Below are 55395 nucleotides of genomic sequence, written 5' to 3'. Positions count from 1 at the left end.
TTGCCGTCGACGAGCAGTGCCGCGGCCGAGTCGTGATACACGGAATTGATTCCAAGAATGTTCACGCGTCCTCCTTTGCTCGCATCATTCCTTCCGCCCTGCGACCATCGTCATGGCTCTCCTTGATCGCCATGTCCGCGCTGCCAGTAACGGACATTTGCACCGCGACGATAACTGCCGCCGGCGCCAGTCCCCAGGGATCATCATGTCGCGGTCTAGTGTCCAAGCTCGACATCCGGAAGACGCCGGGAGCCGCCGTCAGTCCGGGCGAGAGGGCGTGCAATCATGCAGGCGATAAGCCGAACGCCCCGACAGGCACGTAGTCGCCGTCGCTTTCCTTTGCCTGGCTGGAACCTCGCTTTCTGCGACTCTCGCTATTCGCGCGGCGATGACGGAAATCCAAACGCCGCAGGCTGGTCAGAGCGCCGCTGACGCAACTGATTGCCAACTCGACCGTCCTTTTCAAAACGTACAGTACCACTCCCACCCGTCCGATCATGCTGAGCAGGAATACCATCGCAAAAACGTCAATGTAGGCCAGCAAATCGCCCACCAGCATCAGCTCGGGAGGGATAGGTATCCTGTGCAAGTAAGCAAAGACAAGAATCACTACGGGGATGAAGGCGATGACTTCCCTCAGTGTCACTCGGTCCAAAGCCGCCGCAAGCTGCACGACGAAAACATCCCAAAGCCAATCGCCGAAAGCCGCCGGCTTATCGACAGTCCACTTCCTCCACAATCCATGTTTCATAGCTGCTCTCGCCATCGAACCACAGGTAAAGAACATTCTCACGTTTCGAACAGGTTTGAGCAAGGACCAAGATCGCGCTCTTGCACGAACATATGCCCTTTACCGAACCGCTTTCACCTCTGAAGGTACTCACCGGATGGAAGGTCCGTTCCGGGTCAAACGCGGTCCTGACGGCGCGAGCCTTTGCCCTGGGAAGGATCGGGGATCCACGGTTCGGAATGCGATGCTAGTAATTCTGGTAGGAAAAATAGAGCAGCACGATTCCAGCTCCGGTGAAGAACAGGCTGAAAATATTACGTATCGCGAAAATGGCCCGCTCCTGTCCCAAAATACGGACCCACATCTGTCCCCTGCGATCCTTGGTAACCATCCAGACGGCAAATCGGGGACTGGCAATATACGCAACGCCAAGTCCGAGGCAGAAAACCGCAAGCATCAAAAGCAGGAAATAGGTTGGCATTCGAAATCAACCCTGCTCATCGAAGGACGGGCGCTCACCCTGATCTTAAATTACGCCATGTGGAATGTGGGCGCGCCGTTCTTCATGGCGATTTGCCTTTACTGCCAGCCAGGCACGCCATCCACGCGCATCGTCTCGAGTTGAGGCAGATCGAAGCCGAAGTGCTGTGCGACAAGCGAACGCAGGGCTTTGCGATCCTCCAACTGCGTGGCCTCGGCGACACCATTGCGGATCACGTGGACGCCTTGGTTCATGACGTTAACACGGCCCTCCCTGGTTGCGGCGCTGGCGAGGATGTTGTGGGTGAAGAAGGAGGCCGGATGGGTAGCGATGTAGTGGTTCATCATCTCGAAATCGACGGGATGTTCCTCTTCCATGGTCGACACCCAGCCCTGGATCTCTTCGCCGTCACGGGCGACGTAGAGGAACCAATCATTGCCTTCGCGGACGAGGCGGTGCGTGGGGGCGCCGGTCGGGATTGGAGTGCCGTCGATCGGGATAGGTTGGGGGCAGGCGAAGGGGCCGAAGCCAGGATCGACGACGTAGGTAGTGCCGCCGGTTGTGACCGTGAGGAACATGTGCTGGCGCACACTTTCGTGGCGCGGTTCGAAAAGCAGGACGCGGGAAGCGTGTCTCACGGGGTTAAAGCCGATCGCCCCAAGTGCGGCATACATCAGGCTTGCGTGTTCGAAGCAATAGCCGCCACGACGGGCGGTGACGATCTTGGCTTGCAGACTTTCGGGGTCAAGGCGAATTGGGCGACCGAGCAGGACGTCGAAGCTTTCGAAGGGGATGTGGGCGTTATGGTCGCGCAGGATGGCGGCGAGGGTATCGTAGGTCGCGGTGCGGGGGCCGGAGTAATTGATGCGCGCAAGGTAAGCGTCGAGGTCCAGGGGTTGCGCCATCTTGTTCTGGCTCCTAACGCTTGCAGGGTGTTCATCGTGCAAGTGAGGATAGCGCTTTGGCGCGGAGACGACAATCAGGTTGCCTGCCGCCGGCATGTCCCGGTTGGCGCCAACGAGAGACCCAGAGAGCTTCGCTATTCGATCACCCGTCGGCGGAGGCGGACCTCCGGCGCGGGCACGGCCTAATCCTGTGCCACCCTGGGGGAACAACCGGTTGCCACTGACGTTGGTGAGGCCGTACCCACATGCGGTTTTCAGATGCAAAAGTCATTCATGATCGCCTGCAGCCTGGTAGTCGCATTGTCGGTGGCGGGCTGTTCCGGACCGAAGGGCGACAAGGGCGACAAAGGCGATAAAGGCGACCCCGGCCTCGCCGGTCCGAATGGGCCTGCCGGACCGCAAGGCCCGCAAGGTCCTCCCGGAAAAAACGGTGAAAACGGCGTGTCGCCGCCACCCCAATTCCGTGTTGTCAGGTCGTCCTCCGATGGAGGTGTGTCGCGGCCAGCGATGTGCGGGATCGACGAGGTGATGGTGAGCGCGACCTGTCTGTCGAAAACCGGGTCGGCGGATCAGGCGCCCAAAACACTCGGTGACAGCGGTGCTGCCTGCGATCCGCGTTCCGGTCAGTCCGAGATCCCAAGCGTGGTGATCCTGTGCGCCAAGCGCGAACCGTGATCCGAAGCCAGGCTTCGACGCCCGCCGCGTCGCAGGTCTTGCGATCTCTCCGCCCGTCGATGGTCAAGCCGAGCAACCCGTCGCTATTGTCCATCACCTGGATAGCAGCAGCATCCAGCGGGCTGGCTGAAGCGGCCGCGGACGCGGTGTTGGCCCGGATCCTGCTTTGACAGGGTGGTCGTAACCTGATCCATTTCCAGCCACTCCGGGCTTCTGCGATGCAGGGGCATCGAGAGGTGAATCAACCATTGCGCATCAGCGAGGAGCCGAACCGATGAATGAGCGGGACCTTCGAAACCTGATTGCAGATGTCAAGACCGGCCGATTGTCGCGGCGGGCCTTTGTCCAGCGGATGATTGCGCTTGGCCTGACGGCGCCGATGGCCGGCATGATGCTGGGCCATTCCGGGGTGGCGATGGCTGCGACCCCGATCCCGTACAAGCCGACCAAGGCCGGCGGCGGCGGGCCCCTTAAACTTTTGTATTGGCAGGCGGTGACCCTGCTCAATCCGCATTTTGCCGTTGGAACCAAGGATCAGGAGGGCTCCCGGATCTTTTACGAGCCGCTGGCGGGATGGGACAGCGAAGGCAGTCTGGTTCCGGTGCTGGCCGCCGAGATTCCGAGCAAAGACACCGGCAGCCTCCCCGAGGATGGGCTCTCGGTGGTCTGGAAGTTGAAGAAGGGCGTCAAATGGCATGACGGGGCGCCGTTCACGGCGGACGATGTTGTGTTCACGTGGGAGTATGCGCGAACGCCCGAAACTGCAGCCGTCACGGTCGCCAGCTACAAGGATATCAAGGTCGAGAAGATCGACGACTTTACCGTTCGCGTGATCTTCGCAAAGCCGACGCCGTTCTGGGCCGACGCCTTTGTCGGCGCGTCCGGCATGATCATCCCAAAACACCTGTTTGCGGACTATATCGGAGGCAAGTCGCGCGACGCGCCGACCAACCTGAAGCCGGTGGGCACTGGGGCTTACCTGTTCGTCGACTTCAAGCCGGGCGACACCGTCAGCGCCAGGCTCAATCCCGACTATCACGTTCCGAACCGGCCCTATTTCGATACGCTGGAAGTCAAGGGCGGCGGCGACGCGGTGTCGGCGGCGCGCGCGGTGTTGCAGACCGGCGAATATGATTACGCGTGGAACATGCAGGTGGAAGACGAAATCCTGTCCAAGCTCGAGAGCAGCGGCAAGGGCAAGGTCAGCATCGTACCGACCGGCAATGTCGAATTCATCATGCTCAATGTGACCGATCCGGCGGTCGAGGTTGACGGCGAGCGCGCGAGCATCAAAACCAAACATCCGCTGTTCAGCGACCCGGCGGTGCGCCAGGCCGTCAACCTTTTGATCGATCGCGGATCGATCGAAAAATTCATCTACGGCCGCACCGCTGTCGCCACGGCCAACTTCCTGAACAATCCGGAACGCTTCCAGTCGAAGAATACCAAATTCGAGTTCAACATCGAGAAGGCCAATCAGGTTCTCGAGGCCGCCGGCTGGAAAAAAGGCTCCGACGGTATTCGTGCGAAGGACGGCAAAGCGCTGAAATTCGTATTCCAGACCTCCATCAACGCGCCGCGCCAGAAGACCCAGGCCATCATCAAGCAGGCGTGCCAGAAGGCGGGCATCGACATCGAGCTCAAATCGGTCGTCGGATCGGTATTCTTCTCGTCCGACACCGCCAACCCCGATACCTACCCGCATTTCTACTGCGACGCGCAGATGTACACCACCACCATGCTGCAGCCTGATCCGCAGCTCTTCATGAATCAGTGCGTATCATGGGAAGTGGCGACCAAGGACAACAAGTGGCAGGGGCGCAATGTCTCGCGCTGGCAAAACAAGGAGTACGACGATCTCTATCATCAGGCCGAACGCGAGCTCGACCCGGTGAAGCGGGCGGCGATGTATATCAAGCTCAACGACATGGCGGTCGGCGACAACTATATCCAGCCCGTCGTCTACCGGCCAAGGGTCACGGCCCTGAGCGGCAGCCTGACCGCGCATCTCAGCGGCTGGGACAACGACTTGTACCAGCTTGCGAGCTGGTATCGGGAGGCGTGAGGTCAAGCATGAGACTTGCGATGCGCAAAACCTGAACGGGCGAGGGCAGAGCGAGCAATGGGAAAGTACATTCTCAGACGTCTGATCATCGCTCTTCCCAGCCTGTTCGGCATCAGTCTCATTCTTTTTGTGCTGCTGGCGCTGGCGCCGGGCGATCCGTTCGGCGAACTCGCCAGCAACGCCAATATTCCACCCGAGGTCCAGGCGGCGCTGCGGGTGAAATTCGGGATCGACGATCCCATTCTCGTTCGCTACCTGCGCTGGCTCGTCGCGATGCTGCACGGCGACTGGGGCTTTTCGTTCGCAAGCCGCATCGACGTCGACCAGTTGATCCTGCAGCGCGTCCCGACCACGCTGTTTGTGGTCGGCTCGTCGCAAATCCTGGCATTGGCGATCGCACTCCCGGTCGGCGTCTATGCCGGGATGCGGCCCTATTCGATCTTCGACCAGATCGCCAACGCGCTTGCCTTTGTCGGCTTCTCGTTGCCGACCTTCTTCACCGGGCTGCTGCTGATCCTTGTGTTCAGCGTCAATCTCGGCTGGCTGCCGTTCGTCTATCGCGCCGATATCGCCGCCACCGGATGGCACTTGTATTGGGAGACTTTCAAGCAAGCCATCATGCCGGTCGCGGTCCTCGGCCTGTTCCAGACCGCATCCTATACCCGCTACGTGCGCTCCGCGGTGCTTGACGTCATCCGCCTGGACTATGTCACGACCGCGCGCTCGAAGGGGATTGGCGAAGGCAAGGTCGTGATCAAGCACGTGGTCCGCAACGCCTTGATTCCCGTGGTGACGCTGGTCGCGCTGCAAATGCCCGCCGTGTTCGGCGGCGCCATCGTCACCGAGCAGATTTTCCGCATTCCGGGCATCGGCTCGCTGCTGATCACCGCGATACTCGCCAATGATACGCCCGTCATCATGGCGGTGACGTTCGTGTTCGCCTGTCTTGTCGTTATCTTCAACCTCTTGGCCGATATCATCTATGGCTGGCTTGACCCACGCATCTCCTACCGTTGACGCTGCGGTCCCGCTCCCGCTGCAGGGTCGCGCGCGCCGCATCTCGCCCGGCTTCGAGGCGTGGCGAAAGTTTCGCCGCCATCGCATGGCGGTCGTCAGCGTGGTGATTCTGACGGCGCTGACGTCGGCCGTTGTGCTCGGGCCGTTGATCTGGCGCGTGCCGATCAACGAAATCGATTTTACCGCGCGGCTGGCCTCCCCGAGCTGGCAGCACCCGTTCGGCACCGACGATCTCGGCCAGGACCTGTTGGCGCGCATGCTGTACGGCGGGCGCATTTCGCTGGCGGTCGGCTTCGCGGCGATGGCGGTTGCGATGATCGCCGGCACCGTCATCGGCGCGATATCGGGCATTTCCCGCGGCAGCGTCGACGCCGCGCTGATGTGGATCACCGACCTGTTCCTGGCGCTGCCGCAATTGCCGCTGCTGTTGCTGGTGATCTATCTGTTCCGGGATTTCCTCAAGAGCTGGGTCGGCCCGGAGGGCGGCATCTTTATCCTGATCGTGCTGGTGATCGGCGCCTTTCGCTGGATGCCGGTGGCGCGCCTGGTCCGAGCCCAGTTCCTGTCGCTGCGCGAGAAGGAATTCGTCGAGGCGGCCCGCGCGCTCGGCGCCACGACGCCGCGGCTGGTGATCCGGCACATCCTGCCGAATTCGCTCGGACCGGTCATCGTGGCCGGCACCATCGACATCGCGGCGGCGATCATCGCGGAATCGACGCTCTCGTTTCTGGGTCTCGGCTTTCCGCCGGACATTCCGACCTGGGGCCGCCTGCTGTTCGACGCCAAGGATTATCTGGACATTGCGCCGCACTGGGCGCTGTTCGCCGGCGCCGCGATTTTCCTGACCGTGCTCACCATCAATTTCATCGGCGACGGATTGCGTGATGCGCTCGATCCCAGAAGGGTCATGTGATGTTGCATGTGGAGCGTGCGACGGGGCTCGACGAAAAACCGCCCGGCGAAGCCCCGCTGCTGGATATCAGGGGGCTCAAGACGCACTTCACGACCGATGACGGCATCGTGCAGGCGGTGGACGGCGTCGATCTCACCGTCGGGCGAGGCGAAACCGTCTGCGTGGTCGGCGAGTCCGGCTGCGGCAAGACGGTCACCGCCCTGTCCGTCCTCAAGCTGATCTCGACGCCGGCCGGCCGCATCGTCGGCGGACAGATCCTGTGGCAAGGCCGCGACCTGGTTCCGCTGCCGGCGCAGGAGATGAACCGGATTCGGGCCAGGGAAATCGCGATCGTGTTCCAGGAACCGATGACCTCGCTCAATCCCGTCTACACCATCGGAGACCAGATCGGCGAGGTGATCGCCCGGCACGAGGGATTGGGGCGTCGCGCCGTGCTGGAGCGAACCCTCGACATGCTGGCGCTGGTCCAGATCCCGAATCCGAAGCGTCGCGTCAACGATTACCCGCATCAATTTTCCGGAGGCATGCGGCAGCGCGTGATGATCGCGATGGCGCTGTCGTGCAATCCAAAACTCCTGATTGCCGACGAACCGACGACAGCGCTCGACGTCACGATCCAGGCGCAGATCCTCGACCTGCTGCAGGACATGAAATCCCGCTTCGGCATGTCGATCATGCTGATCACCCACGCCATGGGCGTCGTGGCCGAGGTCGCGCAGCGTGTCGTGGTGATGTATGCGGGCAAGGTCGTGGAGCAGGCGTCGGCCGAACGGTTGTTTGCCAATCCCCGTCATCCGTATACCCGGGGTCTGATCCGCTCGATCCCGCGCATCGATCTGGCGGCCCTGCACCACACCCGCCTGCAGACGATCGCCGGCGTCGTGCCCGGACTGGTGAATCCGCCCGCTGGATGCCGCTTCGCGGCACGCTGCAGCCTTGCGACGGACGAATGCAGGCGGGCGCAACCGGCCTTGCGCGAAGTCGAACCCGATCACCAGGTTGCCTGCATCCATGCGGAAGACACGGCCGCATCATGAGCGAACGGTTGCTCAGCATCCGCAATCTGACCAAGGCGTTTCCGGTCAAGGGCGGCTTGTTCTCCGGTCAGGCCGGTAGCGTCCACGCGGTCGATGGCGTCGATTTTAACATCGACCGCGGAGAAACCCTCGGGCTGGTGGGAGAATCCGGCTGCGGCAAATCGACGACCGGACGCTGTGTGCTTCGCCTGATCGAGCCGACCTCCGGCGAGATCGATTTCGAAGGCAGGAACGTCCGATCGTTGGGGGCCAAAGACCTTCGCGCCCTGCGCCGCGACATCCAGATCATCTTCCAGGATCCTTATGCGTCGCTCAATCCGCGGATGAGTGTCGGCGCGATCGTCGGCGAGGCCCTGATCATCCACAAACTGACCAAAACCAGACGGCAGTTCGAAGACCGTGTGGTGAACCTGCTCGAAATCGTCGGCCTGCGGGCGGATGATATGGGACGCTATCCGAACCAGTTCTCCGGTGGTCAGCGCCAGCGCGTCGGTATTGCGCGCGCGCTCGCCGTCGAACCCAAACTGATCATATGCGATGAACCGGTGTCGGCGCTGGATGTGTCGATTCAGGCCCAGATTATCAATCTGCTGGAAGACCTGCAGCAGAAGTTCGGGCTGGCTTATCTGTTCATTGCCCACGATCTGTCGGTCGTCGAGCATATCAGCAGGCGCGTTGCGGTGATGTATCTCGGCCGCATCGTCGAGACCGCGCCCGCGCGCGCGCTCTATGTCTCGCCGCTGCACCCCTATACCGAAGCGCTGTTGTCGGCGGTCCCGATTCCGGATCCCAAGGTGAAACGCCGGCGCATCGCGTTGCAGGGCGAGATGCCAAGTCCCATTCATCCGCCGACCGGTTGTCACTTTCACACCAGGTGCCCGATCGCGCAGTTTCCGTTATGCAGCAGCCGGACGCCGGCGCTCAAGCAAAGCTCCGATGGGCATTGGGTCGCCTGCCATTTTCGCTGAGGGCGCTGCGAGAGGCGGAGCGACTATCCGGACGCTTTACCGGAGATAACCGAGAAGTCCTTGGACTTCTGGCCATCGGCTACTTCCGAAAATCCCTCGGCAGCCATGCCGCGTTTAAGCAGCTCCCGTATGGCCGCTGCGCGGCTCGGCATTCGCTTTGAAAAACGCCAGGTATCCACGATCCGCAGCTCGTCATGCGTGAGCATGATCTGGAGCCGCTCGCCTCGGCTGAGTTCACCCATCGAACCTCCCCTTGAAAATTCGCCCCTTCAACGACAGAACCCTAAAATTAGTTCCTTACTATTTATACTCATTAGTTTCCTTTTTTGGATTTGGCAACTTGAGTCACAAAGGCGCTTAGTACGTAGCTAACATATTGAACTTACTATTATTTTATTTATTTGCGACTTCCGGAAGGACAGCCTTAACCTTCGAAGGGACTCTAGAAATGTCAATTCCGATCGAACAGGGGATTCTCGGCCCAGCCGAGGCCGATCATCGGATAGCGAACAACCTGGCCAGCCTGAGCAGTGTTCTTCGCCTTCAGCGCAACGCTATTTCCAGGAACGGCAAAAACCTTACGACCGAACAGGTTTGCATGCTGCTCGACGATGTCAGCGTGCGTATCGAGGTCATGGCGAAGCTCCACAAGTCCCTGGCGCTGAGCGGCAACGGCAATGGCGTAAACCTTGGCGATTTCCTGCAGGAGATTTCCGAACTGATCGGCACGCTCGGCCCGGAAGGAAGGATGGACCTGACAGTCGAAAATTCTTGCGACGGCTATATCGACCCGCGTCACGCCCTTCACGCCGGGCTCATTGCCGCCGAGCTACTTACGAACGCCGGCAAGTATGCGCATCCGACCGGCCTGCCGGCGAAGGTCCATATCCGCTGCGAGACCAGCGACGACGGTTCGTTGCTGGTGGAAGTGACGGACGACGGCATCGGTTTCCCGGAGAATTTCGATCCGTCCATGGATGGCGGGCTGGGCTTTCAGCTTATGCGGGCGCTGGCGAACGGGCTCAGCGCCGAACTTGAATTTGAACACAGCAGTCTCGGCGTTTGTGGCCGCCTCGTCAGACGAAAACGCCTGGTGTCCTGAAAGTCCAGAAAGTCAGTGGAGCAGCAGCGTGCCCTCATCCCGACAATTCATTACCGTCCTTGAGCACCCACGATGCCCGCGCTGTCAGCGGCGAATGAAACTGGAAGACGTCTCGCCGGGGCCGAAAGGTTTCGAAAGCCGGTTGTTTGAGTGCTCTAAATGCGATCATGCCGAGACCCGTGCCGTGCCGTCGGACCCGATCAAATCCAATGCCGTCCGGTGGCTGGCGGGCGAACTCAAGGCGCCGGAGTAGTTCAGCCGCGTCATCCGCCTTGTCGAATTATTTCGCGCCAACGCCCGTCCCCTGCGGCGTATTGTGTTGCCCGCCCGTCTTGCCAACGTTCCGCCATTCACCCACAATTCGCCGCGGGCGGAGGGGTTTGTCGCGTTTGCTCGGGTATTTCAGTTCAACGCGTTCGCGGGGAAAAATATGTTTTTGGTCCGGTCGAGGAATTTTCAGCTCGGTCTGATGCTCGCAACGACGCTTTCGGCGTCGTTGCTGCCGACGGCGGGCCGCGCCTACACCGCCGAGCAGCAGCAGGCGTGCAGCGGCGATGCGTTCAGGCTGTGCAGTTCCGAGATTCCGGACGTGGATCGCGTCACGGTCTGCATGATTGCCAAAAAGTCCCAGCTCTCGCCGGGCTGCAGGGTGTTCTTCAGGCCGTCGGAGCCGGAAGCCGTACCGGTCGCCGCGGGAAGGCCAATGAACATCAGGCCGCTCACGGTGCGAAAGCCCGTCCAAGCCAAGCCGCACACGTCCAGGAAACCGGTAAAGCCGGTAAAGCCGGCAAAGCCGGCCACGACCTGACCGCATCGCAACACGCTGAGGTAACTGCCGGTGAACGCCGCGCATCGGCTTGCCAACCCGCGGCCGTTCACTCAGACTTCCTCCACAACGAAAAAATCGTGGAGGAAGCCAATGTTGGTCAGGAGTTGGGGGCTGTTCGGCGCTGTCATCGCGGTCCTGCTGGCGCAGCCTGCATTCGCGCAGAAGCAATACGGGCCCGGCGTCAGCGATACCGAGATCAAGATCGGCCAGAGCATTGCCTATAGCGGCCCGGCCTCGGCCTACGGCACGCTCGGCAAGGTCGAAGCCGCCTATTTCAAGTGGCTCAACGACACCAAGGGCGGCATCAACGGCCGCAAGATCACCTTCATCAGCCGCGACGACGGCTACTCGCCGGCCAAGGCGGTCGAGAACGTGCGCAGCCTAGTGGAAGGCGACGAGGTCGCACTGATCTTCGGCGTGCTCGGAACGCCGTTGAACATGGCGATCCGGCCTTACCTGAACAAACAGGGCGTGCCGCAATTGTTCGTCGCCGCAGGCTCCTCGGCCCTGAACGACCCGGAGCATTTTCCCTGGAGCATGGGCTGGCAGCCCAACCTGCGCGATGAGGCGAAGTTCTACGCCAAAAACCTGCTCGCCCATAACCCGAAGCCCAAAATCGGCGTGCTCTACCAGAACGACGATTTCGGCAAGGATCTGCTGGCCGGCCTGAAGGAAGGCCTCGGCGAAGGCGCCGACAAGTTGATCGTCAGCGCGCAGAATTTTCAGTCGACCGACCCGACCATCGACAGCCAGATGGTGATCCTGCAGAGCGCCGGCGCCGACTCGCTGTTCCTGTTCACCTATGCCAAGCAGGCGGCGCAAGCGATTTCGAAAATGTCCGACCTGAAATGGAAACCGGAGACCTACCTGCATCTCGGCGCCGCCTCCGTCGGCGCCACCTTCAAGCCGGCAGGCCTCGACAAGTCCGTGGGCATCATGAGCGCCGGCTTCATGAAGGACGTCACCGATCCCAAGTGGGCCAACGACCCCGACGTCAAGACCTGGACCGAATGGATGAAGGCCAACATGCCCGGCGCCGACCTCAACGACAGCCTCACCGCCGCCGGCTACAGCTTCGGGCAAACCATGGAGCAGGTGCTGAGGCAGTGCGGCGACAACCTCACCCGCGAGAACATCATGAAGCAGGCGGCGAACCTGAGGGATTTCCGCGTCGGCCTGCTGCTGCCGGCAAGCCGCATCAACACCTCACCGACGGATTATCGCGTGGTGACCTATATGCAGTTGCAGCGGTTCAACGGCGCAAGCTGGGATGATGTGAAATAGCGACGTCATCGGAGTCCCTTGCGGCGAAGGCAGTCGCAAGGGACTGCGGGCGTTCCCCGGCATCCTGCCTTATTTGAAAGGTGGCCTCTCGCCCGCCCGATTCCGATGGTTCCCCTGTTTGCAACGCAAAGGTGTGACTCAAAAGCCAACCTCATAGACGAATCAGAGGCTTCGCCACAATTAGGTGAAAATTTTCCTTCCACGAATCAGCGCGCTGATTCATTTTCGTCTCCTGGGGTCAATATCTGGAGGCCAAGGTAATGAACGTCATCGTTTTCGCATCGCGTAAAGGCGGCACGGGCAAGAGTACGCTGACCGCTCATCTTGCTGCGCAAGTCCACAAGGCATCGAAGCCGTGTCTGCTGATCGATGCCGATCCGCAGGGGTCGTTGACCCTGTGGCATAAGTTACGCGGCACCAACGAACCGCCGATCAAAACCGCCGTCAATTCGGTCAGCGGGATTGTCGCCGCCGCCAAGAGGGATGGCATCGAATGGGTGTTCATCGATACGCCGCCGAATACATCGGCCGTCGTCGAAGACGCCATCAAGAACGCCACCATGGTGATTATTCCGGCGCGGCCCGGGGTGTTCGACGTCAATGCGGTGCAGGAGACCATCCAGACCTGTCGCGCGAACCGCAAGCCCTATGCGGTCGTCCTCAACGGCGCGCCGGCGTCCAGGGACAACGCGGAAAGCCGCATCGTCACCATCGCGCGCGAAGCGCTGGCCAAGTTCCGTGCGCCGGTGTGGGGCGGCCAGATCACCAACCGCTCCGATCTGTTGATGGCGCTCGGCCATGGCGAAGGCGCGCGCGAATATTTCGCCGAAGGCCGCGCGGCGGCGGAAATCGGCCGGTTGTGGGCGGCGATCGAACGTTCGGTGAAGGCGATCCGCGGCACGTCGCCATCCTCAGGCGCCATGCACAAGCAGGCGGCGTAGTTCCGCCACCGGCGGGTCATTGCGAGGAGCAAGGCGGCGAAGCAATCCATTCTTTCTTGCGGCGATGGATTGCTTCGCGGATCCTGCCATCGGGCGCGCATTCGCGCGACCCGTCGGCTTGCAATGACGAAAGCGCTGCACGTCCTCAGGGTGACGCCGGTGCAGGGGGCAAAGCGCCGCTCAATTCACCATCAGCATGTAGAACACCACGACCGGCGACAGGCTCAGGATCACCGACCAGATGCCGAGCGCCCAGAGAATATCCTGGGTGCTGAAACCCTGTTGTTCGGGCAGAGGATTGTTCTGATTGTTCACGACGCCCCCGCGTTCTGCGTTGTTGTTGTCGAAAGCGATACGCGAAGACTTTTAAAAAGCCGGTCGCGATTTCGCTCGAATTTGACCACAGGTGCTACCGCGGGTTTACCACGATGAGCACCCGCCGGTAGTTTCAGGGTCAGCTTGCCATCAGCATGCGGAAGGCCAGCACCGGCGATGCGCCGAGCAGCAGCGCCCACAACCCGAACGACGACACCAGAAGGTAATCCTGTGTCCGCTGGGCCCGGTCGAAGATCCGATGATTGGCTTTTTGAATGGTTTGAGCGGTCATGATTCCCCCGTTTGTTGTTATTGGGGAGATTCAATAATCCTCAAATTTTAAAGTCGCGGTCGCCGCATCGTTCGAACTTGAAATGACGATGCAACCGCGCGTTAACCAGGCGGATGGCCGGCGCAAGGAATGGCCAACCTATCTGTCGGCGCGGCCGACCACATCCATCAATTCCGCGATCTTGCGGCGCTGGTCGGCCTTGTCGCCCGATGAAATCGCGTGCTCGACGCAATGGGCGACGTGGTCGCGCAGGATTTCCTCCTCGACGCGGCGCAGCGCCGCCTTCGCCGCAGCGATCTGCGTTACCACGTCGATGCAATAACGGTCGTCCTCGACCATCCCGGCAAGCCCACGGATCTGGCCTTCGATTCGTTTGAGGCGTTTCAGGCAGGAGGTCTTGATCTCGGTGCGCATGTGGTCCATATACCCCCCTAGGGTATATATTTCAAGGGCCGTGATCGAAGGCCCGGGAGAATTTCGGTGGGTCAGATGGATCGGGATCACGGGCACGGCCATCCCCATGGCGGCGCAGCATCGGCTCATGCCTGTTGCGGAAGCAAACATGGCGATGCCGATAAAGCCAAAGGCGTTGCGTCCGCCGTCGATCCCGTTTGCGGCATGAAGGTCGATCCTGCGACCGCCACGCAGCGCACCACCTACAACAGCGGGGATTATTTTTTCTGCTCGGAGCGTTGCCGCGAGCGTTTCGAGGCCGAGCCGGAAAAATTCCTGGCGCCGAAACCTGCGTCGGCTGCACCGGCCGACGCCATCTACACCTGTCCGATGCATCCCGAGGTGCGGCAGGTCGGTCCGGGTTCTTGCCCGATCTGCGGCATGGCGCTGGAGCCGGAACAAATCTCGCTCGACGATGCGCCGGATCCCGAACTGATCGACATGACCAGGCGATTCTGGATCGCGCTGGCGCTGACGTTTCCGGTGTTCGCACTCGAGATGGGCAGCCATCTCGGGCTGATGCACCTCGTGCCGCCGGGCTGGTCGAACTGGATTTCCCTTGTGCTGGCGACGCCCGTGGTGCTGTGGGCCGGGGTGCCGTTCTTTGCGCGCGGCTGGCAATCCGTCGTTACGCGAAACCTCAACATGTTCACGCTGATCGCGATGGGCACCGGCGTTGCCTGGCTCTACAGTGTGGTGGGCACGCTGGCGCCGCAGCTGTTTCCGGCCGATTTCCGCGACATGCATGGCGCGGTCGCGGTGTATTTCGAGGCGGCGGCGGTCATCACGGTTCTGGTGCTGCTTGGGCAGGTGCTCGAACTGGGCGCGCGGGCGCGCACGTCGGGTGCGATCCGCGCGCTGTTGGGCCTCGCGCCGAAAACCGCGCGGCGCATTACCGATCACGGCGACGAAGATGTCGCGATCGATGCCATCGCGGTCGGTGATCGCTTGCGGGTGCGTCCAGGTGAGAAGATTCCGGTCGATGGCGTCGTCACCGAAGGCCGCTCCTCGGTGGACGAGTCGATGGTGACCGGCGAGTCGATGCCGCTATCGAAGGCCGCAGGCGCCCGCGTGATCGGCGGCACCGTCAACCAGAGCGGCGCGCTGGTATTGCGCGCCGAAAAAGTCGGCCGCGACACCATGCTGGCGCGCATCGTCGAACTGGTCGCAAAGGCGCAACGCTCGCGCGCGCCGATCCAGCGCCTCGCCGACCGGGTCGCCGGCTGGTTCGTGCCGGCGGTGATAACGGTGGCGTTATTGGCGTTCGCGGCATGGGCGGCGTTCGGACCGGAGCCGCGCTTCACCTTCGGCCTGGTCGCGGCCGTAACCGTGCTGATCATCGCCTGTCCCTGCGCGCTCGGGCTTGCCACCCCGATGTCGATCATGGTCGGCGTCGGCCGCGGCGCCCATGCCGGAATCCTGATCCGCGATGCGCAGGCGCTGGAGCGGCTGGAAAGCGTCGACACGCTGGTGATCGACAAGACCGGCACGCTGACGGAAGGCAAGCCGCAAGTGGTCGGCGTCGTTCCCGCCGACGGTTTCGGCGAGGACGAATTGCTGCGATGGGCGGCGAGTGTCGAGCGCGGCAGCGAGCATCCGCTGGCGCAGGCGATCCTCGATGCCGCCAGCGGGCGTAAGTTGAATCTTGCCGAGGTCGGCGATTTCGCCTCGCCCGCCGGCAAGGGCGCGACCGGGACCGTGGACGGCCGGTCCGTTGCGCTCGGAAATTCGGCACTGATGGATGAATTGAACATCGTCACGCGCGATCTCGATCGTGCCGCCGAGGCCGCCCGGCAGGACGGCGCTACTGCGATCTATGTCGCGGTCGATCGGCGCGCCGCCGGCGTCCTTGCCATCGCCGATCCCATCAAGCCGTCGGCGCCGGAAGCGTTACGGGCGCTGCGTGACGACGGCCTGCGCATCGTGATGCTGACCGGCGACCATCTGACCACCGCGCGCGCGGTGGCCTCAAAGCTTGGTATCGACGAGATCGAGGCGGGCGTGCTGCCGGAACGCAAGAGCGAGGTGGTGCAGCGGCTGCATCGCGAAGGCCGCCGCGTCGCCATGGCGGGCGACGGCGTCAACGATGCGCCGGCTCTGGCCGCCGCCGATGTCGGCATCGCGATGGGCGGCGGCACCGATGTCGCGATCGAAAGCGCCGGCGTTACCCTTTTGACCGGCGATCTCATGGGCATCGTGCGGGCCCGGCGATTGTCGATCGCGACCATGCGCAATATCCGCCAGAACCTGACGTTCGCGTTCCTGTACAACGCCGCCGGTGTACCGATCGCCGCCGGCGTGCTCTATCCGGTTTTCGGCATCCTGCTGTCGCCGATGGTCGGGGCCGCGGCGATGGCGCTGTCGTCGGTCAGCGTGATCGGCAATGCGCTGCGGCTGGCGCGCACAAAATTGGATTGAGCTTTCGGGTGAGGGGGCTATCCGCGAGTCCGAGTCTGTCGAGAGAGCCCCTCACCCCGGCCCTCTCCCCGCAAGAGCGGGGCGAGGGGGAATGCTTTCAAGCGCGCCGCAACAACGGTGGCGTTCTCCGCTCGATTTCCGCATCGAGCCGCGTTGCCAGTTCCTCGCTCACTTCCACCATCGGCAGGCGCACTTCGGCGCTGTCGATCAACCCGGTGCGCGACAGCCAGTACTTGGCCGGCGAGGGGCTCGGCTCGGCAAACAACAGGCGGGTCAATCCGGAAACACTCTCCCAACTCGCCGATGCGGCGTCGCGGTTGCCTTCCCCAAGCAGCGTCTGCACCGCTGCGAAGGTTTCGGTCTCGATATGTGCCGACAGCAGGATGGCGCCGTCGGCGCCGTCGGTGAGTGCGTCGAAATATTGCGCGTCCTCGCCGGTCAGGACGCGGAAGCCCGAGGGCCGCCGGCGCAGGAAATCGATCGACTGGGCGCGGTCGGCGCAGCAATCCTTCATGCCGACGATGTTTGGATGTTCGGCAAGCGCAAGCAGCGTGTCGTTGCCGAGATTGACGCCGGTCCGGTAGGGAATGTTGTAGAGCACGATCGGCCAAGAGGAATGATCCGCCAGCGCGTTGAAATGCTGCACCATGCCGCGCTGCGACGGCCGGGTGTAATAGGGGCTCGCAATCAGATAGCCGTCGATCGGCCACGCCGCCGTCTCGTCTAGCGCATCGCACATCTTCGCGGTGCTGGCGCCCGACAGGCCAAGGCAGATCGGCAGGTGGCGTCGGCTATCCGACATTTCGGCGCGCACGGTGGCGACCAGCCGCTCCAGTTCGGCGATCCCAAGCGCCATGCCTTCGCCCGAGGTGGCCGCGAGAATCATTCCATTGACCGGAAAGTCCGCGTAGTGCCGGACCAGCCGTCGCAGCGACACCTCATCGAGTTCGCCGTCGCGAAACGGCGTCACGAGCGGCAGCCAGAGCCCATGCAGGGAAGATCGAAGTTCGGTCATTGTTCATCTCCTGGGAAAGCCGGAGACGGGACAACAAAAAACCCCGTCCAGACGGCGGGGTTTTTCGGATCGGTGTCGGACCACAAGTCTATCGCGCACGCCAATCTGAAGCCCCCGGAAGGGGAGCTTTTTTCGACGACGCTGCACACAGATTCGTGATCATTGACGGATGGTGATTGGACGTGGGGCGGTTGTCAATGCGGTGGCTCCATCGGGGCCGGCCTTACCGCATGAAAAAAAGCCGGGCTCGCGAGAGCCCGGCTTAAGGTATTGGCCACGTGAGGCCGACACAATCACCTTCCAAGAGGGATTTACTGAGCGTTCGCGCCACTGGAGGAGGGGGACAAATACGTAACGCGACCACTCAGCGTAAAAACACTATGACTCGCGTCCGCGCCTTGCGGCAACCGTTTGCTCCGCATGTCAGTCATGCGGAGACCGGGGGTTATCGAGCGATAATCAGGACGGCCAGCGCTGCGCCTTGCTGACCACGAAGTCGCGGAATACCTGCACCCGCGCCACCGTCTTCAACTCTTCAGGATAGACGAAATAGGTATCGAGCTGGATCGAGTCCGATTCGCCGAACAGTTGCACCAGGCGGTTGTTTTCCTCGACCAGATAGTCCGGCAGCGCGGCAATGCCCAGCCCCTGCTGGCAGGCGCGCACGACGCCGAGGATGTTGTTGACCTTGAAATAGGCTTCGCGGGGCCCCGAGCCGTTGCGGCCGGCCTCGATCAGCCAGCTGCGATTCTGCAAATGCGGCTGGAGCTGCGCATCGCTCAGCATGATGATGCGATGCGAGTCGAGATCGTCCAGCGTGCGAGGCGTGCCGAAGCGCTTGATATATTCCGGCGAGCAATAGGCGTGGAAGCCGATCGAGAACAGCTTGCGCTGGATCAGGTCAGGCTGGGTCGGCTTGCGGGTGCGGATCGCCACGTCGGCCTCGCGCATCGACAGATCGAGGTCTTCGTCGCTCACGATCAGGGAGATGCGGATATCGGGATAAAGCGCAGTAAATTCGTCGAGCCGCGGAATCAGCCAGTTGATGCCGAGCGCCGGCGGCGTCTGGATCTTGAGATCGCCGCTCGGCCGCTCGCGGCTGTCGGTCAGCTTGGCGCGAGCCGCCTGCAACTGCATGAACACGTCATGCGCGGTGCGAAACAAAAGGTCGCCCTGTTCGGTGAGGATCAGGCCGCGTGCGTGGCGGTGAAACAACGAGACCGAAAGCTCCTGCTCCAGTGCGCTGACCTGCCGCGACACCGCCGATTGCGACAGGCCGAGCTGCTCGCCGGCATGCGTGAAGCTGCCGGCTTCCGCCGCCGCGTGAAATACCTTCAGCTTGTCCCAGTCCATATCGGTAAATCCGTTGCGCGTTCGAGCCATGATTACTCCGCCGCCGCGCGGTCGCTCGCGCGCAGCGCGAGAAAGCGTTCGGCCTCTAGGGCCGCCATGCAGCCGAGGCCTGCCGCCGTGACGGCCTGCCGGTAGGTTTCGTCGGCGACATCGCCGGCTGCGAATACACCGGGCACCGAAGTGGCGGTGGAATTCGGCGCCACCTCGACATATCCCGACGGTTTCAGCTTGATCTGGCCGAGGATGAGTTCCGTGGCCGGCGCATGGCCGATCGCGATGAACACGCCGTCGGCCGGCAGTTCGGTCAGCGCGCCGGTTTTCACGTTCTTGAGCCGGACGTGGGTGACCTTGGCGGGATTTTCGGTACCGCAGATTTCATCGATGGCGCTTTCCCATACCACCTTGATCCTGGGATGCTTGAACAGCCGATCCTGCAGGATGCGCTCGGCGCGGAAATGATCGCGGCGATGCACGATGGTCACTTGCGAGGCGAAGTTGGTCAGGAACAACGCTTCCTCGACCGCGGTGTTGCCGCCGCCGACCACCATGACTTCCTTGCCGCGATAGAAAAATCCGTCGCAGGTCGCGCACGCCGACACGCCAAAGCCCTTGAACTTTTCTTCCGACGGCGTGCCGAGCCAGCGCGCCTGCGCGCCGGTGGCCAGGATGACGGTCTCGGCCAGATAGATGTCGCCGCTGTCGCAGGTCAGGCGGAACGGCCGCTGCGCCAGTTCGAGTTTGGTGACCAGATCGGTGACGATCCTGGTGCCGACATGAGCGGCCTGCTTCTCCATCTGCTCCATCAGCCACGGACCCTGGATCACGTCGGCGAAGCCCGGATAATTTTCCACGTCGGTGGTGATGGTCAGTTGTCCGCCGGGCTGGATGCCCTGGATCAGGATCGGCTCGAGCATCGCGCGCGCCGCATAGACCGCGGCGGTGTAACCGGCCGGGCCAGACCCGATAATGACGACCTTGGCGTGGATGGGGGCGGGCATGGGTAGATCCCTCTCGTAAGGGAATTTGGCAAGTGCTTGAGCGGAAAGCGCCCGGAAAGGCGTCACGGCGGCGCTGAAAGCGTCAAATCCAAGTCTAGGACATCTGGCAAGCTATGCAAGAATTGCAATCCATATCCGCGAATTTTCCCCGGAACCGGGTAAATGACGCACCGCACGCGCAATAAAATTGCGCGAGGGTGGGAGCTGCGCTAAGACTGTTGCCGCTATCTCCCGCAGGCTTTGTCAGCCCGGGAATCGGCGACGAAACTGACAGGACCCCGGACCCGCGTGTCGAAGAATCTTGACGAAATCGACCTCAGAATCCTCAGCGAAATTCAGGCCGATGGCCGAATCACCAACGTTGAACTGGCCAAGCGCGTCGGCATTTCACCGCCGCCCTGCCTGCGGCGCGTGCGAACGCTGGAGGAAGCCGGTTACATCCAGGGTTATCGCGGACTGCTGGATCCGCGGCGGCTCGGTTTCGATGTCACGGTGTTCGCCTCGGTGCATCTGTCCAGCCAGGCCGACGCCGACTTGCGCGCGTTCGAGGAATTCGTGCGCGCCGAACCGCTGGTGCGGGAATGCTGGATGCTGTCGGGCGAGGTGGATTTCATTTTGAAATGCGTGGCGCCCGACATGGCGACGTTTCAGGATTTCGTCACCCATCTGACGGCAGCGCCCCATGTGCGCAATGTCAGGACGTCGCTGGTGCTGCACAATTCGAAATACGAGGCCGCGGTGCCGCTCGAATTGAAAGTCCCGGGCTAGCGCGACCTGGGTGTGAGCGCTTGTCCTTGCAAATTGTTTCCTCACGGGAATAGCTGCGGCGCGACGGTGTTCCAGAACCAGAAACGGGGCTTGCAAGACTCCGAAGTGGGCAGAAGGAAATGCGGAGAAAACGATGGCTGCACGCGAGGAACCGAAACTCGTTTTTCCAGCTCTGGCAGGTCTCTACCGGCGCTTTTCCCCGTACTCTTACGCCTTCATGCGCTTTGTGACCGGCGCAATCCTGGTGCCGCATGGCATCCAGAAGATACTCAACACCCCGATTGCCAAATTCGCGCCGAACATTGCGGCGAAAGGGCTGCCGTTTGCGGAAGCGCTGGCCTATCTGACCTACTTTGCGGAATCGGTCGCAGCTACATGCCTCGCCATCGGGCTGTTTACCCGGGTCGCGGCGGCCATGGTCGGAATTGAAATGCTGGTCATCGTCGTCGTTTTTCAATGGCAGTTCGGATACTTCTGGACAGCCCGTGGATACGAGTACGCCTTGTTGTGGCTGCTGCTCTGCATCGCGATCTTTTTCAAGGGCGGCGGCCGCTATTCGATCGATCGAATTATCGGCAAGGAGTTCTGATCTGGTCGCGGTTACGATGTCCGCGAAACATCCGGTTGAAGCCTGGACCCTGCACCCAGCAACGAATCGAGGCTGAGCGGACCGCCACCGGTTGCCGCAAGGTAAAGACAGCCGAAACAGAACATGATGGCCAGCGATCCATCGTTGAGCAAAGGGAAGAAGCTTTGCGGAAAGTGTTCAATGAAATAAGCGAACGCCATTTCGCCCGATAAAATGAAAGCCACCGGCCGGGTCAAGAGACCCAGCATCAACATCCCGCCGAGCACCAGCTCCAGCATCCCTGCCACTCCGAACAACGAGAGCGGCGTTACGTCCTCGAACACGGGCATCGGCGGAAACTTGAACAATTTGGCGACGCCGAACTGGAACATCAACAGGCCGGTGATGAACCTGAACAGGCTCAGCAAATACGGCTGATAGGTTGCGCCAATGCGATCCAGGCTCATGGTGTCCTCCGATCATGGTATCGACATGCAACGAACGGCTATCGTTGGTTTACAGCGCATGCACCCGGGACGCCCCTTCAGACAATGAACGGTTCCCTCTCATCGCATCCAGGCTCCACGGGCCGGCGCCGGCGAACACGAAATACAGGAAAACGAAACAAAACAATGCGGCAAGTTCGCCGCCGTTCACTATCGGATAGAAGCCTTTGCCGGCATGCGCCATGAAATAGGCGACCGCCGTGAAGCCCGAGAGAATGAACGCGGTCGGCCGCGTGAACAGACCGATCGTGAACAGAAGTCCTCCGATCAGTTCGATCAGCCCGCCCATCCCGGTCAGCGAATTGATCTGAACGTTTGCGAACCGGGCAGCCTCGGGGAAGCCAAGGATCTTTGCCGTGCCATGTTGCAGCAAATCCAGCCCAGTGAAAATGCGAAGAACACTCAGGACGCGAAGCATCCAGAGGGTGGAGAATTGGTCGAACTTCATCGAGTCGTCCTGGCGGGTTGATTATATTATATAACTATCGTGGCCGGGCCTTGTATTGCCGAGCCCGACAGCATGCCAACTCACAATGTTGTCAGCATGGTGTGATCGGCAGCCGTCCGCTTCGGTGCGTCTGGCCAGTTGGGCCGGACGTACATCAACGCGCACTGAAGGATTTGGTTCGCAAGGAACCGCTCGAGCGGGAGTGTCCCCGTCGGCCGTTCATCGCTGCTGCAAAGCAAGAATGAAGGCGACCGGCCTCGTCAACAAGCCGAAAGGGCCGGGAGATCATCCTGGCCCTTTGTCACGTTACGAAATTCAAGACGCGCTTTGCTAGCGCCACTCGACCTTGGTGATCTCGTAGGCCTTGGCGCCGCCGGGGGCCACGACTTCCACGGAGGCGCCCTTTTTCTTTCCGATCAAGGCCCGCGCCAGCGGCGAGGTGATGGAGATGCGGCCTTTCTTGGCGTCGGCTTCCGGCTCGCCGACGATCTGCCACACCGCTTTCTTGTCGGTGTCCTCGTCGATCAGCGTGACGGTCGCGCCGAACTTGATGGTGTCGCCGGAGAGTTTCGAGATGTCGATGATATCGGCGCGCGCCAGCTTGTCCTCAAGCTCGGCGATGCGGCCTTCATTGTGGGACTGCTCTTCCTTGGCGGCGTGATATTCCGCGTTTTCCGAGAGGTCGCCATGGGAGCGCGCTTCGGCGATATGCTCGATGATGCGCGGACGCTCCACCGACTGGCGCCGCTTCAATTCGACCTGAAGGGCGGCATAGCCGCCGGCGGTCATCGGAACCTTTTCCATCATTTGTCCTCGTCCTTCAACTTCATGACAAACGCCGAAACAGAACATCCCCATGACTGGTGAGTTCCAGCCATGGCGGCTTTATTGCCAATCGGTTAGCGGGCCCTTGAGCCCGCCCAACGATCAGGTTTCGGAAAAATAACTCTGCAGCGTGCGGACCTCGAGGTCCCCGCCCAGATAGGCGCGGATGCCCTGCGCGGCCGCCACGGCACCCGAAAGAGTGGTGTAATATGGCACTTTATGCAAGAGGGCAGCGCGCCGCAACGAACGGCTATCGGCCAGCGCCTGCGGCCCGTCGGTGGTATTGAAGACCAGCTGGATATCGCCATTCATGATGGCGTCGACGATATGCGGCCGTCCCTCCAGCACCTTGTTTACCTTTTCGGTCGGCACCCCGTGATCGGCCAGGAAACGCTGCGTGCCCGAGGTCGCCATCACCTTGAAGCCAAGCGAAAATAACAGCCGCACCGCTTCCACGATCCGGGTCTTGTCGTTCTCGCGGACCGATACGAATACCGTCCCCTTGCGCGGCACGCGGGTGCCGCCGCCGAGCTGGCTCTTGGCGAATGCGACTTCGAACGAACGGTCGATGCCCATCACTTCGCCGGTCGAGCGCATCTCCGGACCGAGTACGGTATCGACCCCGGGAAAGCGGGCGAACGGAAACACCGATTCCTTGACGCCGACATGGCCGAGCTTGCGCCGGACCAGGTTGAAGTCCTTTAGCTTCTCCCCGGCCATGATTCTGGCGGCAATCTTCGCCACCGGCATGCCCATCACCTTGGCCACGAACGGCACCGTGCGCGACGCCCGCGGATTGACTTCGAGCACGTAGATGTCGCCGTCCTTGATGGCGTATTGCACGTTCATCAATCCGACCACGTCGAGACCGAGCGCCAGTTCGCGGGTTTGCCGTTCCAGTTCGCCGATCATCCGGGCGTCGAGCGAATGCGGCGGCAGCGAGCAGGCGGAGTCACCGGAGTGAATGCCGGCTTCCTCGATATGCTCCATGATTCCGACGATGAAGGTGTCCTTGCCGTCGCACAGGCAGTCGACGTCGATCTCGATGGCGTCGGACAGATAGCGGTCGAACAGCAGCGGATTCTTGCCGAGCACGGTGTTGATCTGCCCGGTCTTGTCGTTCGGATAGCGCGCCTTGACGTCGGCGGGCACAAGCTCGGGCAAGGTACCGAGTAGGTAGTCGCTGAGCTGGTTGTCCTCGCGGATGATCTGCATGGCGCGGCCGCCGAGCACATAGGACGGACGCACTACCAGCGGCAGCCCGAGATCGGCCGCCACCAGCCGCGCCTGCTCGACCGAATAGGCGATGCCGTTTTTCGGCTGCTTCAGCCGCAGCCGGTCGAGCACGCGCTTGAAGCGGTCGCGGTCTTCGGCCAGATCGATCGCGTCGGGCGACGTGCCGAGGATCGGCACGTTGGCCGCCTCCAGCGCATGCGCAAGCTTGAGCGGCGTCTGGCCGCCGAACTGCACGATGACGCCGTGCAGCTTGCCGTTCCTGGTTTCGGTGTCGATGATTTCGAGCACGTCTTCGGCGGTGAGCGGTTCAAAATAGAGCCGGTCGGCGGTGTCGTAGTCGGTCGAGACCGTTTCCGGATTGCAGTTGATCATGATGGTTTCATAGCCGGCGTCGTGCAATGCGAAGCAGGCATGGCAGCAGCAATAGTCGAACTCGATGCCCTGGCCGATCCGGTTGGGCCCGCCGCCGAGGATGATCACCTTGTTCTTGGCCGATGGCGCGCTCTCGTCGGCGAGCACGCCTGCGAACGGCGATTCGTAGGTCGAATACATGTAGGCGGTTGGAGAAGCGAACTCCGCCGCACAGGTGTCGATGCGTTTGAACACCGGGCGAACCCCGAGCGCATGGCGCGCAGCGGTCACTTCGGCTTCGGTAGTCTCGGACAGCACCGCCAGCCGCGCGTCGGAAAAGCCCATCGCTTTCAGGGTCCGCATGCCGAACGCGTTGGCGGGCAGGCCGCTTTTCTTGATCTTGCTCTCCATCTCGACGATGCCGCGCAGCTCCGCCAGGAACCACGGGTCGATCTTGCAGGAGGTGAAGATTTCTTCGTTGCTCCAGCCGAGCCGCATCGCCTGCGCGACCTGCAACAGACGGTCCGGCGTCGGCGTGCCCAGGGCGGCGCGGATCGCGTTCTTGTCGTCGCTGCGGCCGAGGCCCTCGATCTCGATTTCGTCGAGGCCGGTCAGGCCGGTCTCGAGGCCGCGCAGCGCCTTTTGCAGGCTCTCCTGGAAGGTGCGGCCGATCGCCATCACTTCGCCGACCGACTTCATCGACGTGGTCAGCGTGGTCGAGGCACCGGGAAATTTCTCGAAGGCAAACCGCGGAATCTTGGTGACGACGTAATCGATGGTCGGCTCGAACGAGGCCGGCGTGGCGCCGCCGGTGATGTCGTTGGCGATTTCATCGAGGGTGTAGCCGACGGCAAGCTTGGCGGCGACTTTGGCGATCGGAAAGCCGGTGGCCTTGGAGGCCAGCGCCGAGGAGCGCGACACTCGCGGATTCATTTCGATCACGACCATGCGCCCGTCGGCAGGATTGACGCCGAACTGCACATTGGAGCCGCCGGTCTCGACCCCGATCTCGCGCAGCACCGCCAGCGAGGCGTCGCGCATGATCTGATACTCTTTGTCGGTCAGCGTCAGCGCCGGTGCGATGGTAATGGAATCGCCGGTATGCACGCCCATCGGATCGAGGTTCTCGATCGAGCAGATGATGATGCAATTGTCCTTCTTGTCGCGCACCACCTCCATCTCGAACTCTTTCCATCCCAAAACCGATTCCTCGATCAGGATTTCGTCGGTGGGGGAGGCGTCGATGCCGCGCTCGACGATCTCGATGAACTCGGCCTTGGTGTAGGCGATGCCGCCGCCGGTGCCGCCCATGGTGAAGGACGGCCGGATGATCGCGGGCAGGCCGATGTCGTCGAGCGCCCGCAGCGAGTCCGGCAGATTCTTGGTCTGGATCGAGCGCGGCGTCTCGAGGCCGATCCGGGTCATGGCCTCGCGGAAGCGGCCGCGATCCTCCGCCTTGTCGATGGCATCGGCGGTGGCGCCGATCATCTCGACGTCGAATTTGGCCAGCGTGCCCTGCTTGCGCAGGCTCAGCGCACAGTTGAGCGCGGTCTGCCCGCCCATGGTGGGCAGCAGCGCGAAGCCGCCGGGAACAACGTAGCGCTCCTTCTCGATGATCTTGGCGACGATTTCCGGCGTGATCGGCTCGATATAGGTGGCGTCAGCCAGTTCCGGATCGGTCATGATCGTGGCCGGATTGGAATTGACCAGCACGATGCGGTAGCCCTCGGCCTTCAGCGTCTTGACCGCCTGGGTGCCGGAATAATCGAATTCGCAGGCCTGTCCGATCACGATCGGGCCGGCGCCAATGATCAGGATGGTGGAGATATCGGTTCTTTTGGGCATCAAGTCTCACGGGCAGGGAATTGGGCACAAAAAAAGGGCGCGCATACCGCGCGTCCCCTAAGCCTCAAGCGCCAGGTCACCCTCGCGCGCGGGTGGTCTTTAGACCAGATTCCGCAACCGCGAAAGGCCCTTAAAGCCCCCATCAACCGGCAATTTCCCGACTTCTCTCGGCGAGCTTCGGCGGGGCAGGCCCGCTGGAACACGACTTGCCCAGCCTTAGCTGCGCAGCACCAAAGGCTGGAGGCCCGGCCTGGAATTGAACCAGGATAAAGAGCGATGCATTGCTCTCGCGTCGACGCCTTTCCGCCACCGGGCCGCGCCGATCATTGCCGATCGGGTCTCGGCCGGCCACGTCTAGCCGCGGTTAACCCTAACCGGCCTCGCTGCTTCGCAGCTTCGGCTGGGCGAGCCCACCGACGAGGATCCTGCTCGGCCCGGCCGCGGGCTTGCCCCGCCGAAGCTCGCAGAGCGAAGGCGGGTCAGAAGGCATGCCGGGCGACGAAGGTCATTCGCCACGGATTGTGCCCGATGTTGAAATGCGCGCGCGAGGCGGTAAATCCGTTTGCCGCAAGTTTTGCCACCATCTCCGCTTCGCTGTAGCGCTGCAGGCCGATGCGGTTGCGCAAGTGCCGGTAGTCCGACAGTGCGGTGGAGACCAGTCCGATCAGGGCGTCTTTCAGGAAGCCGTGGGTCGCCGCAAAGCGCAACAAAGCGAATACGTCCCTGCCCATGCCGACCTCCGGACGCAATATATCGCCCAGAACCAGCCGGCCGCCCGGCTTCAACAGCCGTCGGATCACCGCGAAGGCATCGTCGAGTCCGGCCGGTGTCATATATTGCGCGACCGAGTTCATGATCACGAGATCGATCGACTTTTCGTCCATCTTGCGCAGGTCTTCCAGCGAGCGCACCCGGATCCTGGTGTCGGGCGCAAACCGCGCGATCAGCCGGCCGCGCACGCCGGGTGCCGGTTCGGCGAGGTACAGCTTGCCGCAGGCCTCGGCCACCCGCGTTGCCGACAGGGCTTCGCCGCAGGCATAATCCAGTACCACCGCGTCCGGCGAGGAGATGTAGCCGATGATGTCCCGGGCGATGACCTGGAAATGCAGGTCGCGATGCAGCTTGCTCGCATAGATCGTATGCGTGGAATCGTAATAATCGATCCAGTCGTCCATGGTCACAAAAGCCCGGTAAACAGGGGTTCCAGCGATGGAACCGGGGGATAGATGATGCGTTAGATTGTCCGGCGCGCGATGTCCATTGCCGCCATCGTCCGGTTCCTAACAGGAAGGTTCATCGTGAGCAAAGCCAGGTCTGACAAAGTTTCTCCCGATCTCGATACCCCGACCGATATGCCGCAGGCCGCGGTAGAGAAGATTTCGGCATCGCTCAACACGCTCTTGGCCGACGCCTTCGCGCTGTACGTCAAAACCAAGAATTTTCACTGGCACGTCAGCGGCCGGCATTTCCGCGACTATCATCTGATGCTCGACCAGCAATCCGAGGATATTTTCGCGACCACCGACCAACTCGCCGAACGGGTGCGCAAGCTCGGCGGCGTCACGCTGCGCTCGATCGGGCAGATCGGGAAGTTGCAGACCATCAAGGACAACGACGAGAGCTATGTGCCGCCGCGCGACATGCTGCGCGAGTTGATGGAAGACAACAAGCACATGGCGGCGGCGATGCGCAAAGCCCACAAGCTGTGCGACGATCACGAGGATTCCGGCAGCGCCGGGCTGCTCGAGACCTTCATCGACGAGACCGAGCGCCGCACCTGGTTCCTGTTCGAAGCCACCCGCCAGGAAGGCGGCAACGAGGCGTAGGGAGAGCGCAAGCGACCGATCAATCCGGTCACTTGGTTAATCCCGCATCAAGCGGGCCGATCGAATGCGCATGTAAATCGGAATCGGGCTTTAAAAGTCCGCGCGTAAGAGGAACGCTGATCCGAAGCACCCGATCGAAAACGTCATGACGGATTTGAGCATTGCGCGCCCTGCGCAGCCGACGCTGGCGTACGGCCTTGCCGGGCTGTTCGGCCTGTTTACCGGGGTTTGTGCGGTTTTCGCCGGCAGCGTTACGCTGTTCGACTGGCATGACGAGGCCACGCAGGCGCGCTGGCCGGTGACATCGGCGGTCGTCGACCGCGCGGAGATCATCGCGGCGGCGCGCGGGAAGCAGAACGGCGGATCGCTGTGGAATCTCCGGACCCGCGTACACTACGAGGTGGGCGGCGTCACGCGGACGGCGACGCTGACATCGCGCACGGTGTTTTCGGAAACCGATGCCGCGAAGTTGCAGGCTGCGGAGGAGCAGCAACCGAGGGGCAGCCGGATCGACATTCGCTACGACCCATCCCGGGAAAATCGCGCGGTCGTTGCATCCGCCGAACTGTCACCCGACCGAACGCGCACCGATCGCATCCTGTTGGCAGGTTTCGCGATCGCCTCGGTCGGCTTTCTGGCGCTGGCCAAATACCTGAGAGCACGCGCGGCACGCGCGCCGCCGTCGGCCAATGGCGCTCAGCACGCAAGACTCGCGCTGGGGATTGCCACAGCCGCGTTGGGTCTGGCGATGACCGGACCTGCGATCGTTGCGGCGGTCCAGACCGGTAAATTCACCGGCGAGAGTCTGATGGCGGTGCTTTTCGGGCTGATATTTGTATTTCCCGGAGTGCTGATCTGCCTGCCACCGCAATACACCGGAGCCAAGAACCTGCTGGGAGCGCTCACCATCACCGGCCTGGCGATCGTCTTCGACTGGGTGGCCTTCGGCCCCGGCGAGCGTCAGTTCAGCGGCAGTATCAATGGCGTCGGGTTCGTTCCGGGCGAACTGATGGGACGCGCCGCGTTCGGCGTCTTCGCCATTATCCTCGATGTCTGCGTCGTCATGATGTGGATCGGCCAGTGCCGGCGAATGTTCGGAGCCGGCGGAGCCGGTCCGGGCATCTTCGACGATTAGGCTCGCTTCCACAGCCGGACCAGCGGGCCGTCCGCGCCGCGCACCGGATCGGTGTTCGGCCGTTTCACTTCCGGAATTGTCTTTAGTGCCTTGGCGTGATTTTCCGGCGTCGGCAGCGTGACGTGCATTTGCGGTCCCGGCGGATAGGCGCCGACGACGGAGAAGTCCTTGCTCGCGGACAGGCATTGATGCCCGGTCCCCGCGGGCAGGATCGCGACGTCGCCGGCTGCGATCTCGATCTCCCGGCCGTGGTCGCCGCCGAAACGCACCTGCGCATGGCCGCGGGCGATGCCGAGCGCCTCGTGCACCGTCGCATGGTAATGCAGATAGTCGTAGACGCCGTTGCGCCACATCTGGCCCCAGCCATTGGCGCCGAACAATCCCTCGATGGTTCTTTCGGGATGCGCGTTGGCGAGGTCGATCGCCTTTTTGTAGACCACGAACGGCAGCGGATTGTTGGGTACGAGGCCGTCGTCCTTGAAGACGAAGGTGAGGGGTTCGATATCGGTGTCGACAACGGACATGATGATCTTCCTCGCGCAAGAAAGTTGCGGATTGAACTTATATCGCGGGTTCACGTTCCCTTTTTATTTTCGCTGGGAAACTCGAACACCAGACAGGTCGTGGTGGCGTGCGCCAGCAGGCGGCCCTTGGCGTCGGTGATGCGCGCTTCCGCGGTGGCGGCGCGGCGTCCGACGCTCAGCGTGCGGCCTTCGCTGCGGACCGGGCCGGTATCCTGGTTCATGCCCCTGATGAAACTGATCTTGAATTCGAGCGTGGTATAGCCGGTTCCCGCCGGCAGCATCGAATGTACGGCAAGCCCCATCGCTGAATCCAGCAGGATCGCGGCATAGCCGCCATGGAGCGAGCCGATCGGATTGTAGTGCCGGAAGCCCGGCACACTGTGGATCACCACGACGCCGGGCTCCGCCGTGCAGTCGAACGGCTCGACCGTCTGCATGATCGGCGGCTCCGGCAGTTTGCCCGAGAAGATGGCGCGGACGAAATCGATGCCGGGCATCGAGGCCATGATCTCGGTCGGGGTGACGCCGAATTCGGGAGCGGGGGTTGTATCGTGCATCGGGTTACTTCCGCAGTATGATGATGGTCATCATACTAAACGAGCTGGCATCGTACCAGTATTTTCAGAACGGAATGTTTCAGAACACACTACCGTCGTCCTGAGGTGCGCGCCCTTGCGCGCCTCGAAGGATGGGCCGCAGGTACCTTTTGTCGCATCCATCCTTCGAGGCTCGCCGCAAAGGCTCGCACCTCAGAATGACGGCTGGGGGTGACGCCGGAGAATTTTACGAGGCCTTGTTCGCCCGCATCAAGTCGGCGAAGCGCTTGAACAGGTAATGCGAGTCGCGCGGGCCGGGGGAGGCTTCGGGGTGATACTGCACCGAGAACACCGGTTTGCCGTCGAGCGCGATGCCGCAATTGGAACCGTCGAACAGCGAGACATGGGTCTGCGTCGCGCCCTTCGGCAAGGTCGCCTGATCCACCGCAAAACCGTGGTTCATCGAAGTGATTTCCACCTTGCCGGTGGTCTCGTCGCGGACCGGATGATTGGCGCCATGATGGCCCTGATGCATCTTCTTGGTTTTGGCGCCGACGGCGAGGCCCAGCATCTGGTGGCCGAGGCAGATCCCGAAAGTCGGCGTTCCCGACGAAATCACTTTCTGGATCACCGGTACGGCATATTTGCCGGTCTCGGCGGGGTCGCCGGGGCCGTTGGAAAGGAACACGCCGTCGGGCTTCATCGCCAGGATGTCTTCGGCCGATGTGGTCGCCGGCACCACGGTGATCCTGCAGCCTTCACCGGCCAATAGCCGCAGGATGTTGCGCTTGATGCCGTAGTCGATGGCGACGACGTTGAATTCGGGCGCGGTCTGCCGCCCAAAGCCTTTTTCCCACGCCCACGGCGTTTCGTCCCAGGTGAAGCGCTGGGCCGAAGTGACCATCGGCACCAGGTCCATGCCTTCGAGGCCCGGCCATTTGCGCGCCTCTTCCTTCAGATCCTGCAGGTCGAACAGGCCGTCCCGGGCATGCGCAATCACCGCGTTCGGCATGCCCTTGCTGCGGATCAGCGCGGTCAGCGCCCTGGTGTCGATGCCGGAAAGGCCGATGATGCCACGCGCCTTCAGCCATTGGTCGAGGTGCCGTGTGGCGCGGTAGCTCGACGGATCGGTGATGCCGGCGCGCAGGATCACGCCGCGCGCGCCCGGCGTCGCCGCCATGTTCACGGTCTCGATATCTTCGTCGTTGGTGCCGACATTGCCGATGTGCGGGAAGGTGAAGGTGATGAGCTGCCCGGCATAGGACGGATCGGTGAGGATCTCCTCGTAGCCGGTCATCGCGGTGTTGAAGCAGACTTCACCGACCGCCTGGCCTTCGGCGCCGAGGCCAAAACCCTCCAGCACGGTGCCGTCGGCGAGCACAAGCAGCGCGGTCGGGTTGTGATCCGGCCAGGCAGACGCGTTTTCGGTTGATGTCATGAGCGCATTACATAGTCGCCGCATCCGCTCGCGTCAAAGCCGGAAAACGCGGATTCACATGCTGTTTGCGGGTATTTTATGAACTTTCTTTCGTCATGGCCGGGCATAGCCGTCCGAAGGACGGCGTCGCCTACGCTTGCCGGCCATCCACGTCTTGTTGCTATAAGGGAAAGCAAGACATGGATGTCCGGCATCGCAGACAAGTTTACGCAGTCTGCGCAAAGCAGACTACTATGGCCGGACATGACGAACGCCGGGGGCCGCATGGACAATACGATGCCGATTTTGCTGATTCCGGGCCTCGGCGGCTCGCCCCGAATTTACGCGCCGGTGATCCCGGCATTGTGGCAATTCGGCCCGGTGACGGTGGCCAACCACATCCGCGACGACAGCATGGGTGCGATCGCGCGCCGGATTCTGGCCGAAGCGCCGCCGCGTTTTGCGCTCGCCGGCCACTCGATGGGCGGCTACATCGCGTTCGAGATCATGCGCCAGGCGCCGGATCGGGTGGCAAAGCTGGCGCTGCTCAATACCCAGGCGCGGCCGGACACGCCGGAGGCGATCGAGCGCCGCCGCGGCATGATCAAGAGAATTGAGGCCGGCGGTTTCAGCGCCGGAATCGACGCGCTGTATCCCGGATTTGTGCATCCATCGCGGCGCGATGATGCCGCGTTGAAAAAGGTCGTCCGCGAAATGGGGGACGATATCGGTCCCGAGGCCTTCATACGGCAGCTGACCGCAATCATGAGCCGCGCTGATTCGCGCCCGACGCTGTCGGTGATTTCATGTCCGACGCTGGTCCTGACCAGCGATCAGGACAATACCGTTTCCAACAGCCTATCGCCCGAAATGGCCGGTGGAATTCCGGGCGCGAAACTCGTGACCATTCCCGATTGCGGCCACCTTTCGCAGATCGAGCAACCGGAAGCGGTCGCGGCCGCCCTGGTCGAATGGCTGCGGATCTAGTTGTTTCCGGGCCGCGAACCGCCTAGATCAGGGGCTCCAGGAGAGGACCGAAGATGCTGCGCGACGACATCAATAATGCCGTAAAGGACGCGATGCGGGCCAAGGACGAGCGCAAGCTCTCGACGCTGCGCATGGTCAATTCGACCATCAAGAACGCCGACATCGCCGCGCGCGGCGAAGGCAAGCCGCCGCTGTCGGATGCGGATCTGCTCGGCGTATTCCAGAAAATGATCAAGCAGCGCCAGGAATCCGTCGAGCTCTACGACAAGGGCGGCCGCGCCGAACTCGCCGCGCAGGAGCGCGAGGAGATCGCGATCATCTCCGCCTATCTGCCCAAACAAATGTCGGAAGCCGACGTGAAGGCCGCCATTGCGGCGGCAATCGCCGAGACCGGTGCTGCCGGCATGAAGGACATGGGCAAGGTGATTGGCGTGCTGAAGGCGAAATATTCCGGGCAGATGGATTTCGGCAAGGCCAGTGGGTTGGTGAAGGCGGCGCTTTCTTCTTAACCTCGCCCCGCTTGCGGGGAGAGGTCGAAGCCGAAGCGGAGCGCAGGCTTCGGGGAGGGGGACTCTCCGCGACTATCGTGCTTGTGGTGACGAGCCCCTCACCCGCTCGCTACGTTCGCGACCTCTCCCCGTGAAGAACGGGGAGAGGTGAATAAAGAGAGAGCTTCGCTTTCATGCTCACCGAAACCACCGACTATGAGAAACTCTATCGCGACTTCCGCTGGGAAATTCCCGAGCGGTTCAATCTCGCGACCGCCTGTTGCGACCGCCATGCCGACGGCTCCAACCGCCTCGCGCTGATCTATATCGACGAAGACGGCGCCGCATCGCGTACCTCGTTCGATGCCGTCAGCGAGATGTCGCGGCGCTTTGCCAATGTGCTGAAGGCCGACGGTCTCAAGCGTGGCGACCGCGTCGCGGTGTTCCTGTCGCAATCGCTGGAACTGCCGATCGCCCATATGGCGGCGTTTCGTTCCGGCATGGTGTCGATTCCGCTGTTCGCCTTGTTCGGCGAGGATGCGCTGGAATTTCGCCTGGCGAATTCGGGCGCGCGGGCCATCGTCACCGACGAGGGTGGATACCAGAAGCTGGCGAAAATCCGCGACCGGCTACCGGAGCTTGCGAATATCTATGTGATCGGCGATGGCGAACATCCCGGCACCAGGCCGTTCTGGCCGTCGCTCAAGGCCGCATCGGCCGAGTTTACCACCGTCGACACCGCGGCCGACGATCCCGCGATGATCATCTACACCTCGGGCACCACGGGCAATCCGAAGGGCGCCTTGCATGGGCATCGCGTCGTGCTCGGACACATGCCGAATGTCGAGATGTGTCACGACTTCCTGCCCAGGCCCGGCGACCTCCTGTGGACGCCGGCCGATTGGGCCTGGATCGGCGGGCTGATCAACGTGCTGTTGGCGGGCTGGTATCACGGCGTGCCGGTGGTCGGGCATCGCGCGCGGAAATTTGAGCCGCAGGCGGCCATGCAGATGATGGCCGATCATGCCATCCGCAACGTGTTCCTGCCGCCGACGGCGCTGAAACTGATGCGGCTGGCCGGCGTCAGGCATTCCGGCGTCAAGCTGCGCAGCATCTTCACCGGCGGCGAATCGCTCGGCGGCGAGTTGCTCGATTGGGTCCGCGAGACCTTCGGCATCGAGGCCCATGAGGTCTATGGCCAGACCGAGTGCAATCTGGTGGTCGGCAGCAACGCAAAACTGTTTCCGATCCGTCCGGGTTCGATGGGCAAGGCGACACCCGGCTTCGACGTGCGGATTGTCGACGAGCACGGCGAGGAACTGCCGCGGGGAAGCCGCGGCATCATCGGCGTGCGCCAGCCCAATCCCTGCACCATGCTCGAATACTGGCGCAATCCGGAAGCCACGGCGAAGAAATATGCCGGCGGATTCCTGCTGACCGGCGATCTCGGCGTGCAGGATGCCGACGGCTATTTCTGGTATGTCAGCCGCGAGGACGACGTGATCACCACCGCCGGCTATCGCGTCGGTCCGTCGGAAATCGAGCACACGCTGATGAAGCATCCGGCGGTGGCGATGTCGGCGGTGGTCGGAATTCCCGACGCCATCCGCACCGAATCGATCAAGGCCTGGATCGTGCTGCGGCCGGGCTTTGCGCCCGACGACGCGCTGGCGCGCGAGATCCAGGATTTCGTGAAAGTGCAACTCGCCGCGCATGAATATCCGCGGGTGGTGCAGTTCACCGAGACGCTGCCGATGACGGCGACGGGCAAGGTGCTGCGGCGGGAGTTGCGCGCGCTGGGGTGACTTTTCTTACCTCGCCCCGCTCTTGTCCGCCGAAGCCCGCCTTCGGGCGAAGGCGGATGCGGGGAGAGGTCGGAATTCGCGACAGCGAATTTCGGGTGAGGGGACTCTCAGCGAGTCCGCGGGTTGAGAAAGCCCCCTCACCCCAACCCTCTCCCCCGCAAGGGCGGGGCGAGGGAGTTGCAGGGACGGCGTTCGCAGGGACGACAGCTCACGCAGGTGTCTCGACCCCCAGCCGCTTCAACGCTTCCAGCATGCGCTGCGGCGGGGCCATCTTGACGACCAGAACGTCGCCGGTCTCTAGCAGGCTCTTCAGGCTTGAGAGGATCGCGGGCCAGCCCTGGCGGCCGCCGGACAGGATGTCGTCGTCGATCGGCCGGTCGTGCGCCTCGGTCATGGTGAGGCGGACGGCGTCGCCGGCGGGTTCGATGTCGTAGGTGACCAGCGTAGGCCCAAGCTTTTCGATCAAGCCTGGCCAGTTCACATTCCAGGTGACCGAGAGTTTGCGCGGCGGTTCGCACTCGATCACTTCGCCGTCGATGTGGACGGAACCATCCGGCGCGCGGACGATGAAGGCGCCGCCGACCCTTAAATCCGCCTCCACCGCGAAGCCGAAGAAATATTCCGGCTGAACTCTGATGACGTCAGCGCCTGCCACACCTTCTGCGGCGTGGACGCGATGTAGATGGTGTAGACGATAGCGGGCTTGAAATTGTCGGTGTTCATCACGTTCTCAGCTATCCAGTTTCAGTGCGGCGTATGGGATTTCAAGTGGCCGTCCGGTTTCAAGGATGCTCTTGAGGCTGGACAGGATGGCGGGCCAACCCTTGGAGATGCCATCGAAGAACTTGCTGCCCTCGGCGAAGCCTTGATACGTCAGCGTCAGCTTGACGAGCTTGCCATAGGGCTCGAGTTCGAACGTCGCGAGCGCCGGCAATTCGTTCTTGTATTTGTCCGATTGGTTCACGAATGTATAGGCCAGCCGCCGCGGCGGGTCGCATTCGACGACCTTGCCGGCATCGGAAACGGTGCCATCGCTTCGCACCATCTCGAACGACGAGCCCACCTTCCAGTCCGACCTGAGCCGGGCGCCGAACCAGTAGCGTTCGGTGAAATTGCCGTCGGTCAAGGCATGCCAGAGTTTTTCCGGCGTGGTCTCGATATAGCTGACGTAGATGAACTCCGGTTTACTCATCGCGCTTCTCCAGTTGACGTTTCAATTCGCTGAGCGCGGTGAGCTTGCCGCGCTCGAATTTCCTGATCCACCGCTCGCCGATCTGGTGGATCGGCACCGGGTTGAGATAATGCAGCTTCTCGCGGCCATGCCTGAAGGTGGTAACGAGGTTGGCGGCCTCGAGAATCGCAAGGTGCTTGGTCACGGCCTGCCGGGTCATGGCAAGGCCGTCGCAGAGATCGTTCAGGGTCTGTCCGTTCCGGGCATGAAGCCTGTCCAGCAGCGACCGCCTCGAAGCATCGGCCAGCGCTTTGAAGACCTCATCCATGGCCGGCATGATAGGCAACCAAATGGTTGCATGTCAAGAGCGTGTCTTCACCACGCGGTCGGGCGTGATATCGTCGCGGTCAGCCAGCGAAGACTGGTTCTGAACAGTTTTGGGTGGGTGAAACATGATTGACCGGCTTTTATCGCCAGCCTTGTTGACGGCGTCGATGGTTGTGGTTGGCTGCGGCTCCGCCGCTTACGCCCAGCAGCAAGCGATCGGCGCGCCGCCCGAGGCTTCCAACATGAAGTTGGTCGGCGCCAACGACCTGCAGGCGCGCAGCGCCTATCAGCCGACCATCCACCATCAGGGCGACCGTTGGATCGCCTATATCGGACATCACGGCGGCACCGACGCCATTCCCGATCCGGTCAATCCGATCACCGGCAAGGCCGAGCCGAACGGCACCTCGATCGTCGACGTCACCGATCCTGCGCACCCGAAATACCTGCACCACATTCCCGGTCAGCAAGGAAAATACGAGGCCGGCGGCGCCCAGATGGTGCGGGTCTGCGACGGCAGCGCGCTGCCCAAGGGTGATCGCAACGCGGTCTACCTGCTGCGCACCTTCGGCAGCGAGGCCCATGAAATCTGGAACGTCGCCGATCCAGCTAGTCCAGTGCTGATCACCCGGCTCGGCGGCCTGAAGGACACCCACAAGAGCTGGTGGGAATGCGAAACCGGCATTGCCTTCCTGGTGTCGGGCGCACCGGACTGGCGCACCCGCCGCATGACGCAAGTCTACGATCTCAGCGATCCCGCCCACCCCATGAAGATCAGGGATTTCGGTCTTCCCGGCCAGGAGCCGGGCTCAACCGGCGCGGTGCCGACCGAGTTGCACGGGCCGATCTCGACCGGGCCGGAAGGCAACCGCGTTTATTTTGGCTATGGCACCGACAAGGGCGGTGTCCTACAGATCGTCGACCGCGACAAACTGATCAACGGACCGAAGGAGCCGACGCCGGATAATCTTCGCTTTCCGGAAATCTCGCGGCTTGCGATGTCGGCCTTCAACGGCGCCCACACCACCTTTCCGATGCTCAAAATGCCGATTACCGAATTCGCTCGCGACAAGGATGGCAAGACCCGCGACATCGTGATGATCGTCGACGAGGCGATCCTCAACGAATGCGCCGAGCCGCGCCAGATGGTGTGGTTCGCCGACGTCACGGTCGAGAACCGCCCGATGATGATTTCGAGCTATACCGTGCCGGAGGGCGGCGGCGCGTTCTGCGAGCGGGGCGGGCGGTTTGGCTCGCATTCCTCCAACGAAAGCATGGCGCCGGTGTTTTACAAGAAGATGGCGTTCATCGCCTTCTTCAATGCCGGCGTCCGCGCGCTCGACATTCGCGATCCCTATCATCCGACCGAAGTCGGTTACTTCATTCCGTCGATCACGGCTGCGACCGACAAGCGCTGCGTCACCGTCGACGGCAAGGACCGCTGCAAGGTCGCGACCCAGACCAACAATGTCGAAACCGACGAGCGCGGCTACATCTACATCGTCGATCGCGCCAACACCGGCCTGCATATCCTGGAACTGACCGGTCCGGCGCGCGCCGTCGCTGGGCTGCCGTGATGCCTCCTGCGGTGATGTTTGGGGACGACAATGCGTAAGCGATTGCTGATCGCGTGTGCCGTTGCGATCGTTGCCCTGACCGGCGCGGTCGGCTACCGGCATGCGCGGCCGGATATCGAAGGCTGGAACGAAATCACCTGGCCGTTTCCGCGCGACGGCTGGCCCGCCGGGCGCGCGTTCCGGTGCGGCGCGGCCTCCTGCGGTGACGAGGTCGAGCTTTACGTGCGGCCGAAGATCGGCTTCTGCAATTGCGACGGCGGCGTTGCCGATGACGACGAAGTTGACCGCGTCGCCGATCTCGACCTGATCAGCGATCGCTTCGCTCCGCTGCAGGCCGGCCACAAGATCCGGTTCGCCGACATGTCCGGGCGATTGCGCAGCTACCATCTCGACATGCCCGACGGCTCCCGCCATGCCGCCGTCGGCATCGCGGTGTCGCACCGCTGCGACCTGCTGGTTGCGGCGGCCCAGGGCAATGGAGAGGCATCGGTGGTTCAGCGCGCGGCGCTGGATTTCCTGGCCTCCAGCCACATGCAGCAGTGGATGACGGCAGCGATGGATGGGCGGTGACTCTCTTACCTCGCCCCGCTCTTGTCCGCCGAAGCCCGCCTTCGGGCGAAGGCGGATGCGGGGAGAGGTCGAAATTCGCGAGAGCGAATTTCGGGTGAGGGGGGACTCTCCGCGAGTCCGCCTGTTGAGAGAAGCCCAGCACCCCAACCCTCTCCCCGCGAAGAGCGGGGCGAGGGTGAAGAAGGCAGCTTCTCGCGTGCTGCATTTGATGCATACTCTGTTTTCCTTTAACTCTTATCACGAGTCCCGCCGATGTCCCTCAATCTCTATCTCGCTTTTGTCGCCGCCTGCATCGCGCTGGCGCTGCTGCCGGGTCCGGTGGTGACATTGGTGATCGCCAATGGTCTGCGCTATGGCACCCGCGCGGCGCTGACCAATATCGCGGGCGTGCAGGCGGGATTGACCATCGTGATCGGCATTGTCGCGGTCGGGCTGACGTCGCTGATGGCGACCATGGGCTACTGGTTCGACTGGGTGCGGTTTGCCGGCGCCGCCTATCTGGTCTGGCTCGGCATCAAGCTGGTTCGTTTCCCGGTCGAGGGCGTCAATGCGGAATCGCCGCCAGCGCCGCCGCGCGGCGGGTTCTTCCTGCAGGGATTCCTGGTGCTGCTTAGCAATCCCAAGGTGCTGGTATTCTTCGGCGCCTTCATTCCACAGTTCATGGACATGAGCAGGGATCATTTCTCGCAAGTGACGCTGCTCGGGATTACTTTCATGGTGATCGCGGGCATGACCGATGCCGTTTATGCGCTGTTGGCCGGCCGTGCCCGGCGCTTCTTCTCGGCGCGGCGGACGAGACTGTTGTCGCGCATTTCCGGCGGCTTCATGATCGGCGGCGGTGTCTGGCTGGCGCTGACGCGTGCGCGATGAAAGAGAAATCAGGCACGGCATAAAAAGAGTCGGCTCCCTCCCCCCTTGTGGGGGAGGGCCGGGGAGAGGGGTCAGCCGCGAGGGCGGTGCTTGTTGCTACCCCTCTCCCTAACCCTCCCCCACAAGGGGGAGGGAACGACGTTAAATCAGCCGCCGCGCGCGCAGCGTCGCTTCGATCTCGGCGAAAATCCGCGCCAGCCGTTCCGCCCATTGCCGTTGCCCGGCCTGGTCGGCGATCAGGTCCTGGCGGATTTCGATCCCGGTGTTCATCAACCCGCGCGCTTCGCCGTGCACCGGAATGGTGTAGTCGGTCTCGTCGCTCACCGCATAAGGCTCGTTGTCGCCGACCACCAGATCAGGTTCACCGCGCAATAGCCCGAGCAACAGCGGCGGCAGCCTGGTGTCGCGATGGTAGAGCGTGCCGATATGCCAGGGACGGGCGATCCCGGCATAGACCGGCGTGAAACTATGCAGCGACACCAGCACGGTCGCAGCGCCGTCGCGCCGGCGCCGGTCGATGACCTCGTCGATGCGGCGATGATAGGGCTCGAAGATCTGCCGGCGCCGCGCCTCGACCGCCTCCGGCGCGAGACCTTGATTGCCCCTGATGGTGGTGGCCTCGCTGACGCGCGGGATCGAACTGGGTGCGCCGGGCGGACGGTTGCAGTCGATCACCAGCCGCGAATAACGCTGCGCGACTAGGTGCGCATCGAGATGCGCTGCCAGCCTTTCGGCGACGCCGCCGATGCCTATATCCCAGGCGATATGCCGGGTGAACTCGGCAGCCGGCAGTCCGAGATCGCCGAGGGCCTTGGGGATCAGCCGGCCGTAATGGTCGCAAGTGAGCAGGAATGGCGAGCGTCCGGTGGCATTTTGTTCAAATACCGGCGGAACATCCGCGCTTCCAAGGAGTAATGAGGTGTCGCCAGCGCTGTCCAAAGCCATTTCTTTATGTGTTGCCTAGCTAAGCAGCATACCGATTTAGAAATAAGCAGGGATCGGTATAGATTAGATTGCCCAAAATCGCGATGATTGCCTCGACGATGCCCCTGCTGACGATCCATCACAAGACCGAATATCGCTATACGCGTCCCGTCGCGTTCGGCGAACACCGCATCATGCTGCGCCCGCGCGACGGCCACGATCTGCGCGTGCTGTCGGGCAGCCTCGAGATCGTGCCGGAGCCGATGTCGCTGCACTGGATCCACGACGTGTTCGGCAACAGCGTCGCGATCGCGACCTTCGACGAGCCCGCAGAAATATTGTCGATCTCAAGCACCGCGACGGTCGAGCACAACCCCGCCGAAGAGTACGCGCTGACCGCGGACGATCCGGCCTATTTCTATCCGTTCCTCTATGACGACGAGGAGTTTCCCGACCTCGTTCATTTCATCACGCCGCAGTATGGCGATCCCGAGGGCGAGCTGTCGGCGTGGGCGCGCAATTTTCTCGACGCCGAAGGCTCGACCCCGACCTTCAACATTCTCAGCGGCATGACCCACGGCATCCGCCAGGCCTTCACCTACCGCAAGCGGCACGCGCACGGCACCCAGCATCCGCTCGACACGCTACAGACCAAATCCGGCACCTGCCGCGACTATGCGCTGTTCATGATCGAGGCGCTGCGCCGGCTCGGCATCGCCGCGCGCTTCGTCTCGGGTTATCTGTTCATTCCCGGCGACCGCGCGCATGGCTATGTCGGCGGTGGCTCGACCCATGCCTGGGTGCAGGTCTACCTGCCGAGCGCTGGCTGGATCGAGTTCGATCCCACCAACGGCATCGTCGGCACCCGCGATCTGGTGCGGGTTGCGGTGGCGCGCGATCCGCGCCAGGCCATCCCGCTGCACGGCACCTATCTCGGTCCGGCCGATGCGTTCGTGCGTATGGACGTCACCATCAACGTCGTCTCCGTCGGTGAAGAGGCAAAGGTCTAGTCATGGAAATCAAGGTCGGCTTCGAGATTGGGTATGCCGCGGTGGCGCCGACGCCGATAGTGATCATGCTCCGCATTCACCCCTCGCGCTATTCGGACATCGTCGGTACCGAAAGCATCGTGGCCGAACCCGACACCCCGATCGGATTTTACCGCGACAGTTTTGGCAATGTCTGCGGCCGGCTGGTGGCGCCCGCCGGCGGCGTGACGCTGCGCGGCAGCGCGCTGGTGCGCGATTCCGGATTGCCCGACGTGGTGGTGCCGACGGCGCAGCAGCTTCCGATCGACCAACTGCCTGACGACGTGCTGCTGTACCTGATGGCGAGCCGTTATTGCGAAACCGACAAGCTGACCGACGTGGCGTGGTCGCTGTTCGGCAACACCGCGCCGGGATGGGCGCGGGTGTCGGCGATCTGCACCTTCGTGCACAACCATGTCACCTTCGGCTACCAGCACGCCCATTTCATGAAATCCGCCCATGACGTCTACGAGCAGGGCACCGGCGTGTGTCGCGATTTCGCGCATCTGGCGCTGACCTTCTGCCGCTGCATGGGCATCCCGGCGCGCTACTGCACCGGCTACATGGGCGACATCGGCGTTCCCCCCGATCCCGAACCGATGGATTTCTCCGGCTGGTTCGAGGTCTACCTGGCGGGACAGTGGTATACCTTCGACGCCCGCCACAACCACCCGCGGATCGGCCGCATCCTGATGGGCACCGGCCGCGACGCCGCCGACGTGGCGCTGACCACGAGTTTCGGGCGGATGACCCTGGTCAAGTTCCTCGTCATTACCGACGAGGTCGTGGCGGCGTAGGGGCATCATGCTGGATCGTCTGTTCGTCTACGGCACGCTGATGCGCGGCTTCGACCATCCGATGGCGAAGCTATTGTCGCGCAGCGCCGAGTTCATCGGCGAGGCGCAATGCCGTGGCCGGCTCTACCGGGTCAAGCATTATCCGGGGCTGGTGTTGTCCCACGACGCCGGTGACGTGGTGTTCGGCGAACTCTTCCGGCTGCACGCCCCGGCCGAATTGCTGCGCGAGTTCGACATGTACGAGGCCTGCGGCGAAGGTTTTGCGCAACCGACCGAATACGTCAGGCAGATGCTGCCGATCGCCTTGGCGGATGGAGCCGCCAGCGAAGCCTGGACCTATCTCTATAACTGGCCGGTCGCGCATCTGCCGCGGATCACGTCGGGGCGGTTTCTGGAGGGGTAGAACTTCACCCCCTGTGAATAGCGGCTAGAATCCGAACAATTCTCGTATTTTAGCTCCGAGCGCCTATATCCATGATCGGTTGGCACCGGCTTCCGACTCGGCAACAATTCCCCATGCGCTTTACGCCTCAATTCCTCGATGAACTGCGCGCCCGGCTTCCGGTTTCGGAAGTCGTGGGGCGGCGCGTGAAGCTGAAGAAGACCGGGCGGGAGTGGAAGGGGCTGTCGCCGTTCCAGCAGGAGAAGTCGCCGTCGTTCACCGTCAACGACCAGAAGGGATTCTATCACGACTTCTCCTCCGGCAAGCACGGCGACATCATCTCGTTCCTGATGGAGACCGAAGGCGTCGGCTTCACCGAAGCGGTCGAGCGCCTGGCCTCGATGGCCGGCATGCCGCTGCCGGCGGTGACGCCGGATGCCGCGCGCCACGAGCAGCGCCGCAAGACGCTCTATGACGTGATGGAACTGGCCGCGAAATTCTTCGCCGACACCCTGGCGTCGCGTAACGGCGCCAAGGCGCGTGGATATCTCGGCGACCGCGCGATTTCGCCCGCCGTGCAATTGCAGTTTCGCATTGGTTACGCGCCTTCCGAACGCTTCGCGCTGAAGGAACATCTGGGCGCGCAGGGCATTCCGGTCGAGGACATGGTGGAAGCGGGTCTGCTGGTCGCCGGCGATGATATCCCGGTGCCCTATGATCGCTTCCGCGACCGCGTGATGTTTCCGATTACCGATTTGCGCGGACGCGTCATCGCGTTCGGCGGCCGCGCGCTGGAAAAGGACGCGCAGGCGAAATACCTCAACTCGCCGGAAACCCCGCTGTTTCACAAGGGCGACCATCTCTACAACCTGGCGCCGGCGCGGCTCGCCACCCATAACGGCGCAGCCCTGGTGGTGGTCGAAGGCTATGTCGACGTCATCGCCATGGTCGGCGCCGGCTTTGCCGCCAGCGTGGCACCACTCGGCACGGCATTGACCGAAAACCAGCTCGCGCTGTTGTGGAAGATGGCGGACGAGCCGATCCTGTGTTTCGACGGCGACAAGGCCGGGCAGAAAGCGGCATGGCGCGCCGCTGACCTGGCGCTGCCGCACCTCAAGCCCGGAAAAAGTCTTCGCTTTGCGCTATTGCCGGAGGGCCAGGACCCCGACGATCTCGCACGCTCGGGCGGGCGCGGCGCGATCGAGGAGGTGATCTCGGCGGCGCGTGGCCTCGCCGAAGTGATCTGGTCGCGCGAAATCGAAGGCGGCACCTTCGCAACCCCCGAACGCCGCGCCGCGCTGGAGGCGCGGATCGGCGAACTCACAAACGGCATCCGCGACGACGTGGTGCGGCGCTACTATCGCCAGGATTTTGCCGAGCGACTGCAACGCGCCTTTGCGCCGGACGCCGGGCGCGGCGGCTATGCCAGGGGCAATTATCGCGGCGGGGCCAGCAATATCGGCGGCGAATCAGGCCGGCGCTTTGCCCCGCGCGGCACGTTCACCCCTGGTGCTGCGGGCCGATTCGAGCCTCGCGCCGCCGGACGGACGCAGGGCGGCCAGACCATCAACCGCGGGCCCTACCAGGTGGCCAGCCCCCAGCTCGCCACCAGCCCGATCATGCGCGGCCAGCGCAGCGCGATCTCCCGCCGCGAGGCGCTGATTCTGCAATCCCTGATCAATCATCCCTGGCTGTTGCACGACCATCTGGAAGAGGTCGCCGTGCTCGAACTGGCGCACCCGGAGGTCAACAAACTGCGCGCCGGAATCATCGCCGCCTTTGCCCGCGACCATCACCACAGCCCCGAGCCTTCGGAACAGAGCGAGAAGATGCGCGCCGATCTGGCCGCAGGCGGATTTTCACAGCTTCTTCAAAGAGTTGAGCTTGCGATCACGACCTCGGCGGTGTGGGGTGCGCAAAGCGGTGCAGCGCCCGACGACGTTCTTTCCACCTGGCGCCAGCTCGTCTCCTTGCATCGGCAATGGCACTCCTTACTTAGGGAATTGAAAGATGCCGAGCGGGCCTTGGGTGACGAGGCGAGTGAGGCCAATCTGGCATGGCTGCGTGACGTCAAGGCGCGGCTGGCGGAAGTGGACGGCACCGAGGCCCTGATCGAGGGTTTCGGGGAGTCCTCGGGCCGTTTCCAGCGCAGCATGTGATGAAAAAATCATGCGGACGGCCGGGGCCGGAACCGCGAAATGACTCGCCAAACCCATGGTTTGGCTGCAAAAACAGGGTTAATCGAAGCTTAATCGCCTGCGGGCTATGAGTTCGAAACCGGTTTAGGTAATTCGGGGGTGGCGACGGTTTGCGCCGCCCTTTCCGCGTCATACGTGACGTCAGATTTGAGCGGGCGCGGCGACGTATCCTGCACGAGCGCGTTTTGGGAGCAATGAATGGCCAGCAAGGCAAAGACGCTGCAGGTAAAGGACAAGGAAAAAGACGACAAGGCAGCGGACGCCCCCGAGAAGGATTCTCAGGACGCGCCGTCTCCGTTGCTCGATCTGTCCGATGCCGCCGTCAAGAAGATGATCAAGCAGGCCAAGAAGCGCGGCTTCGTGACCTTCGATCAGCTCAACGAAGTGCTGCCCTCCGACACCACCTCGCCCGAGCAGATCGAGGACATCATGTCGATGCTCTCCGACATGGGCATCAACGTCTCCGAAGCCGAGGAAGCCGATAGCGAGGAAGAGAAACAGGAAGAGGCCGAGGACGAGACCGACAACGAGCTGGTCGAGGTCACGCAAAAGGCCGTCACCGAAGTCAAGAAATCCGAGCCCGGCGAGCGCACCGACGATCCCGTCCGCATGTACCTGCGCGAGATGGGCACCGTCGAGCTTTTGTCGCGCGAGGGCGAAATCGCCATCGCCAAGCGCATCGAGGCCGGCCGCGAGGCGATGATCGCCGGGCTGTGCGAAAGCCCGCTGACCTTCCAGGCCATCATCATCTGGCGCGACGAGTTGAACGAGGGAAAGATCTTCCTGCGCGACATCATTGACCTCGAAGCGACCTATGCCGGCCCCGACGCCAAGAACAACATGAACCCGGCGATGCTGGGGGCCCCGCTCGGCCCCGACGGCCAGCCGGTTCCTGCGCCTGCCAACAATAATGCGGCGATCGCGGCGCAAGCCGCACCCTCGCACATCGCCCCGCCGGCCGCGCCGCCGTCGCCGACCCCGTTCCGCCCGGCGCCGGCCGGTACGCCCGAAGGCGAGGAAAAGGATCCGTCGGAAGCATCGGCCGAATCCGACATGGACGACGACGAGTTCGAAAACCAGATGTCGCTCGCCGCCATCGAGGCCGAGCTGAAGCCGAAGGTGGTCGAAACCTTCGACAAGATTGCCGACAACTACAAGAAGCTGCGCCGCCTGCAGGAGCAGGACATCTCTAACCAGTTGCAGAACGAGACGCTGTCGCCGGCGCAGGAGCGCAAGTACAAGAAGCTGAAGGACGAAATCATCGTCGAGGTGAAGTCGCTGCGGCTCAACCAGGCCCGTATCGACTCGCTGGTCGAGCAGCTCTACGACATCAACAAGAAGCTGGTGTCGTTCGAGGGCCGTTTGCTGCGCCTCGGCGACAGCCACGGCGTCGCCCGTGAGGACTTCCTGAAGAACTACCAGGGCTCGGAGCTCGATCCGCGCTGGCTCAACCGGGTTTCGAAACTCTCCGCAAAAGGCTGGAAGAATTTCGTCCACAACGAGAAGGACCGCATCAAGGAACTGCGCCACGAGATCCAGTCGCTGGCCGCATTGACCGGGCTTGAGATCGGCGAATTCCGCAAGATCGTGCACGGCGTGCAGAAGGGCGAGCGCGAGGCGCGCCAGGCCAAGAAGGAAATGGTCGAGGCCAACCTGCGGCTGGTGATTTCGATCGCCAAGAAATACACCAACCGCGGCCTGCAGTTCCTCGATTTGATCCAGGAAGGCAATATTGGTCTCATGAAGGCGGTCGACAAGTTCGAGTACCGCCGCGGCTACAAGTTCTCGACCTATGCGACCTGGTGGATCCGGCAGGCGATCACCCGCTCGATCGCCGACCAGGCCCGCACCATCCGCATTCCCGTGCACATGATCGAGACCATCAACAAGATCGTGCGCACCTCGCGCCAGATGCTCAACGAGATCGGTCGCGAACCGACCCCGGAAGAGCTCGCCGAGAAACTCGGCATGCCCTTGGAGAAGGTGCGCAAGGTTCTGAAAATCGCCAAGGAGCCGCTGTCGCTGGAGACTCCGGTGGGCGACGAGGAAGACTCGCACCTCGGCGATTTCATCGAGGACAAGAACGCGATCCTGCCCATCGATGCCGCGATCCAGTCGAACCTGCGCGAAACCACCACGCGCGTGCTGGCCTCGCTCACCCCGCGAGAAGAACGCGTGCTCCGCATGCGCTTCGGCATCGGCATGAACACCGACCACACCCTGGAAGAAGTCGGTCAGCAGTTCTCGGTGACCAGAGAGCGCATCCGGCAGATCGAAGCCAAGGCGCTGCGGAAGCTGAAGCATCCGTCGCGGAGCAGGAAATTGCGTAGCTTTTTGGATAATTGATTTAGTAAAAGCCCCGCTCGCGCGGGGCTTTTTTTGTCTGAATTGTCCCGCATAGGTTTTAAAACAAAACAATGCACCAAATGATCGCAGACACTTTGGACGATCTGTTACGCAAGGTCTTTCCAAAGATATTGAAAAGCGGTCAACGCGTTAAGGCTAGTAAGGGCTGGAACAAGGAACTGTCCGGTGTAATCCTAGAGTTGCGCAATCCGCTTGCTCGACTAAGTCGATCGGAAACGAAAGGCACCCTGTTCAGCTGCCTTGGCGAGACACTTTGGTATTTAGCAAGATCAGATGAACTCGCGTTCATTGAATACTACATCGCTATGTACGGAAAGTTCGCTGAGCGCGATGATACCATTCATGGGGCATATGGCCCTCGATTGCTTGAAATGCGTGGCGAAATTAATCAAATCGCCAACGTAATCAAATTGCTTCGAAGGAAGCCAACTTCTCGCCAGGCTGTCATTCAGTTGTTTAACGCCGAAGATCTATTGAAAAACTACAATGACATTCCTTGCACCTGCACGATGCAATTCTTTGTTCGAAAAAATTCGCTGCAAATGGTCGTGTACATGCGATCAAACGATGACGTTCCTGGGATTGCCTCACGATGTTTTCGCTTTCACATTTATTCAAGAACTGATCGCTAGGAGCCTCGGATTAAAACTTGGTTCTTATAAACATATGGCCGGCAGTCTACATATCTATGATGCAGACAAAGAAAAGGTACGGACATTTCTTAAGGAGGCATATCAATCACGGATACTTATGCCGCGTATGCCACCCGGCGATCCTTGGCCGAATCTAAAAAAATTGATTAGAGCCGAAGCGAGAATTAGGCAGGGTAGTCCGGTTCAAATAGATCGGCTCGATATACCAGAGTTACTGGGCAGATTTGATGAGAGTGTTACAGGCATTCGCGCTGAATAAGGCAAGAAAGTCGACGCGCTCGATTAAGTCAAAGATGGTTTCACACGTGTATGATGCTTATATTGATAGGGGTGCTAGGCGGGCGGCTAGAAGATGATCGTACGACCGGGTGATTTGAATCGTGCGGCCATTCTTAGCTCGAACCTAATTAGATTCGATTCCGAAGTTGAAGCACTGCTTGGCATCCAAGATGAGGTCGCTCGTGCTGTGTTTGTTGAGCAAATAGTCGAGAGTCTACGCCGAATCGAATTTGCACACTTCGTTCGAGATAGTGAGATCGACCCCCGTAGGGCGGACTCCTCTTCTGACCTTTTCGACCCTCTCCGTGCAGCCGTGTCTATGATGCGGAAGGGTAAACTCGATGAAGCATTCTGGCTAATATTTCTGGCTACGCATTTTTAAAAACATATCAAGCACGGTTGGGGACTATCTCGTGCCGTCTATGCGGGCTCTAATCATGAAACGTGGAATTGGAAACGAGTTAACAAAGATGTAAACGCCTTCAGAAACTGGCTTTCAAGGAATGAAGCCGGGTTGAGAGCGAAATACTCCTTTAGTAATCACCGAAAATACCAGAGTTTGAGCGCTAACTCTGCTGTAGGTACAGGTGCGGTTATCGCTTCTTATGTCGATTGGGTTAGACCCCCGCGCAGTCATGCGCAGATGATACAAGAAATTCACAAGGAAGTTGGTCAAGACCCTCGAGCAGTATTCGATTTCCTCTACCGATCAATGGATTCTGTAATGGGCTTTGGTCGTTTGGGAAGATTCGATTTCTTGACCATGCTCGGAAAACTTGGTGTCGCGCCTATCGAAGCTGGCTCGGCTTATCTGGTGGGCGCAACTGGCCCGTTGCGGGGCGCGCGGTTGTTATTCACCAATAATGTGAAAGCTAAGATTAGCCCTCGCGAGCTTGATGATCGTCTCAATAAGTTAGATTCCTATCTGGAGGTCGGGATGCAAGTTCTGGAAGATTCGCTGTGTAACTGGCAAAAGAGTCCTAGGAAATTCATTTCTTTTAAGGGTTAGGTAAGCTTGTTCAGGTCCTCGACGTCGTATCGTCGTTTAAGGAAATTGAGTTGGCTTGGCTCAATTCGACGTTGATGTTGCAACTGTCCAACAACAATGCCTCTCGATATCCCAATCTTAACTGCAAATTTTATAATGCTATCTTTGTTTGGCTTTAACGACATAAATTCAGCGCGCGACTCCGGCGGTATGAGAATGTTCTGCGAGAATAAGTTTGCCTCATGTTCTTCCTTGAGCGACACCTCGCTGCCGTCCTCAAGGAAGATTGACTTTTGGCCGTGCATTAGTAGATGGCCGGCTTCATGGAAAAAGGTGAACCAAAATTGATCGTCGGCTAGATGCCGAAAGCTCGATAGTATCATTGCCTTTCTGTTGCTCAAAAATCGAGTTGCGCCACTAGCCCGGCAACCAGCAGGACCACGAGCGACGACTAGCGCAACTCCGTTCTCAGCGCATAACTTTCTTAGTTCGGGGATAAAGATTGAGGGGTCCTTCTTTCGTGTTAAACGACGCATGCTGATCAATGAACGTTCAAAGCTTGCGGCATTCCACGCTCCACACGCAATCGCTTCGCTTTTCAGTTCACCATAGCGTAGCCAAGCGATAACAGCGCCGGGCTCAGATTTATGAGTGGGCGATGTTCTGAAGGATACAAGTGACAGGAATTGAGAGTACTGGCTCCGCCATTCTTGAACATTACGAACACCAAAAAAATTCAAACAGGAAGCAACATTTTCCTCAACGCTAGCATGTTGAGGCACCCACCCAAACTTTTGCATGTCTTTCAGAGGCAATTCGTCGAGCCATGCTTTGCCGGCAATGATATTTCCGGCGGTTTGGAGACGCGCAACCTCACTCCGATAATTGCGTTCGCGTGATAGCCAGAATTTGACGACACCACCGACATGCTCAGCGAGTAATGCAGCTACGTCTCGCGTGATGGTCTCCTTTCCTGCGATCAGTTTCTCTGTCTTATCTATCGAATAGCCAAGGAGAGCGGCTAATTCTTTTGAAGACATTCCTCGTTCTTCGATTGCGTCGAGGATTGTACCGCCGGGGGCTGACAGCCAGTCAGGCTCGAATGCCTTCTCGTTCATTTGATCTTCTCAATCCTAGTGATCTTGAGCCGGGTCACCTTCGCCCAATCCGTCTTGCCAGAAGCAAGTTTTGGATTGTCGCCGTGTCCGCTCGATACAACCAGTTGCCATCCGTCGGGCAAACCGAATGTGATGTTGTTTGAGCTTTTCTTGGGTTTAGCGAACGGCAATTCATCGAACGTGTCGATAGACCGAAAGTCGGAAAGTCGGCGCCTGAGCGCTTCAGCAACTCTCGCTCCCAACTTGCTTTTTGCGACAACTTCGCTTTCACAAATATCGCGAAGGGCCTTCGTTTCAAAGGCTAACTCCAACGCCATCCACTACCTCGTGGGTGATTCGTGGAACCCTAGCAGGAGCTAGATTCAATTGGAAGTTGCGTGATAACTCTCTAGCGGTCAGTTTAGGCTCTGAATTGGATATTAATGAGTAAGCCTTTTCAAGGCTAATGATTGCGTGCCGGTTCCTGTATGGTCGCTCACCACCTCGGGAGGCTGGACAACATCACAAGCTGGGGAATCCAGATGACCAAGAGCAAATCACTTACGATAGCCACGTTCCTGCTGTTGCCGATCTTCGTGTCTGGCTACCATGCCCACGCCGCCCAATGCGGCAACGGGCCTGCCGGCTTCGAGACCTGGAAGCAGCAATTCGCCGGCGAAGCGCGGGCCAAGGGCGTCGGCGGCAATGCGCTCTCCGCGCTGATGGGGGCAAGCTATGCGCAGGCTACCATCAACGCCGACCGCAGCCTGCACAGTTTCAAGCTCTCGCTCGATCAGTTCATGGTCAAGCGGGGTGCTGCCGCCGTCGTGGCGCGCGGCCGCGGCATGAAGCAGAAGAATGCGGCGCTGTTCGCCTCGATCGAGCAGCGCTATGGTGTGCCGGCAGGTCCCCTGATTGCGATCTGGGGCATGGAGAGCGCCTTCGGCAGCCAGCGCGGCAACCAGAACATGCTCTCATCGATCGCGACACTGGCTTACGATTGCCGCCGGCCGGAATACTTCACCGACCAGCTTTACGCTGCGCTAAAGCTGATCGACCGCGGCACGGTGGCCGCAGGCCAGCGCGGCTCCATGCATGGCGAGATCGGCCAGACGCAGTTCTTGCCCAAGACCATGCTGGAATACGGCGTCGGCAATCTGGAAAGCGCCTCGGGCGCGCTGACCTCGACGGCGAATTTCCTCAAAGCCCATGGCTGGCGCGCGGGCGCCGGCTACCAGCCGGGCGAGCCCAACTTCGCCGCTATCGAGGCCTGGAATGCAGCCCAAGTCTATCAGAAGGCGATTGCCATCATGGGCCGGCAGATCGACGGCGGCGGGTAGCGGCACCCTTTGGTCCCGGCCTCCGAGCCGACGGGTTTTATAACTGCCGCGCGCGGTCTTCCCATGCCATGATCGGGACAAACGATCACAAGGGATTCGCATGCGCACGCTTGGTCTGGCTGTTTGTCTCGCCGCTCTCATCGCCGCCACCCCTGCATTGGCCGCCCGCTGCGGCGGCGACTTCAATTCCTTTGTTGCGAGCATGTCGGCCGAGGCACAGGCCGCCGGCGTCTCGCAAGCCGTGACCAGCCAGGCGTTCGCGGGCGTGACGCAGGACATGGCGGTGCTGAATTTCGACCGGCGCCAGCGCTACACCTTCAACAAGACCTTCGAGCAGTATGTCTCGACCCGGGTCGGCGCCGGACGCATCAATGGCGGGCGGGCGATGCTGCAGCGGAATGCGGCGCTGCTGTCGCGGATCGAGGCGCAGTTCGGCGTGCCGCGGCAGATCCTGGTCGCGATCTGGGGGCTGGAAACCGATTTCGGCAAGGGCGACATGGGCAAGCTGCCGGTGATCCGCACGCTGACGACGCTGGCGCATGATTGCCGCCGCACCGAGCTGTTCCAGGGCGAATTGCTGGCGGCGCTGAAGATCGTGCAGCGCGGCGACCTGCCGCTGCGCGAGATGATCGGCGCCTATGCCGGCGAAATCGGCCAGACGCAATTTCTGCCCTCGTCCTACATCAAGTACGGCGTCGATTTCGACGGCGACGGCCGCGTCGACCTGCGCCACAGCGTGGCCGACGTGCTGGCCTCCACCGCCAACCTGCTGCACACCAACGGCTTCAAGATGGGCGCGCCCTACGGCGAAGGCAGCGCCAATTTCGAAGCGATGCGCGAATGGAACCACGCCATGATCTATCGCAAGACGATCGCGTATTTCGCGGATCAGTTGGTGGGACGGTAGGCGCCGGCTGTTTGTCACCTCTCCCCTTGTGGGAGAGGTCGGATCGACTCGACAACGTCGAGACGATCCGGGTGAGGGGTCACGCTCTATCGATAGACCTGAACCCCTCACCCCAACCCTCTCCCACGTCGAAGTCGGATATATCCGACTTCGACAATTTGAAATGCCCAACTCGGGTGAACCCGAGTTGGGTGGGAGAGGGAGCTCACCGTCCTCGCCGAGATACTGTGCGTCGTCCCTGCATTCATGGGAACGCTAATGCGAAATCACTTCCCCGCATTCGCGGCCTTCTCCAGCCTGCGCGCCAGCACCGACCAGTAGCTGGCGGGGCGGAAGCGTTGCAGCAGGTCCATGAAGCGGGCGTCGTTGCCGATCAGGATGCGCGGCTGGTTTTTCTCGATGCCGGCGATGATGCGTAGCGCGGCGGCCTGCGGCGTGGTCTTGGCCACCGCCTCGAAACGCTCGATCGATTGAACCCGCCGCGCATTGTCGGTCATGCCGGTGCCGACGCGGGAGTTGCGCGCGATGGCGGTAGCGACGCCGCCGGGATGCACCACAGACAGCCGCACCGGGCTGTTCGCCACCTGCAACTCGTGGCGCAGGCTCTCCGAAAAGCCGCGCACCGCGAATTTCGCCGCGGCGTAGGCGGTCTGTCCCGGCGGCGCGATGATGCCGAAGATGCTGGAGAGGTTGACGATGTGGGCCTCGCGCTGGCGCGAAAGGTGCGGCAGGAAGGCGCGGGTGCCGTGCACCACGCCCCAGAAATTGATGTTCATCAGCCATTCCATCTGCGCCTGCTCGATCTCGCCGAAGGTGCCCATCAGTGCCACGCCGGCATTGTTGACGACGATGTTGAGGCCGGGATGCGCCGCCGTTGCATTGAGCGCGAACGCCGCGATCTGACCGGGCTCGCCGACATCCACGGTGTGCACCGTGACCTTCTGCGGATGCGCTTTGGCGATCTCGGCCATGAGCGTCTGCAGCCCCGCCTCGTCGCGGTCGGCCAGCGCCAGATCGCAGCCGCGCGCGGCCAGTTCCAGCGCCAGCGCCCGGCCGATGCCACTGGCCGCACCCGTCACGGCGGCGGCGGATCCACGGATCGCGGTCATGGGATGAACTCCATCGAAGTTTGGTCGAAACCCTTATACGGCCCGCATCATGGGACTCTAGCGGGCCTGGATGCGGGCGCAGGTGGTGCAGGGTTATAGCGTGCTCGCGGTCGAGCGCGCGACCTCGGCCGGAATCAAAAGGCGGGCACCAGGCCCGCCATTTCGATCAACCGTCTTCGCCGGTATGAGATGCCCGGGCGGAGCGAGGCTCCACCCGGGCTCGAAGGTTACTTCTTCTTCGACTTCTTGGCCTTCTTCGCCTTTTTCGCCTTCTTCGCTTTCTTAGCCATAGCATCCTCTCAGGGTTAATGGAATGAAACGCGACACGAGGCATGCTCGGCGGAGGGCCAGCCTCGCAACATCCTCGAATGCAATCCCAACAGATTCGCAGCGCGATGCCTCGCGCTGTCACGCGGATGTTGCCGCGTTATCCACAGCTGTTATGCGTTTTGGCGCATTTTTTGACGTGTGAAGCGGTCTCCGTCGCAAAATCTTCGCTCGAAGCGCGCGTTCGGGCCGGTCCGACAGGGTTAACGACGCGCCAACGCAGCAGCGGTTTCTGCGCCGATCCGGGACAACTAGCGGCGCCTCGGCGTCGTCGTCTTCATCAAATCAAAACCACGGTGCGAATTGCGCGGTCGCGGTGAGAGTCCGTTAAGCGGCGCGGCTGCACTTTATGCCGCAATAACGGGGATCGTTGCAGGCGGGCTGTTGGTCAACGGAAGGGGCAGGGCAATGCGCGTTCTGAATTCGCGATGCTGAGCATTCCGACGCTGTGGACGGCGTTCGTCGTCAATTTTCTCGCGCTGGGCCTGATCTGGGCCTATGTCATGCGCAGTTATCCCAAATTCGAGGCGGCGCGGTTCTGGACCGCTTCGGCATTCGTCGCGACCGCGGGTGCCGCGCTGGCGATGCTGCGTTTTGCCGTGGATTCGCTGATGCCGCTCTTGGCCGGCGGCAGCGTGCTGATTTTCGCCGGCTGCCTCGCCGCGATGGGTATCAAGCGGTTTTACGACCAGCCGGTGTCCTGGCGCGCCGCGGCCCTGATCACCGGATCGAGTTTCAGTGTCATGTTGTTCTTCATCGTCGGCTACGACAGCGTGTCGATGCGGGTCCTGGTCTACTCGCTGGGCCAGTCGGTGCCGCTGGTGATGACGCTGAAACTGCTGCTGTCGCGGCAGCATGGCCGGATAAATCCCGGTGCCCGGCTCGCCGGCACCGTCTCGGTGCTCATGATCGCGCTGTATGCCGTCCGCGCGGTGGCTGCCCTTCCGCAGTTCGGCGCCAGTTTTTCCTTTGTTCACCACAGCCCGATCCAGTCGGTGGTGGTGCTGGTGCTGATGTTCCTGTCGATGTCGTGGAATTTCGGGTTTTTGCTGATGGCGATGGACCGGCTGCGCAACGAGGTCGCCGACCTGGCGCTGCTCGACGATCTCACCGGCGTCGGCAACCGGCGGCATCTGCTGCAGCGGCTGACCGAGGAATGCGCCAGATCCGAGCGCAGCGGCGAGCCGTTTGCGCTGTTGGCGATCGATCTCGACGGCTTCAAGGCCATCAACGATACCCACGGCCATGCCGCCGGCGACGCCTGCCTGCAGCATTTCACCTTGATGGCGCAGACCCGGCTGCGGCCCGGCGACCTGCTGGCGCGCACCGGCGGCGACGAGTTTTCCATCGTGCTGCCGGCCTCGACGTTGCGGGAGGGGGCGATGATCGCGCGCCGCGTGCTGGAGGTGTGCCGCGAGGACGCCAGGC

General features: G+C 61.7%; 56 protein-coding genes, 1 tRNA gene and 2 pseudogenes (1 of these 59 only partly in view). 32 read left to right on the top strand and 27 right to left on the bottom strand.

All coding sequences use genetic code 11. The features are described 5' to 3' along the window. Both E7813_RS17025 and E7813_RS17020 read right to left on the bottom strand, forming a co-directional pair. On the bottom strand, positions 1-65 hold the 5' end (the start) of the coding sequence (locus E7813_RS17025) for a carbamoyltransferase C-terminal domain-containing protein (RefSeq protein ID WP_291575785.1). 1615 nt of this gene lie to the left of the window's left edge; 65 of the gene's 1680 nt are visible here — the first part of the coding sequence; its start codon is at positions 63-65; the stop codon falls past the left edge of the window. A gap of 218 nt (positions 66-283) precedes the next feature. Further along, the gene (locus tag E7813_RS17020; protein ID WP_291575783.1) at positions 284-751 is read right to left on the bottom strand and encodes a hypothetical protein; all 468 of its coding nucleotides are present in this window, start codon (positions 749-751) and stop codon (positions 284-286) included. 136 nt (positions 752-887) lie between these two features. Here E7813_RS17020 and E7813_RS17015 point away from each other — a divergent pair, with 136 nt between their 5' ends. Beyond that, a complete protein-coding gene (locus E7813_RS17015) occupies positions 888-1355 on the top strand; it encodes a hypothetical protein (RefSeq protein WP_291575781.1) in 468 nt (155 codons plus the stop codon). Here E7813_RS17015 and E7813_RS17010 read toward each other — a convergent pair. Further along, a complete protein-coding gene (locus E7813_RS17010; protein WP_291575779.1) occupies positions 1310-2116 on the bottom strand; it encodes an arylamine N-acetyltransferase in 807 nt (268 codons plus the stop codon). The two genes, E7813_RS17015 and E7813_RS17010, sit on opposite strands and share 46 nt — an antisense overlap. A gap of 258 nt (positions 2117-2374) precedes the next feature. Between E7813_RS17010 and E7813_RS17005 the strand changes: the two genes are divergently transcribed. The 6 genes from E7813_RS17005 to E7813_RS16980 all read left to right on the top strand — a co-directional run bounded on the left by E7813_RS17005 (position 2375) and on the right by E7813_RS16980 (position 8791). Continuing rightward, on the top strand, positions 2375-2791 hold the full coding sequence (locus E7813_RS17005) for a hypothetical protein (protein ID WP_291575777.1): 417 nt from the start codon (positions 2375-2377) through the stop codon (positions 2789-2791). Positions 2792-3065: 274 nt separating this feature from the next. Then, the gene (locus E7813_RS17000; protein WP_291575776.1) at positions 3066-4856 is read left to right on the top strand and encodes a peptide ABC transporter substrate-binding protein; all 1791 of its coding nucleotides are present in this window, start codon (positions 3066-3068) and stop codon (positions 4854-4856) included. 57 nt (positions 4857-4913) lie between these two features. Next, the gene (locus E7813_RS16995) at positions 4914-5873 is read left to right on the top strand and encodes an ABC transporter permease (protein WP_291575775.1); all 960 of its coding nucleotides are present in this window, start codon (positions 4914-4916) and stop codon (positions 5871-5873) included. Continuing rightward, entirely contained in the window at positions 5839-6786 is a 948-nt protein-coding gene (locus tag E7813_RS16990; protein ID WP_291575774.1) for an ABC transporter permease, read from the top strand. The genes E7813_RS16995 and E7813_RS16990 overlap by 35 nt, the downstream gene beginning before the upstream one ends. Next, positions 6786-7823: an ABC transporter ATP-binding protein gene (locus tag E7813_RS16985; protein WP_291575773.1), complete on the top strand. Its 1038-nt coding sequence runs from the start codon at positions 6786-6788 to the stop codon at positions 7821-7823. The genes E7813_RS16990 and E7813_RS16985 overlap by 1 nt, the downstream gene beginning before the upstream one ends. Then, positions 7820-8791: a dipeptide ABC transporter ATP-binding protein gene (locus E7813_RS16980; RefSeq protein WP_291575771.1), complete on the top strand. Its 972-nt coding sequence runs from the start codon at positions 7820-7822 to the stop codon at positions 8789-8791. The genes E7813_RS16985 and E7813_RS16980 overlap by 4 nt, the downstream gene beginning before the upstream one ends. A gap of 23 nt (positions 8792-8814) precedes the next feature. Here the strand turns inward: E7813_RS16980 and E7813_RS16975 are convergent, their stop codons facing one another. Continuing rightward, positions 8815-9033 (bottom strand): hypothetical protein, encoded by a 219-nt coding sequence (locus E7813_RS16975; RefSeq protein ID WP_291575769.1) that lies wholly within the window; start codon positions 9031-9033, stop codon positions 8815-8817. 206 nt (positions 9034-9239) lie between these two features. Between E7813_RS16975 and E7813_RS16970 the strand changes: the two genes are divergently transcribed. Then, on the top strand, positions 9240-9893 hold the full coding sequence (locus tag E7813_RS16970) for a sensor histidine kinase (RefSeq protein WP_291575767.1): 654 nt from the start codon (positions 9240-9242) through the stop codon (positions 9891-9893). Between the two features lie 519 nt (positions 9894-10412). Here the strand turns inward: E7813_RS16970 and E7813_RS16965 are convergent. Continuing rightward, positions 10413-10772, bottom strand: coding sequence for a hypothetical protein (locus tag E7813_RS16965; protein WP_291575765.1), 360 nt, complete (start codon positions 10770-10772; stop codon positions 10413-10415). A 40-nt stretch (positions 10773-10812) separates the two neighbouring features. Between E7813_RS16965 and E7813_RS16960 the strand changes: the two genes are divergently transcribed. Further along, the gene (locus E7813_RS16960; protein ID WP_291575763.1) at positions 10813-12006 is read left to right on the top strand and encodes an ABC transporter substrate-binding protein; all 1194 of its coding nucleotides are present in this window, start codon (positions 10813-10815) and stop codon (positions 12004-12006) included. A gap of 260 nt (positions 12007-12266) precedes the next feature. Then, positions 12267-12947 carry a ParA family protein gene (locus E7813_RS16955; RefSeq protein ID WP_291575762.1) on the top strand — a complete coding sequence of 227 codons (681 nt, stop codon included), beginning with the start codon at positions 12267-12269 and terminating at the stop codon, positions 12945-12947. Positions 12948-13127: 180 nt separating this feature from the next. Here E7813_RS16955 and E7813_RS16950 read toward each other — a convergent pair whose 3' ends face one another. From E7813_RS16950 to E7813_RS16940, 3 genes are all read right to left on the bottom strand, one after another. Beyond that, complete coding sequence (locus E7813_RS16950) at positions 13128-13262, bottom strand: hypothetical protein (protein ID WP_291575761.1); 135 nt, start codon at positions 13260-13262, stop codon at positions 13128-13130. Positions 13263-13401: 139 nt separating this feature from the next. Beyond that, positions 13402-13554, bottom strand: coding sequence for a hypothetical protein (locus tag E7813_RS16945; protein ID WP_291575760.1), 153 nt, complete (start codon positions 13552-13554; stop codon positions 13402-13404). 138 nt (positions 13555-13692) lie between these two features. Next, complete coding sequence (locus E7813_RS16940; protein WP_079538503.1) at positions 13693-13968, bottom strand: metal-sensitive transcriptional regulator; 276 nt, start codon at positions 13966-13968, stop codon at positions 13693-13695. 75 nt (positions 13969-14043) lie between these two features. Here E7813_RS16940 and E7813_RS16935 point away from each other — a divergent pair, with 75 nt between their 5' ends. Next, positions 14044-16425: a heavy metal translocating P-type ATPase gene (locus E7813_RS16935; RefSeq protein WP_291575841.1), complete on the top strand. Its 2382-nt coding sequence runs from the start codon at positions 14044-14046 to the stop codon at positions 16423-16425. Between the two features lie 97 nt (positions 16426-16522). Here E7813_RS16935 and E7813_RS16930 read toward each other — a convergent pair whose 3' ends face one another. The 3 genes from E7813_RS16930 to trxB form a co-directional block, all read right to left on the bottom strand. After that, positions 16523-17440, bottom strand: coding sequence for a 4-hydroxy-tetrahydrodipicolinate synthase (locus tag E7813_RS16930; RefSeq protein ID WP_291575758.1), 918 nt, complete (start codon positions 17438-17440; stop codon positions 16523-16525). A gap of 459 nt (positions 17441-17899) precedes the next feature. Further along, positions 17900-18823 carry a LysR family transcriptional regulator gene (locus tag E7813_RS16925; RefSeq protein WP_291575756.1) on the bottom strand — a complete coding sequence of 308 codons (924 nt, stop codon included), beginning with the start codon at positions 18821-18823 and terminating at the stop codon, positions 17900-17902. 2 nt (positions 18824-18825) lie between these two features. Then, positions 18826-19791, bottom strand: coding sequence for a thioredoxin-disulfide reductase (trxB, locus tag E7813_RS16920; RefSeq protein ID WP_291575754.1), 966 nt, complete (start codon positions 19789-19791; stop codon positions 18826-18828). A 288-nt stretch (positions 19792-20079) separates the two neighbouring features. Here trxB and E7813_RS16915 point away from each other — a divergent pair, with 288 nt between their 5' ends. Then, positions 20080-20559, top strand: coding sequence for an Lrp/AsnC family transcriptional regulator (locus E7813_RS16915; RefSeq protein ID WP_291575753.1), 480 nt, complete (start codon positions 20080-20082; stop codon positions 20557-20559). 133 nt (positions 20560-20692) lie between these two features. Further along, positions 20693-21148 (top strand): DoxX family protein, encoded by a 456-nt coding sequence (locus E7813_RS16910; protein WP_291575751.1) that lies wholly within the window; start codon positions 20693-20695, stop codon positions 21146-21148. Between the two features lie 11 nt (positions 21149-21159). Here the strand turns inward: E7813_RS16910 and E7813_RS16905 are convergent, their stop codons facing one another. The 6 genes from E7813_RS16905 to E7813_RS16880 form a co-directional block, all read right to left on the bottom strand. After that, on the bottom strand, positions 21160-21588 hold the full coding sequence (locus tag E7813_RS16905) for a DoxX family protein (RefSeq protein WP_291575840.1): 429 nt from the start codon (positions 21586-21588) through the stop codon (positions 21160-21162). A gap of 55 nt (positions 21589-21643) precedes the next feature. Next, positions 21644-22081 carry a DoxX family protein gene (locus tag E7813_RS16900; protein WP_291575750.1) on the bottom strand — a complete coding sequence of 146 codons (438 nt, stop codon included), beginning with the start codon at positions 22079-22081 and terminating at the stop codon, positions 21644-21646. Positions 22082-22411: 330 nt separating this feature from the next. Beyond that, a complete protein-coding gene (gene greA / locus E7813_RS16895) occupies positions 22412-22888 on the bottom strand; it encodes a transcription elongation factor GreA (RefSeq protein ID WP_291575749.1) in 477 nt (158 codons plus the stop codon). Positions 22889-23008: 120 nt separating this feature from the next. Continuing rightward, on the bottom strand, positions 23009-26338 hold the full coding sequence (gene carB / locus E7813_RS16890; RefSeq protein WP_291575748.1) for a carbamoyl-phosphate synthase large subunit: 3330 nt from the start codon (positions 26336-26338) through the stop codon (positions 23009-23011). 238 nt (positions 26339-26576) lie between these two features. Continuing rightward, a tRNA-Ala gene (locus E7813_RS16885) sits at positions 26577-26654 on the bottom strand. 163 nt (positions 26655-26817) lie between these two features. Further along, a complete protein-coding gene (locus E7813_RS16880; protein WP_291575746.1) occupies positions 26818-27513 on the bottom strand; it encodes a class I SAM-dependent methyltransferase in 696 nt (231 codons plus the stop codon). Between the two features lie 123 nt (positions 27514-27636). On the opposite strand from E7813_RS16880, the gene E7813_RS16875 reads away from it, so the two are divergent. Both E7813_RS16875 and E7813_RS16870 read left to right on the top strand, forming a co-directional pair. Continuing rightward, positions 27637-28164, top strand: a complete 528-nt coding sequence (locus tag E7813_RS16875; RefSeq protein ID WP_291575744.1) for a DNA starvation/stationary phase protection protein — start codon at positions 27637-27639, stop codon at positions 28162-28164. A gap of 145 nt (positions 28165-28309) precedes the next feature. Next, the gene (locus E7813_RS16870; protein ID WP_291575742.1) at positions 28310-29299 is read left to right on the top strand and encodes a DUF3592 domain-containing protein; all 990 of its coding nucleotides are present in this window, start codon (positions 28310-28312) and stop codon (positions 29297-29299) included. Here the strand turns inward: E7813_RS16870 and E7813_RS16865 are convergent. From E7813_RS16865 to carA, 3 genes are all read right to left on the bottom strand, one after another. After that, the gene (locus E7813_RS16865) at positions 29296-29823 is read right to left on the bottom strand and encodes a hypothetical protein (RefSeq protein WP_291575740.1); all 528 of its coding nucleotides are present in this window, start codon (positions 29821-29823) and stop codon (positions 29296-29298) included. The genes E7813_RS16870 and E7813_RS16865 overlap by 4 nt on opposite strands. A 50-nt stretch (positions 29824-29873) precedes the next feature. Next, a complete protein-coding gene (locus tag E7813_RS16860) occupies positions 29874-30380 on the bottom strand; it encodes a PaaI family thioesterase (RefSeq protein ID WP_291575738.1) in 507 nt (168 codons plus the stop codon). 226 nt (positions 30381-30606) lie between these two features. Then, the gene (carA, locus tag E7813_RS16855) at positions 30607-31797 is read right to left on the bottom strand and encodes a glutamine-hydrolyzing carbamoyl-phosphate synthase small subunit (protein ID WP_291575737.1); all 1191 of its coding nucleotides are present in this window, start codon (positions 31795-31797) and stop codon (positions 30607-30609) included. A 264-nt stretch (positions 31798-32061) separates the two neighbouring features. Here carA and E7813_RS16850 point away from each other — a divergent pair, with 264 nt between their 5' ends. The 3 genes from E7813_RS16850 (at position 32062) to E7813_RS16840 (ending at position 35056) form a co-directional block, all read left to right on the top strand. After that, a complete protein-coding gene (locus E7813_RS16850) occupies positions 32062-32763 on the top strand; it encodes an alpha/beta fold hydrolase (RefSeq protein ID WP_291575735.1) in 702 nt (233 codons plus the stop codon). 53 nt (positions 32764-32816) lie between these two features. Further along, a complete protein-coding gene (locus E7813_RS16845) occupies positions 32817-33272 on the top strand; it encodes a GatB/YqeY domain-containing protein (RefSeq protein WP_291575733.1) in 456 nt (151 codons plus the stop codon). A 173-nt stretch (positions 33273-33445) separates the two neighbouring features. Beyond that, complete coding sequence (locus E7813_RS16840; protein WP_291575731.1) at positions 33446-35056, top strand: acyl-CoA synthetase; 1611 nt, start codon at positions 33446-33448, stop codon at positions 35054-35056. Positions 35057-35264: 208 nt separating this feature from the next. Here the strand turns inward: E7813_RS16840 and E7813_RS16835 are convergent. The 3 genes and pseudogenes from E7813_RS16835 to E7813_RS16825 all read right to left on the bottom strand — a co-directional run bounded on the left by E7813_RS16835 (position 35265) and on the right by E7813_RS16825 (position 36555). After that, positions 35265-35779: pseudogene (locus E7813_RS16835) on the bottom strand (SRPBCC family protein). A 7-nt stretch (positions 35780-35786) separates the two neighbouring features. After that, complete coding sequence (locus E7813_RS16830) at positions 35787-36248, bottom strand: SRPBCC family protein (RefSeq protein ID WP_291575730.1); 462 nt, start codon at positions 36246-36248, stop codon at positions 35787-35789. Next, on the bottom strand, positions 36241-36555 hold the full coding sequence (locus E7813_RS16825; RefSeq protein ID WP_291575727.1) for a metalloregulator ArsR/SmtB family transcription factor: 315 nt from the start codon (positions 36553-36555) through the stop codon (positions 36241-36243). Before E7813_RS16825 ends, E7813_RS16830 begins: the two co-directional genes overlap by 8 nt. Positions 36556-36721: 166 nt before the next feature. Between E7813_RS16825 and E7813_RS16820 the strand changes: the two genes are divergently transcribed. From E7813_RS16820 to E7813_RS16810, 3 genes are all read left to right on the top strand, one after another. Next, positions 36722-38131, top strand: coding sequence for a hypothetical protein (locus tag E7813_RS16820; RefSeq protein WP_291575838.1), 1410 nt, complete (start codon positions 36722-36724; stop codon positions 38129-38131). A gap of 30 nt (positions 38132-38161) precedes the next feature. Beyond that, positions 38162-38701 carry a hypothetical protein gene (locus E7813_RS16815; protein WP_291575724.1) on the top strand — a complete coding sequence of 180 codons (540 nt, stop codon included), beginning with the start codon at positions 38162-38164 and terminating at the stop codon, positions 38699-38701. Positions 38702-38953: 252 nt separating this feature from the next. After that, complete coding sequence (locus E7813_RS16810) at positions 38954-39571, top strand: LysE family translocator (RefSeq protein WP_291575721.1); 618 nt, start codon at positions 38954-38956, stop codon at positions 39569-39571. 141 nt (positions 39572-39712) lie between these two features. On the opposite strand, the gene E7813_RS16805 is transcribed toward E7813_RS16810, so the two are convergent. Further along, entirely contained in the window at positions 39713-40516 is an 804-nt protein-coding gene (locus tag E7813_RS16805) for an N-formylglutamate amidohydrolase (RefSeq protein ID WP_291575719.1), read from the bottom strand. A gap of 98 nt (positions 40517-40614) precedes the next feature. Here E7813_RS16805 and E7813_RS16800 point away from each other — a divergent pair, with 98 nt between their 5' ends. The 8 genes and pseudogenes from E7813_RS16800 (at position 40615) to E7813_RS16770 (ending at position 49208) form a co-directional block, all read left to right on the top strand. Next, complete coding sequence (locus E7813_RS16800; RefSeq protein ID WP_291575836.1) at positions 40615-41505, top strand: transglutaminase family protein; 891 nt, start codon at positions 40615-40617, stop codon at positions 41503-41505. Positions 41506-41507: 2 nt separating this feature from the next. Beyond that, positions 41508-42320 (top strand): transglutaminase family protein, encoded by an 813-nt coding sequence (locus E7813_RS16795; RefSeq protein WP_291575716.1) that lies wholly within the window; start codon positions 41508-41510, stop codon positions 42318-42320. 4 nt (positions 42321-42324) lie between these two features. Next, a complete protein-coding gene (locus E7813_RS16790) occupies positions 42325-42723 on the top strand; it encodes a gamma-glutamylcyclotransferase family protein (protein ID WP_291575835.1) in 399 nt (132 codons plus the stop codon). Positions 42724-42836: 113 nt separating this feature from the next. Then, a complete protein-coding gene (dnaG, locus tag E7813_RS16785; protein ID WP_291575714.1) occupies positions 42837-44861 on the top strand; it encodes a DNA primase in 2025 nt (674 codons plus the stop codon). A 237-nt stretch (positions 44862-45098) separates the two neighbouring features. Continuing rightward, positions 45099-47246: an RNA polymerase sigma factor RpoD gene (gene rpoD, locus E7813_RS16780; protein WP_291575712.1), complete on the top strand. Its 2148-nt coding sequence runs from the start codon at positions 45099-45101 to the stop codon at positions 47244-47246. A 71-nt stretch (positions 47247-47317) separates the two neighbouring features. Next, the gene (locus tag E7813_RS16775) at positions 47318-47899 is read left to right on the top strand and encodes a thymidylate synthase (RefSeq protein ID WP_291575710.1); all 582 of its coding nucleotides are present in this window, start codon (positions 47318-47320) and stop codon (positions 47897-47899) included. Then, positions 47835-48179, top strand: coding sequence for a thymidylate synthase (locus E7813_RS26190; RefSeq protein ID WP_363331185.1), 345 nt, complete (start codon positions 47835-47837; stop codon positions 48177-48179). The genes E7813_RS16775 and E7813_RS26190 overlap by 65 nt, the downstream gene beginning before the upstream one ends. Before the next feature lie 93 nt (positions 48180-48272). Then, positions 48273-49208 (top strand): annotated as a pseudogene (locus E7813_RS16770) (hypothetical protein). On the opposite strand, the gene E7813_RS16765 reads toward E7813_RS16770, so the two are convergent. Both E7813_RS16765 and E7813_RS16760 read right to left on the bottom strand, forming a co-directional pair. Next, positions 49205-50305 (bottom strand): ImmA/IrrE family metallo-endopeptidase, encoded by a 1101-nt coding sequence (locus E7813_RS16765; protein WP_291575709.1) that lies wholly within the window; start codon positions 50303-50305, stop codon positions 49205-49207. The pseudogene E7813_RS16770 and the gene E7813_RS16765 overlap by 4 nt on opposite strands. After that, complete coding sequence (locus tag E7813_RS16760; protein ID WP_291575708.1) at positions 50302-50622, bottom strand: hypothetical protein; 321 nt, start codon at positions 50620-50622, stop codon at positions 50302-50304. Before E7813_RS16760 ends, E7813_RS16765 begins: the two co-directional genes overlap by 4 nt. A 204-nt stretch (positions 50623-50826) precedes the next feature. On the opposite strand from E7813_RS16760, the gene E7813_RS16755 reads away from it, so the two are divergent. After that, positions 50827-51624 carry a lytic transglycosylase domain-containing protein gene (locus tag E7813_RS16755; protein ID WP_291575707.1) on the top strand — a complete coding sequence of 266 codons (798 nt, stop codon included), beginning with the start codon at positions 50827-50829 and terminating at the stop codon, positions 51622-51624. Positions 51625-51724: 100 nt separating this feature from the next. Then, positions 51725-52531 (top strand): lytic murein transglycosylase, encoded by an 807-nt coding sequence (locus E7813_RS16750; protein WP_291575705.1) that lies wholly within the window; start codon positions 51725-51727, stop codon positions 52529-52531. A gap of 266 nt (positions 52532-52797) precedes the next feature. Here E7813_RS16750 and E7813_RS16745 read toward each other — a convergent pair whose 3' ends face one another. After that, the gene (locus tag E7813_RS16745; RefSeq protein ID WP_291575703.1) at positions 52798-53640 is read right to left on the bottom strand and encodes an SDR family NAD(P)-dependent oxidoreductase; all 843 of its coding nucleotides are present in this window, start codon (positions 53638-53640) and stop codon (positions 52798-52800) included. A 755-nt stretch (positions 53641-54395) separates the two neighbouring features. On the opposite strand from E7813_RS16745, the gene E7813_RS16740 reads away from it, so the two are divergent. Next, a partial coding sequence (locus tag E7813_RS16740; RefSeq protein ID WP_291575700.1) for a GGDEF domain-containing protein occupies positions 54396-55395 on the top strand: 1000 nt, incomplete at its 3' end.

This window comes from Bradyrhizobium sp. (assembly GCF_004799405.1).
Classification (GTDB): Bacteria; Pseudomonadota; Alphaproteobacteria; order Rhizobiales; family Xanthobacteraceae; genus Bradyrhizobium.
This window is presented reverse-complemented; position numbering and strand designations above follow the sequence as displayed.

What these genes read in the sequence shown, in the direction of transcription:
- E7813_RS17020 (WP_291575783.1), bottom strand. Translation starts at nt 751, where the DNA reads ATGAAACATGGATTGTGGAGGAAGTGGACTGTCGATAAGCCGGCGGCT.
- E7813_RS17015 (WP_291575781.1), top strand. Translation starts at nt 888, where the DNA reads ATGGAAGGTCCGTTCCGGGTCAAACGCGGTCCTGACGGCGCGAGCCTT.
- E7813_RS17010 (WP_291575779.1), bottom strand. Translation starts at nt 2,116, where the DNA reads ATGGCGCAACCCCTGGACCTCGACGCTTACCTTGCGCGCATCAATTAC.
- E7813_RS17005 (WP_291575777.1), top strand. Translation starts at nt 2,375, where the DNA reads ATGCAAAAGTCATTCATGATCGCCTGCAGCCTGGTAGTCGCATTGTCG.
- E7813_RS17000 (WP_291575776.1), top strand. Translation starts at nt 3,066, where the DNA reads ATGAATGAGCGGGACCTTCGAAACCTGATTGCAGATGTCAAGACCGGC.
- E7813_RS16995 (WP_291575775.1), top strand. Translation starts at nt 4,914, where the DNA reads ATGGGAAAGTACATTCTCAGACGTCTGATCATCGCTCTTCCCAGCCTG.
- E7813_RS16990 (WP_291575774.1), top strand. Translation starts at nt 5,839, where the DNA reads ATGGCTGGCTTGACCCACGCATCTCCTACCGTTGACGCTGCGGTCCCG.
- E7813_RS16985 (WP_291575773.1), top strand. Translation starts at nt 6,786, where the DNA reads ATGTTGCATGTGGAGCGTGCGACGGGGCTCGACGAAAAACCGCCCGGC.
- E7813_RS16980 (WP_291575771.1), top strand. Translation starts at nt 7,820, where the DNA reads ATGAGCGAACGGTTGCTCAGCATCCGCAATCTGACCAAGGCGTTTCCG.
- E7813_RS16975 (WP_291575769.1), bottom strand. Translation starts at nt 9,033, where the DNA reads ATGGGTGAACTCAGCCGAGGCGAGCGGCTCCAGATCATGCTCACGCAT.
- E7813_RS16970 (WP_291575767.1), top strand. Translation starts at nt 9,240, where the DNA reads ATGTCAATTCCGATCGAACAGGGGATTCTCGGCCCAGCCGAGGCCGAT.
- E7813_RS16960 (WP_291575763.1), top strand. Translation starts at nt 10,813, where the DNA reads ATGTTGGTCAGGAGTTGGGGGCTGTTCGGCGCTGTCATCGCGGTCCTG.
- E7813_RS16955 (WP_291575762.1), top strand. Translation starts at nt 12,267, where the DNA reads ATGAACGTCATCGTTTTCGCATCGCGTAAAGGCGGCACGGGCAAGAGT.
- E7813_RS16945 (WP_291575760.1), bottom strand. Translation starts at nt 13,554, where the DNA reads ATGACCGCTCAAACCATTCAAAAAGCCAATCATCGGATCTTCGACCGG.
- E7813_RS16940 (WP_079538503.1), bottom strand. Translation starts at nt 13,968, where the DNA reads ATGCGCACCGAGATCAAGACCTCCTGCCTGAAACGCCTCAAACGAATC.
- E7813_RS16935 (WP_291575841.1), top strand. Translation starts at nt 14,044, where the DNA reads ATGGATCGGGATCACGGGCACGGCCATCCCCATGGCGGCGCAGCATCG.
- E7813_RS16930 (WP_291575758.1), bottom strand. Translation starts at nt 17,440, where the DNA reads ATGACCGAACTTCGATCTTCCCTGCATGGGCTCTGGCTGCCGCTCGTG.
- E7813_RS16925 (WP_291575756.1), bottom strand. Translation starts at nt 18,823, where the DNA reads ATGGCTCGAACGCGCAACGGATTTACCGATATGGACTGGGACAAGCTG.
- trxB (WP_291575754.1), bottom strand. Translation starts at nt 19,791, where the DNA reads ATGCCCGCCCCCATCCACGCCAAGGTCGTCATTATCGGGTCTGGCCCG.
- E7813_RS16910 (WP_291575751.1), top strand. Translation starts at nt 20,693, where the DNA reads ATGGCTGCACGCGAGGAACCGAAACTCGTTTTTCCAGCTCTGGCAGGT.
- E7813_RS16900 (WP_291575750.1), bottom strand. Translation starts at nt 22,081, where the DNA reads ATGAAGTTCGACCAATTCTCCACCCTCTGGATGCTTCGCGTCCTGAGT.
- greA (WP_291575749.1), bottom strand. Translation starts at nt 22,888, where the DNA reads ATGATGGAAAAGGTTCCGATGACCGCCGGCGGCTATGCCGCCCTTCAG.
- carB (WP_291575748.1), bottom strand. Translation starts at nt 26,338, where the DNA reads ATGCCCAAAAGAACCGATATCTCCACCATCCTGATCATTGGCGCCGGC.
- E7813_RS16880 (WP_291575746.1), bottom strand. Translation starts at nt 27,513, where the DNA reads ATGGACGACTGGATCGATTATTACGATTCCACGCATACGATCTATGCG.
- E7813_RS16870 (WP_291575742.1), top strand. Translation starts at nt 28,310, where the DNA reads ATGACGGATTTGAGCATTGCGCGCCCTGCGCAGCCGACGCTGGCGTAC.
- E7813_RS16865 (WP_291575740.1), bottom strand. Translation starts at nt 29,823, where the DNA reads ATGTCCGTTGTCGACACCGATATCGAACCCCTCACCTTCGTCTTCAAG.
- E7813_RS16860 (WP_291575738.1), bottom strand. Translation starts at nt 30,380, where the DNA reads ATGCACGATACAACCCCCGCTCCCGAATTCGGCGTCACCCCGACCGAG.
- carA (WP_291575737.1), bottom strand. Translation starts at nt 31,797, where the DNA reads ATGACATCAACCGAAAACGCGTCTGCCTGGCCGGATCACAACCCGACC.
- E7813_RS16850 (WP_291575735.1), top strand. Translation starts at nt 32,062, where the DNA reads ATGGACAATACGATGCCGATTTTGCTGATTCCGGGCCTCGGCGGCTCG.
- E7813_RS16845 (WP_291575733.1), top strand. Translation starts at nt 32,817, where the DNA reads ATGCTGCGCGACGACATCAATAATGCCGTAAAGGACGCGATGCGGGCC.
- E7813_RS16840 (WP_291575731.1), top strand. Translation starts at nt 33,446, where the DNA reads ATGCTCACCGAAACCACCGACTATGAGAAACTCTATCGCGACTTCCGC.
- E7813_RS16830 (WP_291575730.1), bottom strand. Translation starts at nt 36,248, where the DNA reads ATGAGTAAACCGGAGTTCATCTACGTCAGCTATATCGAGACCACGCCG.
- E7813_RS16825 (WP_291575727.1), bottom strand. Translation starts at nt 36,555, where the DNA reads ATGGATGAGGTCTTCAAAGCGCTGGCCGATGCTTCGAGGCGGTCGCTG.
- E7813_RS16820 (WP_291575838.1), top strand. Translation starts at nt 36,722, where the DNA reads ATGGTTGTGGTTGGCTGCGGCTCCGCCGCTTACGCCCAGCAGCAAGCG.
- E7813_RS16815 (WP_291575724.1), top strand. Translation starts at nt 38,162, where the DNA reads ATGCGTAAGCGATTGCTGATCGCGTGTGCCGTTGCGATCGTTGCCCTG.
- E7813_RS16810 (WP_291575721.1), top strand. Translation starts at nt 38,954, where the DNA reads ATGTCCCTCAATCTCTATCTCGCTTTTGTCGCCGCCTGCATCGCGCTG.
- E7813_RS16805 (WP_291575719.1), bottom strand. Translation starts at nt 40,516, where the DNA reads ATGGCTTTGGACAGCGCTGGCGACACCTCATTACTCCTTGGAAGCGCG.
- E7813_RS16800 (WP_291575836.1), top strand. Translation starts at nt 40,615, where the DNA reads ATGCCCCTGCTGACGATCCATCACAAGACCGAATATCGCTATACGCGT.
- E7813_RS16795 (WP_291575716.1), top strand. Translation starts at nt 41,508, where the DNA reads ATGGAAATCAAGGTCGGCTTCGAGATTGGGTATGCCGCGGTGGCGCCG.
- dnaG (WP_291575714.1), top strand. Translation starts at nt 42,837, where the DNA reads ATGCGCTTTACGCCTCAATTCCTCGATGAACTGCGCGCCCGGCTTCCG.
- rpoD (WP_291575712.1), top strand. Translation starts at nt 45,099, where the DNA reads ATGGCCAGCAAGGCAAAGACGCTGCAGGTAAAGGACAAGGAAAAAGAC.
- E7813_RS16775 (WP_291575710.1), top strand. Translation starts at nt 47,318, where the DNA reads ATGCACCAAATGATCGCAGACACTTTGGACGATCTGTTACGCAAGGTC.
- E7813_RS26190 (WP_363331185.1), top strand. Translation starts at nt 47,835, where the DNA reads ATGACGTTCCTGGGATTGCCTCACGATGTTTTCGCTTTCACATTTATT.
- E7813_RS16765 (WP_291575709.1), bottom strand. Translation starts at nt 50,305, where the DNA reads ATGAACGAGAAGGCATTCGAGCCTGACTGGCTGTCAGCCCCCGGCGGT.
- E7813_RS16760 (WP_291575708.1), bottom strand. Translation starts at nt 50,622, where the DNA reads ATGGCGTTGGAGTTAGCCTTTGAAACGAAGGCCCTTCGCGATATTTGT.
- E7813_RS16755 (WP_291575707.1), top strand. Translation starts at nt 50,827, where the DNA reads ATGACCAAGAGCAAATCACTTACGATAGCCACGTTCCTGCTGTTGCCG.
- E7813_RS16750 (WP_291575705.1), top strand. Translation starts at nt 51,725, where the DNA reads ATGCGCACGCTTGGTCTGGCTGTTTGTCTCGCCGCTCTCATCGCCGCC.
- E7813_RS16745 (WP_291575703.1), bottom strand. Translation starts at nt 53,640, where the DNA reads ATGACCGCGATCCGTGGATCCGCCGCCGCCGTGACGGGTGCGGCCAGT.